The sequence below is a fragment of the Fibrella aquatica genome (assembly GCF_041321135.1).
Lineage (GTDB): Bacteria > Bacteroidota > Bacteroidia > Cytophagales > Spirosomataceae > Fibrella > Fibrella aquatica.
This window is the reverse complement of record NZ_JBGGWF010000001.1, coordinates 1-57,671: the sequence shown is the minus strand read 5'-3', so window position 1 is coordinate 57,671 and position 57,671 is coordinate 1. Positions and strand designations below refer to the sequence as shown.

Below are 57,671 nucleotides of genomic sequence, written 5' to 3'. Positions count from 1 at the left end.
CCACGTTGTTGGGCGAGGCCAAGTTTCTGCGGGCCTTTTATTACTTCCTGCTGGTCAAGAATTTTGGTGATGTTCCCCTGAGCCTGAGCTTCATCGACGTACCTACCACATCGGCGTCGCGGGCACCGATTGCCGATGTGTACGCGGCCATGATCAAAGACCTGACCGAGGCATCGCAGGAGTTACCTAACCAGTCGAACCAGTCGAAAGGGCGGGCCACCAAGCCGGCTGCATTGCATTTGCTGGCGAAAGTATACCTGACTCGTGGCTGGTCATCGGCGGCCCAAGCCACTGATTTTCAGCAGGCGGCTGCCACGGCTAAATCGCTGATCGACAACCGGGGCACGTATGGCCTCGATCTGGAGCAGAACTTCTCGGATGTATTCCGCGAAGGCAACGAATACGGCAAAGAATCGATCTTCGTGATTGACCGAAACACAGACCCCAGTTTTGCCGAAAGCCAGTTCAACAACTCGGCGCTGATCGCCAACGGGAACAAAGAAAACCGGGCTAACTTCTTCTGGGTGTCGCTGTATACCAATGCTCTGAACGTAAATGCAGGTATCCCGGGCGCGCCCAATACCACGGTAGCCGTGATGGATCGCGATGCGCTGAATGGTCGCCCGTTCCGCCGGTTCCGGCCTACCAACTACACGCTCAATACCGCGTTTGGCGACCGTACTACCGATTCGCGTTACTTTAAAACCTTCCAGTCGGCCTGGATTTTCAACCGCACAACGCCTGTATCAACATCGCGTGGATCACTGGTTGCAGGTCGGGATACGGCCATCTGGATGCCGGGTATCGAAGTGACCGAGGCACAGCGCAGAGCGTTCAAAGGCGTGATCATTGCACCTTCGCAATACACGGCCGATCTGCACCCAACCATGACCAAGTACACAGCCGTGAACCGCCTGACGGTGAATGAATCATCATATCGGCCCATCATTCTGTACCGGTTGGCCGATACGTACCTGCTGGCAGCTGAAGCATACATCAAAGATGGCAAACCAACCGAGGCTGCCGCTATGATCAATGCGGTTCGGCAACGGGCGGCCTATAGAACAGCCAATACGGCCGCACAGAATGCTGCCGCCGCAACCGCCCTGACCATCACACCCGCACAGGCTACCATCGACTTTTTGCTCGACGAACGTACCCGCGAGTTATACGGCGAATACACGCGCTGGTATGATCTGGTACGTACGCAAACGCTGGGCAGTCGACTGGCACGGTACAACCCGACACCCGGTTTTCAGGATTTTCATGTGTTACGGCCTATTCCGCAGTCACAAATTGACCTGACCACAACTGGCCCCCGGTTCCCGCAAAACCGAGGGTATTAAGTAGGGTATGATCTACCCGATTATTCATTTGAACAAGTACTCTATTACGAAGTCCTCAACTCAGTTTTAGAGCCAGTAAAAGTCCGTTTTATTTATTCATAGGTAAGTACTAGACAGCCCCCTACCGTCTGGAAGGGGTGCTGTTTTTTTGCTGTAATCAGGTTACCTGCTTGATTTCGACATCGCTTTGCAATCGGTTGAAAAAGGGTAGAATTACAGGAGTTAATCCCTTAGTACTCATACTTGTTGAAAGGTTCTCCTACCCATCACGAGACAGTCATTTTAACGGAATGAAATTAGCTACGTTTTCGAAAATCGCTCTACTGCTGATTGTATCAATGGCAGCCGGATTATGGCCCGCTTTTGCCATCGACCCCACTGCCTACGTGTCGGGGCAGAAAGGCAAGGGGCGTTTTGCGCTCGTGGCCAACGGAAAAGCGGTTGCCCTTGTTTCCAGCAAAGCTGATTTTCCGGGCGTGACACGGGCTGTACAGAATTTTCAGTCCGATCTGAAGAAAGTGACGAATGTGGAGGCGGCATTACTCAGCGAAACAACCTCGGCGGGTAAGGAACTGGTACTGATAGGTACGTTAGGCAAAAGCCCGCTGATTGACCAACTGGTAAAGGCGAAAAAACTCGACGTCGCTGACCTAACGGGCAAGTGGGAAACGTTTGTCACACAGACCATCGAGAAGCCATTTCCGGGTGTCGACCGGGCGCTGGTGATTGTGGGGAGCGACAAGCGCGGTACCATCTACGGAGTGTATGACCTGTCGGCGCAAATTGGCGTATCACCCTGGAACTGGTGGGGCGACGTACCTGTGCAGCCGCAGTCGGCGCTTTACGTGCTGCCCGGTCGTCACACGCAGGGAACACCGGCCGTAAAATACCGGGGCATTTTTATCAATGATGAAGCCCCCGCCTTGTCGGGCTGGTCGAAGGCTAAATTCGGCGGCTTCAACCACAAGTTCTACGAGCACGTCTTCGAGTTGATTCTACGTATGAAAGGCAACTATCTCTGGCCCGCTATGTGGGGCAGCGCCTTCTACGACGACGATCCGATGAACCCCAAACTGGCCGATGAATACGGCGTTGTGATTGGCACCTCGCACCATGAACCACTGATGCGGGCGCACGATGAGTGGCGGCGGTACGGAAAAGGGCCGTGGAATTACAAAACCAACGATTCTACGCTCCGGGCCTTCTGGCGAAGCAGCGTGCAGCGGATGGGTAGCAACGAAAGCATTCTGAGCGTAGGCATGCGCGGCGATGGCGACGAACCGATGAGCCGCGAAACCGCCACTACGCTCCTCGAAACCATCGTGACCGATCAGCGAAAAATTATTCAGGACGTAACGGGGAAAGACGCTTCCCAAACACCGCAACTCTGGGCGCTATACAAGGAAGTGCAGGACTATTACGACAAAGGCATGCGCGTGCCCGACGACGTAACGTTGTTGCTGTGCGACGACAACTGGGGCAACATTCGCAAACTACCAGCCATCGGGTCACCCAAACGCGCTGGTGGCTACGGCATTTATTACCACTACGATTATGTGGGAGGTCCGCGTAACTACAAATGGCTGAATACGAATCCAATTGCGCATACCTGGGAGCAGATGCACCTGGCCTACGAGCACGGCGTCGACCGCATCTGGATTGTGAACGTGGGCGACATTAAGCCGATGGAATTTCCCATCGAATTCTTCCTCGACTACGCCTGGAACCCCAACAAATGGCCAGCCGCAAAGCTTGATGAATACACCCGCCTTTGGGCCGAGAAGCAGTTTGGCCCAAAACACGCAGCCGCCATTGCCGACATGCTGGCGAAATACACGAAGTACAACGCCCGCCGCAAACCCGAACTGCTCTCTCCTGACACCTACAGCCTGACCAACTACCGCGAAGCCGAAACCGTAGTGGCCGACTACAACAAGTTGCTGGCCGAGGCCGAACGGATTGGCAAGGAGTTACCCGCCGCTTATCAGGACGCGTACTTCCAGTTGGTGCTGCATCCGGTGAAAGCCTGTGCTACGGTAAACGACCTATATGTAGCGACGGGGCAAAATCAGTGGTACGCCAAACAGGGCCGCGCCGCCACCAACGACCGCGCCGAACGAGTAACGCAACTCTTTGAGAAAGACGCGCAGATTACCCGCTTCTACAACGATACACTGGCTGGAGGCAAGTGGAGCCACATGATGGACCAAACCCACATTGGCTATACCTATTGGCAACAGCCCGAAAAGAATAAAATGCCCGCCGTAAAAACGCTCGACGTACCTGCCGCCGCCGATATGGGCGTAGCCATTGAAGGGTCGGCAGCCTGGTGGCCAGGTGAGTCGGGAGAAGCTGTGCTACCCACGTTTGATCGGTACAACCAGCCAACGTATTACATCGATGTGTTTAACCGGGGGCAGGCTCCGTTCACCTATAAAGCCACCGCTGCACCCTGGCTGAAAATTTCGGCCCCAACCGGCACGGTCGAAAAAGAAACCCGCCTGCTCGTCAGCGTCGACTGGAAGCAGGTTCCCACGGGCACGCAACGGACCCCAATCACCATCAGCGGCCCCGGCGGAAAGCAGGTGGTGGTGCAGGCGGTCGTTCATAACCCGGCAAAGTCAGACGGGATAACAGGTTTCATCGAAAGCAATGGGTACGTATCCATCGATGCCGAACACGCCAGCCGGAAGGTTGAAACGGCCTCGGTGAAATGGTTGCTCATTCCGGATATTGGCCGTACCGCGTCGGGCCTGACGGTGATGCCGGTGACGGCCCCCAGCGTCGAGAGACCCTCAGGTACGTCGCCGCACCTCGAGTACGCCGTGTACCTCACCGATAGCGGCACCGTGCAGGTGCAAACGTACCTGACGCCGTCGCTCAATTTCAACGACAACAAAGGCCTTCGTTTTGCCGTCTCGTTCGACGATGAAGTGCCGCAGGTGATCAATATTCACGCCAAAGAAACCAACCGCGTTTGGGAACAGTCAGTGGCCAACAACATTCGGATAGTGCCTTCGCAGCATAAGCTAATGAAGCCCGGCGCACACGTCTTGAAAATCTGGATGGTCGATCCGGCAGTGGTTGTGGAGAAACTGGTGATTAACCGGGGCACGCTCAAACCCAGCTATCTCGGCCCGCCCGAAAGTGCACATCATTAATGACCATAAATACCATGAAACGATTACTTGCCAGTAGCCTGCTGTTGACCTTGCCCCTCAGTTTGCTCGCTCAGTTTGGGCCACGAACGCCAGAGCAGGATAGTCTCATGGCCCGTCAGCAGCGAAAAACGCAGGCCGATCACCAGGCCATGCTCACCCAACTCAACATTAAGGCATTGCGGCCGGGGCCGTCGGGCAATCCCAAAGCCCCCAACGCCGCCAATGCCGATGAGAGCAAGGCAAACCCGTATACCTCCCTGCCCGACCCGCTAGTGTTGAAAAACGGCAAAAAGGTGAAATCGGCCAAAGACTGGTGGCAGAAACGCCGACCTGAAATTGTGGCCGATTTTGACCGCGAAATCTACGGCCGCGTGCCCGCCAACGTACCTGGCGTACGCTGGGAAGTGGTGAGCGTAAAAGACACGATGAACGGCAGTTATCCGATCAAGCTGAAGAAACTGATAGGTCATGTCGATAATGCGATGTACCCGGCCATCAAGGTCGATATTGATCTGACGTTGGCTACGCCGGCAAAAGCAACTGGACCTGTGCCGGTAATGATGGAGTTTATTTTCCGATTTCCGGCCGGTTTCCGTATGCCGCAGCCTCCCGCTGGCACACCACCGCCACCACCTGGCTGGGAACAACAACTGCTCGAAAAAGGCTGGGGTTACGCGTTGTTGGTCCCCACCAGTTACCAGGCCGACAATGGCGCGGGCCTCACCGAAGGCATTATTGGGCTGGTCAACAAAGGCGAGCGTAGAAAACCCGACGATTGGGGCGCGCTTCGGGCCTGGGCCTGGGGAGCCAGCCGGGCCGTCGATTATTTTGAGACAGACAAAGACGTAGATGCCAAACAAGTTGGCATTGAAGGTCTGTCGCGCTACGGAAAAGCGGCCGCAGTGGCCATGGCCTACGAGCCGCGCTTTGCCATTGGCTTCATTGGCTCATCGGGCGAGGGTGGCGTAAAAATTCACCGGCGTGTATACGGCGAGCAGGTCGAGAATGTGGCTTCGTCGAGCGAATACCACTGGATGGCGGGTAATTTCATAAAATACGCCGGTCCACTGACGCCCAACGATATGCCCGTTGATGCGCACGAACTGGTTGCTTTGTGCGCGCCTCGTCCGGTATTCATCAGTTCAGGTTCACCCGACGTAGAAGGTCGATGGATCGATGCGAAGGGCATGTTTCTGGGCGGTGTGCATGCCGCCCCGGTTTACGAATTGCTGGGCAAAAAGGGGCTTGGCACAACGGAGTACCCCGCCCAGGAAGTAGCCGTAGACAGCGGCGAAATTGCCTTCCGCCAACACAGTGGCGGCCACACTACCGGACCTAACTGGCCCGCCTTTTTGCAGTATGCTGACCGATATATGAAAACACGTTGATTTGACTAATGCTTCGCGCTGGTGTTGCTTCGCGCTTTAGACCCTTACCCATACTCAAGTACCCGCTATAATGAAAAAATACCACTGGCTTTTTGCGTTTCTCTTTACCACCACGTTTTCCTACGCTCAGGTGCCGCCAACCGGTGATGATGGCTACCGGCTATGGTTGAAATATGACCTGATCACCAACGTACCCAAGCGGCAGGCCTACGCCCAGGCGGCGCAGTTTATCGGCCTGTCGGGCAGTTTGCCTGTCTTGAAATCGGCCGCCGATGAATTACAAATGGGCCTGAAAGGTCTGTTGGGGAAATCGGTGCCGGTGCTTGGCAACACGACAAACCGGAAAGGAGGCATTATGCTCGTGGTTAAGCCGGGTGCCGAGGGACTGAACAACGAAGGCTACCAGATCACACGGACTGCCGGTAACATCACAATCACGGGGAAATCAGACGCGGGTGTGCTCTACGGGGCGTTTGCCCTGCTTCGGCAACTGCAAACCGGGCAGGCAATCGATCAGCTCGCTTTGACGAGCAACCCAAAAGTGCAGTATCGCATGCTGAACCACTGGGATAATGTCGACGGCAGCGTTGAGCGCGGCTACGCGGGTCAGTCGCTCTGGAAATGGTATGAACTGCCCGAACGCATCGACCCGCGTTACCGCGATTACGCCCGCGCCAACGCATCGCTCGGTATCAACGGCATGACGGTCAACAACGTGAATGCCAGTGCCCGGTTCATGTCGGCCGAATACATTCAGAAAGTGGCCGCGTTGGCTTCGGTGTTTCGCCCCTACGGCATCCGCGTGTATGTATCGGTGTATTGGGCGGCTCCCCGAACACTTGGTGGCCTGAAAACCGCCGACCCGCTCGACCCGCAGGTACGTGCCTGGTGGGCAGCGAAAGTAAAAGAACTGTATCAGGCCATTCCCGATTTCGGCGGCTTGCTCGTTAAAGCCAATTCAGAAGGTGAACCCGGCCCGCAGGATTATGGACGCAATCACGCCGATGGAGCCAACATGCTGGCCGAAGCCATGAAACCCTACGATGGTGTCATAATCTGGCGCGCTTTCGTTTACAAAGCTGACCCTAACGGCGACCGATTCAAAGCCGCTCACGAAGAGTTTACACCCCTCGACGGTCAGTTCGACAAGAAAGTAATTGTGCAGGTAAAAAATGGCCCGATCGATTTTCAGCCCCGTGAACCGTTTTCACCCTTGTTCGGCGCCATGCCCAAAACACCGCTGGGCATGGAGTTTCAGATTACGCAGGAATACCTGGGCTTTGCTACCCACCTGGTCTACGAAGCACCGCTGTTTAAAGAATGTCTGGACGCCGACACCTACGCCAATGGCAAAGGCTCAACCGTGGCCAAGGTCATCGACGGCAGCGTACACAACTACGAAAAAACGCTGATGGCGGGCGTTTCCAACGTTGGGTCGGCCCGCAACTGGACGGGACATCCGCTGGCGCAGGCCAACTGGTACGCCTTCGGCCGGCTGGCCTGGGATCATACGCTGTCGTCAGAAGCGATTGCCAACGAGTGGGTGAATATGACCCTGACGCAGGAGCCACAATCGGTGAAACGCATCACGAACATGATGCTAAAATCGCGCGATATCTACGTAGACTATAACACGCCCCTAGGCTTGTCGCGCCCCTGGACTGGCGTTCACTTTGCACCCGAACCCTGGCAAAACCGGAGTCAGCGCCCCGACTGGACCGCCGTGTATTACCATAAAGCCGATTCGCTGGGCCTCGGTTTCGATCGTACCGCCAAAGGAAGCAACGCCCTGTCGCAGTACCGCCCCGAGGTTCGTCGGCAGTGGGAAAACCCCGAAACTTGCCCGTTGCCCTATGTGCTCTGGTTCCATCATGTGGCCTGGAATAAAAAGTTAACGTCGGGTCGCACGCTCTGGAACGAGCTCTGCACCCGTTTCTACACCGGTGCCGACTCAGTGCGCTGGATGCAGCAGGAATGGGCGCAGGTAAAGCCCGCCGTTGATCCCGAAGTGCATGCCGATGTAGCCGCCCGACTAGCCACTCAGCAACGTGAAGCCATCTGGTGGCGCGATGCCTGGGTGTTGTACCTTCAATCATTCGCCAAACAGCCGGTTCCAGCTCCATTCAAGCAACCCGAACGTACGCTGGACGACGTAAAAAAATCTGTAAACCTATACCTCTTACGCTAATGATTCCCACTCAAACAGTTCAGATTGTCAGCCTTCCAGAAACCAATCAAGGCTTTCCCGATATCTTCTCGCTCGAAGGTAAACTTGCGCTCATCACGGGTGGCGGAACGGGTCTGGGCTTCGCTATTGCCCGCACTATGGTGTCGGCGGGCGCACGCGTGGTCATCACAGGCCGACGTGAGCAACCCCTTCGCGACGCGGTAGAGGTACTGGGCGAAAATGGCCATTATATGGTCAATGATGTAACCGACCGTAACTCGCTCAATGAATTGGTCTCTACCATCGAAGCCAATCACGGACCCATTGATATTCTGGTCAATAACGCGGGAATTAACATGAAGAAGCCTGCCGTAGACGTAACCGACGAAGATTTCGACCGCATTGTTCATACCAACCTGAACGCCGTTTTCTCGCTGACCCGAATCTGTGCCACCCGAATGCTGGAACGGCAAAGCGGGTCAATCATCATGATTTCATCGATGGCTGCTTATTACGGTCTGGACCGGGTGGTGGCCTATGCCGCCTCGAAATCGGCGGTTGAGGGTATGGTAAAAGTGCTGGCTTCTGAGTTCTCGGATAAGGGCGTTCGGGTCAATGCCATTGCGCCGGGCTTCATTGAAACACCCATGACCCAAACGGCAATGGGCGGCGATCCCAGCCGTTTTGCGCGTGTGATCAGCCGTACGCCCATGCAGAAATTTGGCAGGCCTCAGGATATTGGCTGGGCCGCCGTTTTCCTGGCTTCTGAAGGGGCCAGATACGTCACCGGCGTCTCACTACCTATCGACGGCGGCAACTCGATTGGGTTTTAAAATGTCATTAATGGTCATTTATAGTCATTAAGTGGTCATTCTACTACGCTGTCATTTGTTGTCATTTATTGTTTTGTCGGTCAATGACCATTTAATGACAGCGTAGCGTAATGACCATTTAATGACAGCGCAGCGTTATGACAGTGCAACGTAATGACATTTCCTATGCGTACCATCAAGAAAATCCACCAGGCTGAGTATCGGCCCATTGCAGACCTGATCACCTATTCGCCCTTGCCATCGCGGCAGTTGGCGCAGATCGATCCGTTTTTGTTTTTGAATCACCACGGCTATCAGGAATACAAGTCGAACAATCACGGCTTACCATTTGGGCCGCACCCGCACCGGGGCATGGAAACCGTCACCTTCATTGTTGAGGGCGACATTATGCACAAAGACTCGCAAGGGTATAAAAGTGTAATCAGCGCGGGCGGTGTACAGTGGATGACCGCCGGGCGTGGCCTGATTCACGCCGAAGTATCGTCAGATGATTTTAAAAAAGAGGGAGGACCGCTGGAGATCCTGCAACTCTGGGTGAACCTGCCCGCCCGTCTGAAAATGACTGAGCCCGCTTATTCGGGACTGCAAAAAGAGGACATTCCAGCCATTGTTGTCGCAGATGGCGTCGATGTGAATCTGGTATCAGGTACGTTGGACGAACAGGAAGGAGCGTTCAAAACCTTGTCTGACGTGTTTCTGAGTACCGTAAGCATCAAAGCCGGCAGTTCGGTATCGTTGCCCGTGGCGGCAGATCGGAATATCCTGTTCTACCTCATCCGGGGCGGACTGACCGTGAACGGACAGACAGTAAAACACCGTGAACTGGCCGAGTTCAACCCCGACGGCGATACGCTCGACATCACGGCCGACACCGATTCGTTACTTCTGTTCGGCCATGCCGTTCCGTTCAACGAACCCGTCGTAGCCCGTGGTCCTTTCGTGATGAATACTGATCAACAGATTATGGAAGCCTACCAGGATTACCAGCAAGGCAAATTCGGCGTCTGGAGTGAATAAGAAGCAAGAAGAGAGAGGCAAGAGATGAGAAGCAAGAAAAAAGACGGCGCAGTGATACGGCACACATCTTGTCTCTCGCTTCTCGCTTCTCATCTCTTGTCTCTTACCTCTTGACTCTCTCTTCTTAAACCAAGTAAAAACAAAACCCTTATGCAACGTACCCAATCTGTACTATTAATGGCCGCCCTAATGGGCAGCGCGATGACCGCAGTCGGTCAATCGGAAGGCAAGAAGCCTATTTCACAACCGCTTGTTTCGCACATCTTCACCGCCGACCCATCGGCTCACGTCTTCAACGGTAAGATCTACATCTACCCGTCGCACGACATCGATGCCGCTACGAAAGAAGACGATGAAGGCGGCCACTTTGACATGAGAGATTATCACATTTTGTCGATGGATAAGATCGGTGGCAAGGTGAAAGACAACGGCGTGGCGCTCGATATCAAGGATATTCCCTGGGCGGGGCGGCAGTTGTGGGCTCCCGACGCGACCTACAAAAACGGGACGTATTACCTCTACTTCCCCGTGAAAGACAAGCAGGATATCTTCCGTATCGGTGTGGCGACCAGCAAAAAACCAACTGGTCCGTTCAAACCCGAACCGGCGCCGATGAAAGGCAGCTACAGCATTGACCCAACCGTTTTTCAGGATACCGACGGTAAGTCTTATCTGTACTTCGGTGGTATTTGGGGCGGTCAGCTACAGCGCTGGACGGGCAACACCTATGACGCAAAAGGAGCCCTGAAAAAGCCCGATGAACTGGCTTACCAACCCCGCGTTGCCCGGTTAACCGACGATATGAAAGAATTTGCCGAACCCGTCAAGGAGATTCAACTGCTTGGTGAAGATGGAAAGCCCTTCTATGAAAAAGACAACGACAAGCGCTTTTTTGAAGCTGCCTGGATACACAAGTACAACGGAAAATACTATTTCTCGTACTCTACCGGCGACACGCACAACATCTGCTACGCCACCGGTGACAGCCCATACGGTCCCTTCACCTACAAAGGCATTGTGCTAAAACCCGTTCAGGGCTGGACAAACCACCACTCGATCGTAGAGATTGGCAAGAAGTGGTACATCTTCTACCACGACGTTCAACTGTCGGGCAAAACGCACCTTCGCAACGTGAAAGTGACAGAGTTGAGCTACAACCCCGACGGGACCATAAAGACGATCGAGGCGTATAAATAGATCTCAGATTTTGGATATCGGATTTAATGCTTCTGCGTAGCTGGCGCGAGCATGTGCTCGTGTCTATAATTGGCAAGCATTCGCTTGCTGCCCGACAGGGCAATTGTAGCTGGATGTAGTTTTGCGCTTTGAATAGCCTCCACTGTATTGCGCATTCGCGCTGTGCAAGCAGATGCTTGCCACATGAAAGGCACGAGCACATGCTCGCGCCAGCTACGCAGAAGCAATAAATCCGACATCCAATATCCCAAATCCGAAATCCCCCTGTTTTATGAAGAACAAAACGACATTTCGCTGGCTGGCTTTGCTGTTGGCGGGCTCTATCGGCATAGCTCCGGCACAGTCGCAGAAGGGGCTGAAAGACTATTACGCGAAGTACTTCCCGATCGGGGTAGCCGTGAACCCGCGCATGATTCAGCCCGGCCCCGATGCTGAGCTGATCAAAGCGCAGTTCAGCAGCCTGACGCCCGAAAACGCCATGAAAATGGGACCTATTCATCCGGAAGAAAACCGCTACTTCTGGAAAGATGCCGACGCTATTGTCGACTTTGCCCAGCAGAACAAACTACTGGTGCGCGGCCATACGCTTTGCTGGCACAACCAAACGCCGCGTTGGTTCTTCACCGACTCGACCGGCAAGCAGGTTTCCCGCGAGGTGTTGCTGGCCCGGATGAAACAGCACATCAACGACGTAGTGGGCCGTTACAAAGGCAAAATCTACGCCTGGGATGTGGTCAACGAAGCCGTGCCTGATACGGGTACGTCTATCTACCGGAAATCGAAGTTTTACGAGATTTTGGGCGAAGAGTATATCGAGAAGGCGTTTGAGTACGCCCACGCTGCCGACCCATCGGCTCAGTTGTTCTACAACGATTACAATACCGAAAACGCCACGAAACGCGATAAGATCTATCAGTTGCTGAAAAAGCTGAAAGACAAAGGCGTACCCATCAATGCCGTTGGCTTGCAGGGTCACTGGTCGATCTATGAGCCTACGAAGCAGGAAATGGAAGAATCAATCACCCGTTTCGCCAGTCTGGGCCTGAAGGTGCAGATTACCGAAATGGACGTGTCGGTTTATCCGAAAGAGCATGAACGTCGCGCGCGCCGGGATACCGACAAAAGCGAATTTACGTCAGTGATGAACGACAAGCAGGCGGCGCAGTACAAAATGCTGTTCGAGGTGTTCCGCAAGCACAAAGACAAGCTTACCGGTGTCACGTTCTGGAATCTATCCGACAAATACTCATGGCTCGATTCGTTCCCCGTGCCCAACCGCAAAGACTCTCCCCTCCTTTTCGATCAAAACTACCAGCCCAAAAAAGCATTTTTCGAGGTAGTGAAGTTTTAAAAAAAGTAAGCGAAACTAGTCAAACGGTGTTTCCAGCCCCATCGGGGCGCAGCATCGGTAGAAAACAGATTGCAATCGAATTTTCAGCCCTGTAGGGGCGTAGCATGCGTTTCGGAGTAATCGCATGCTACGCCCCTACAGGGCTGAGTCGTGTTGCCAGGTACGCTACCAACTACCGATGCTGTGCCCCGATGGGGCTTTTTACAAGCTCAACCAATGAACGTCAGCAACTCGCCCCAAAGGTCATTATCCTACTCAATAAACTAATCGGTACACCAAGCGTTAATCAGGCACTTACAACAAACAACCGAATGAACAAGACAATACTGGTAGCAGGCGCAACGGGCGATCTGGGGGGGCGCATCGTTAAAGCGTTGCGGGCCAAAGGCGCCGACGTGCGGGCGGTTGTTCGGGCGAGCAGCGATCCGGCAAAGGTGGCGGCGCTGGAAAAGCAGGGCGTAACCGTGTTCAGGGCAGACATGAATAACGTGGCCGACGTAACGGTCGCCTGTCAGGGCGTTGCCTGTGTGGTATCAGTGCTGTCTGGTTTCCGCGATACAATCATCGGCACTCAGAACATATTGCTCGATGCGGCCGTGGCGGCGGGTGTACCACGCTTTATTCCTTCCGATTATTCGCTGGACTTTACCCGTTTTTCTGACGGCGAAAACCGAAATCTCGACCTTCGGCGCGAATTCCATACGTACCTGGACAAAGCCCCCATTTCCGCCACCACCATATTCAACGGAGCCTTTGCGGAGTTGATAACCGGCCAAATGCCGCTCGTTCTGTTCAAGCCAAAACTGGTACTCTACTGGGGCGATAGCGACCATCGCATGGGCTTTACCACCATGGACAACACCGCCGAGTTCACCGCCAACGCCGCTCTAGACCCAACCACACCGCGTTACCTCCGTGTTGCAGGCGATCAGATCAGTCCCCGGCAGATCAAGGCTGTGGTTAGTGACATTACGCATGAGCAATACCGGCTCTTCTGGGCCGGTAGCCCGATTGTGCTGAGCGGCCTGATTAAAGTGGCGCAAACCGTGGCTCCCGGCGAGGGCGAATTGTATCCCGCCTGGCAGGGTATGCAATACATGCGCAACATGATCGACAAACGCGCCCGCCTCGATGGCCTCGACAACGACCGGTATCCATCTATCCGCTGGACAACGATCAAAGATGTATTGACCGCGCACCAGAAAACCCGTTAAACAAACATTATCGGCTTATACACTTTTGAAATACGTGTTATGATGCGAAAGTGGGTAACCTCATTGACGCTGCTCATTGCGCTAACAGCATGCCAGCGCGCGAAAGACAAAGGGCGTGAAGTGCTTGACGCGGCTATAGCAAAGGCGAAAAAGAAAGGTAGCGAAACGTTTCAATCAGGAGTCGAAGCCGTAGCTCGGGAATTAATAACGACCAAAACGACTAGCTTTCAGGCGTGGTTTGAAAAACGGGACAGCCTGCATGTTCAGGAAATAGATGGTCTTATGGTCGATGTTCCACCCTCGTTCCGCAACTGTTTTCTGACCTACAAAGCTGATCAGAGAACGATTCTGAAGTTCGTTGAAGCCATACCCACACAGTTACCCGACATTTCAGATAAGATATATATCGAAACTGACGACACTCAAATGAACAAACAGTTGGCGTTCTTTGAAACCAAATTTCCCGCTGTCAAACAACAGTTAGCGTTCTTCTATAAAATCAGACAATGCACCGGGCTGGCCTATTACCAATGTAATAGATACCCCTTCAGCCATCTCATGGCGTTTGACCAGAAAACGGGAACAGTTTACCATTTTTCCGGGCAATATTGGGATTGATAAGAAAAGGTATCGTAAACTGACAGTAGAGGTGAACTCTATCCTACAAACAGACCGCCTGACCCTCCGGCAACTCGAAACGAGCGATGCCGCGTTTATTGTCGAGTTGGTGAACAGTCCTGGCTGGCTGAGAAATATCGGGGATCGACAGATAAAGACGGTAGCACAGGCCGAAACGTACCTGATCAATGGGCCGCTGGCCAGTTACGCGGCGAACGGGTATGGCCTGTATCTGGTCGAGTTAATGGCTAATCAGACGCCTATCGGCATGTGTGGGATCATCAAACGCGACACGCTGGAAAACCCTGATATTGGGTTTGCGTTGTTACCCGAATTTGCCGGGAAAGGATACGCCTTCGAAATCGCAGCGGCAACATTGAACTTTGCCCAGAACACGCTGAAACTGCCTGTCATCGACGCTATTGTACTGCCCAGCAACGAACCATCGGTCAGGCTACTGAAAAAGCTTGGGTTGGTTTTCAGGCAAGTAGTTGTGTCGCCGACGACTGGTGACGAATTACTGTTGTTCAGTAGTAGTCCGAATATCGAGCGAGCCGCATTTTCTTAACTACGCTAGCCGCCGCTACGGATTTTATTTTGTCCGTTTGTCAAGATTTTAGCGGGCTGTGTGGTAAAGGCGGCTAGTTTTCGAGCAGATAAACTAATCCAGACGCAAACCATGACCTCACACGAGATCGATTACAAAATCATTGGCGAAGATATTCAGGTAGTCGAGATTGAACTCGACCCCAACGAAACCGTTATTGCCGAAGCGGGCAGTATGCTCTTCATGGAAGACGGTATCGTTTTTGAAACCAAAATGGGCGACGGCTCGCAACCCGATCAGGGTTTTTTGGGAAAGCTATTGCAAGCCGGTACGCGCCTTGTCACGGGCGAATCGCTGTTTATGACCCACTTCACCAACCGGGGCATTGGAAAGCGGAAAGTAGCGTTCGCGGCACCTTATCCCGGTACCGTGATGCCCATCAACCTGGCCAATATCTACCAGAATACATTGATTGTACAGAAAGATGGTTTCCTATGTGCGGCATTGGGAACGCGATTGGGCATTCATTTCAATCAGCGGTTCGGCACGGGCCTGTTTGGTGGCGAAGGCTTTATTCTGGCCAAAGTGATGGGCGACGGCATGGCTTTTGTGCATGCGGGCGGCGTGGTTATGGAAAAGCAACTGAACAACGAAACCCTGCGCGTAGACACGGGTTGCGTGGTGGCCTTCGAGCCCCAGATCAGCTTCAGCATTGAGCGGGCGGGTGGCTTGCGCAGTATGGTGTTTGGCGGCGAAGGCCTGTTTCTGGCCACCCTGCGCGGAACCGGCCGCGTCTGGATTCAGTCGATGCCAATCTCGAAACTGGTGCAGCGCCTATCGGCCGGTGGTGGGCAGGCCAACAAAGAAAGCGGCTCTGTACTGGGGCAGCTAGGCAACCTGTTCGAGTAAAACGAGGTGCAATGCGTTGGTACACAAACCTGAACTTTCAAACCGATAGCGTCGTTTTCAAGAGCATATCAAGATATTGTAATGGAAGTTATTTGCACGAACGACAATTTTCCGGCCCCGGTGCTGGCCTTCTATGCTGAATTTGGCGTGAAAACTCCGAAGCGTGATACGTTGTACACGATTCGGCAGGTGAAGCAGCACACGACGGGCGAAACCGGTGTATTGCTAGCCGAGATTCAGAATCCCGACGTACCCGTAAAACACCCTGTTTTGGGCGAGATCTGGTTTGAGCCAACGTTTAATGTCAACCGTTTTGCTACGCTGATGGGACAGCCTGTTCGGGAAGAAGAACTGGCCGATGTGAACGTATAGCAACTATATACTGATAATACACAAGTAAAAAGCCGGCGCATTGAGCCGGCTTTTTACTTGTCAGCACCTGTACCATGAGGTATCAACCAAATTAAACTAAAAAGTTATCAGTATAACTACTTATACACATTGTTTTAGCTTATAGTCTATAGAGTTATTGAAGAAATTTGTACATTAGCCCCGAAAACAAAAAATAATTTCTTGGTATAAGGCTATTTTTTGTTTTCAATAGCTATCTCTTCTACCTGCTGAGGCGTTAACCACGCGGGCGGTTAGTCGTATTTATAGTACCTCATTCGTATGCGTTCGTTTGACTTTGAGGCAAATACCAATGTATATCTCTGCAAACAAAGCCCTGACGAAGAGGTACCAACTAAGGTCTATAGGATATAGCGAACTTTTTTGGCTTGATATATGATACTGTAAGGAAATACCGTATCGAAAACGTTGACTGATATAGAGTTGGTTACTAACTTGGCAGTTTGTAAGCAAGTCTATACTTGACTTTCTTTCCCACCTAACCGCGATAACGGCGACTACTACCGTAACTAAATGATCTCAAAAAAAGCAAAGTATGCCATTAAGGCATTGAAAGTTCTCACTGAAGAGTTTGGCAAGGGACCAGTTCTGATCTCGTACATTTCAGCACGGGAAAACATTCCCAAGAAATTTCTGGAGGCGATTCTCCTCGAACTTCGTAATCACGGTATTCTGCAAAGTCAGAAAGGTAAAGGAGGTGGCTATCTGCTCCGAGTTGATCCGGCTCGGGTGAATTTGGCACAGGTGTTGCGTGTTATCGACGGCCCAATTGCGCCTACGCCCTGTGTTTCGCATAATTTCTATGTGAAATGCGACGATTGTGAAGACGAAGTTACCTGCGCCCTAAAACCAATCATGGAACGGGTACGCGACGCGAATCTGGGTGTTTACGAAAACACAACGTTGCTCACCTTCCAGAATCTGGAATCACTGGCTACTAAAGAAATTGCAATCGGCTCAACCGGCAATGCGATGACCGATACGAGTCTGATGTCAGCTTAACGAACGTAGGCGTATGATTGACTGATACATTTTTTAGTGCAAAACCCCGGCAATTGTTGTTGGGGTTTTTTTATGCATAAACTCTTCCGGCAGGTACGTTGGCATAAATACTCTATGGTGTCTAACGACACATATATATCGGGAAAGAGTAGCCGAGAAACAGATTTGATATCAAAAGATTATTTAATCTATAGAGTATAAAAGATTCGCATGATTATTGAGCCCTATTTTCTTATTCTCACTTATAAACCAAATAAAAAGTATGAAAAACTATAGTATGCTTCAACTTGCCAAAAAGCGATTGGCGATTGGCCTTTCTATGGCACTGGTAGGAATTAGTACGCTGGCCGACGCCAAAGCGTATAGCTGTAGTTGCTCTTATTCAGAAGGCAACAGCTCGTACTCGTTCGACTACGTAGCCAGTGGTTCAGGCTGTTGCAGTGGCGAAACCGGTGCCGGATCGGCGCTGTATTCAAAAAAAACGGGCAGTCAGACCGAAACGGGCTACACAGAGCCGAGGTTTGCGCAGTCTATGTGCTGCAACGTTCACTAGCTTCTGCCAGAATCAAAGTCTTTGTCTATGCCTGGAGCCGCATCATGCACTCCGGGCTTAACTTAACCAGATTATGAAAAAGTCTTTCGCCTTTTTTTTGCCCCTACTGGCTCTCGCAGCCTGTACACAGGAACCCGAGTCGTCCGATCAGTTTGCTCAGAAAATCCAGTCTGAAGAAGCAATGATTGCTAGAGGTGTTGAATCGTTACGAATTCGGTCGTTCTATGTGCCCGACCCTCAAAACCCAGCTACGGACATTTCCTCTGTTTCTGACGAAAACATAGCTGCCTTCACCCAAAAAAGCAAGCTGTTTCAGGCTAATACCTTGCTTAAACAGTCAAGCCATGCCGCTACCGAGCAGTATCAGGCTTTTGTTAAAGCGAACCTGAATGATCCGCGTTTAAGCCAGTTTAAGCGGGAAACGGCCGAGGCTATGCTCAGCCAGGGTCAGGCGTTATCGGTTGCCGACAAAGCCTATTTCACCCGCGAACTGATCACGAACCGATCATCAAATTTAGCCATGATGAGTGAGTCGCTCCTGAGCCTGCGGGGTAAAATTGGCACCGCAGAACACAACAAACTGATGCAGCAAACGCAACAGCTGATGAACCAGTACGACGCTTTTTTCAACACCGAATTGGTAAGGCGTGCAGGACTACCTACGTCGACATACCGCCAACGTGCGCTGAAAGCCCTGGAAATACGCTATGCCGAACTGGCCCTGAACATGGTTCGTGAAAACCGCCAATTGCTCCAGGGAGTACAATAAACGAAATAGCCAATGTGCAAATAGCCCCTACTCAAGGGGCTATTTTTTTGCCCTTACTAGCTAGGGTTTACCCTGAATTTAACGACGGTAGGGTTTACGGTATAAAAAACGCCCTAGTCGAGTCCTAATTTTGCTACTAATAATTCTATTCGAAGTTCTATATCAGCTTATTACGTATACCCTCGGCTCTGTTTGCTGACTTAATTTTTTACCAAAAGCTTTCCGCTTTCTTTGGTTCCTTTACTGGTACCACTACTAATTGTCCCGGTAGTGAAGATGTGAGTATGCACGCGATTGCCGCGACTTTTAAGCGTATAGACAACATATTGACCCTGGTCAAAAACCGAGGATAACGATATGAAGCAACCCCGCAGCTTTCGGCAAGCACCTTCCCAAGACCTCTTCCTATAAGTTAACCGATGATCAAAACAGTACACGTCTCTCTTCTTCTGAGTTGCCTGATAGGAACGTATCAAAGCCATGCCCAATCCGGGTTATCCGAACGTGTCCGGCTTAACCAGATTGGCTTTTACCCGAATGCGGATAAAGTCGCCATCCTGGTCGATGAGCAGGGCGACACAGCGGCAAAGGCCTTTCAGGTGACAACAGCAGACGGTAAGAAGGTCGTTTTTTCGGGTACGCTAAGCGAACCACGAGAAAATGTAATTTCGGGGAAAATGGCGCGAACTGCTAACTTTTCGGCCCTCCGCACCGCAGGTACGTATGTTGTAAACATACCTGGCCTGGGTCGCTCCTACCCCTTCGCCATTCGCCCGTCTGTTCATCATGATGTAGCAGTAAGTGCGCTCAAAGGCTTTTACTACCAACGTGTATCGACCGAGTTGCCCGAAAAGTTTGCCGGGAAATGGCACCGCCCGGCAGGCCACCCCGACACGCGGGTGCTGATTCATCCGTCAGCGGCATCGGCTAGTCGGCCCGCTGGCACAGCGATCTCGTCGCCCTGGGGCTGGTACGATGCGGGTGACTACAACAAGTACATTGTAAACTCGGGCATTACGTTGGGTACGTTGCTGTCGCTCTACGAGGACTTCCCCGACTACTGCAAAACGTTGACCGCCAACATCCCCGAAAGCAACAACAAACTCCCCGATCTGCTCGACGAGTCGCTCTGGAACCTGCGCTGGATGATGACCATGCAGGACCCGGCCGACGGTGGTGTATACCATAAGCTGACCAATGCCAAATTCGACGGCATGGAAATGCCCGATAAGGTGAAGCCCACCGAGCGGTATGTGGTGCAGAAGAGCGTAACCGCCGCCCTCGACTTTGCTGCTGTGATGGCACAATCGGCCCGGATTTTCAGGGCGTATAACCGCGAACTACCCGGCCTCTCCGATTCGTGTACGGCCATGGCGGTAAAAGCATGGGGCTGGGCGAAGCAAAATCCCAAAGCGCTCTATAATCAGGACGCTATGAATAAGGAGTTCGAGCCCGACGTAGTAACCGGCACCTACGGCGACCGCAACGCCGACGATGAATGGATCTGGGCCGCCGCCGAACTGTACCTGACTACCAAAGACGATACGTACTACACAGCCGTCAACCTGTTCCCCGACGATAAGACGCCGCTCCCATCATGGCCGCAGGTACGTACGCTGGCGTATTATTCGCTGGCCCGTTTCCGCGATCAGCTGACACCACGCGGCAAGCAGGATGTACCGAGACTAAAGAGCCATATCATCAACCTCGCCGATCAGCTTCGGCAGGATGTTGACAAGCACGCGTTTCAGACACCAATGGGCAAAGCGGCCAGCGACTACATCTGGGGTAGCAGCGCCGTAGCGGCCAATCAGGGCATCGCGCTTATTCAGGCCTACCGGCTCACCAACGAGGCAACGTACCTGAACGCAGCCCTCGCCAACATGGATTACCTGCTGGGCCGCAATGCCGTGGGCTACTCCTTTGTGACGGGTTTCGGAAGCAAAACCCCGATGCACCCGCATCATCGCCCGTCCGTTGCCGATGGCATCGACGCACCCGTTCCGGGTCTGTTGTCGGGCGGTACCAACGCCAACGCCGCCCGTCAGGACAAATGCGAAGGCTACACCACCACCATCGCCGACGAAGTGTTTCTCGACAATGACTGTTCGTACGCTTCCAACGAAATCGCCATCAACTGGAACGCGCCGCTAGTGTATTTGGCCAATGCCATTGAGGCGTTGCAGGGAAAGATTGGTATGTCGGCGAAGAAATAGGCTTTATGCGTAGTGTGTTGCTGACGCACGTTTATTGCTAACGCGCGTCCCTTCGACTAGGCGTCCCCGACAGGCTCAGGGTGACACTATCACCCAAGTTCGTCATGAACATCTGGATGTGAGTTGTCACCCTGAGCCTGTCGGGGACGCCTAGTCGAAGGGCCTAAAGCGCGAAGCAACACACACGCACAAAGCCAGCACGCGAAAGCACACAAACAATACCCCATTTCCCCAACAATGAAAACTCGTTTTTCTCTCCTCTTTTTCCTCTTCCTCAGCGTTACCAGCTTTGGCCAGGTACGTATGGCGCGATTATTTACCGATCATGTGGTGTTGCAACGGCAGAAACCGATTCCGGTTTGGGGTTGGGCTAAACCGCGCGAAGCTGTGACTGTGACGCTGGCGGGCCAAAAACAGCAGGTTAAAGCTGATGCCAACGGCAAATGGCTGGTTCGCTTTACACCAATCGAAGCAGGTGGTCCGCACACACTGGCGGCAACGGCTAAATCGGGGGTAGCCAGTGCAAGCGACGTACTGATTGGCGAGGTGTGGCTTTGCTCCGGCCAGTCGAATATGGAGTGGACTGTGAAGCAGACCGATAACTTCGCGAAGGAGAAAAAGAACGCCAACTTCCCGCAGATTCGCCACCTCCGGGTCGATCATGAACTGGCCCTGACACCGCAGCAGGAGCTGAAAGCCGGTACGTGGCAACTGGCGTCGGCCGAGACCGTGGGCGACTTTACAGCCGTTGGCTTTTTCTTCGCCCGCGAACTGTACCAGAAAATAAACGTACCTATAGGCCTCGTTCATTCGTCGTGGGGCGGCTCGCAGGTGGAAGGCTGGATCAGCAAAGAAAGCATGCTGAGCAACGACGAGCTGCGCGGCTACGCACAGACTATGCCCACCACCTGGCCCGCCGCCGATAGTATCATCGACGTGAAACTGCGCAAAAACCTGCAAGTACCCGCCACCCTGACCACCGCCGACGAAGCCAAATACCTCGACCCCAGCTATACGTTTGCGGGCTGGCGTACCTCTGACGCCATTGGCCAATGGGAATGGAAAGACATGCGCGGCTTTATGGGACAAGGCTACATGGCCAAAACCGTGATGCTGCCCGAAGAGATGGCAACCGAACAAACGACGCTCTCACTCGCCGAGAACGACGGGCCAACCAAGGTCTACATCAACGGGAAACTGGTTTCAGAGGGAACCGTTCAGGGTGTACGGAAGCTAACGATACCGGCAGGTACGTGGAAGGCCGGAGAGAATAAACTGGTGCTGAAGGTGGGCAACATGGTCAATCCGAACTGGTTTGGGGTGGGTCTGAAAGGATCGGCCGCCGACTTGTATGTCGAAGATCCGCTGCAACGGATTAACCTCGGTGGTGAGTGGCGGTTGATGCCTTCGTTTGCCGAAAAACACGAGTACAAGCGGTTTATGAACAACGTAGGCATGAGCATCTACAACGCCATGATTGCCCCGCTGGAGCCGATGTCCATGCGTGGCGTGTTGTGGTATCAGGGCGAAACCAACGCGGGTCGGTCGTATCAATACCGGCAGTCGTTTCCGCTGATGATCACCGACTGGCGGACAAAATTCGGTCAAGACATGTCGTTCTACTTCGTGCAGCTAGCTAACTACGGGGCTAATAACAGCAGTAATCAGGGCAGCGGCTGGGCCGAACTCCGCGAGGCACAGACTATGACCCTCAGTCTGCCCAAAACCGGTATGGCCGTGATTACCGACATTGGCAACCCGAAAGACATTCACCCAACCAACAAGCAAGATGTAGGTCATCGACTAGCCCTGAACGCCCTGAAGTTCGATTACGGACAAACCGTCAACTACAGTTCACCGATGTATGACGGCGTAAAATTCGAGGGAAGCACGGCCATCGTTTCCTTTAAACACACGGGCGGTGGTCTGATGGCAAAAGACAAATACGGCTACCTGAAAGGCTTTGAGATCGCCGGCGACGATAAGATTTTTCACTTCGCTACCGCCGACATAAAAGGCAACACAGTTATTGTATCACACCCCAACGTACCTAAACCTGTTGCTGTCCGCTACGCTTGGGCCGATTCGCCGGACGATGCCAACCTGTTTAGCGCAGATGGCTTACCCGCCAACTCGTTCCGAACCGACACCTGGCCCGGCGTAACGTCAAACGCTAAGTTTGAGTAATGTTACAGTGAACGTTGTCGCTTGCCTGCGGCAAGCGACAACGCTTTGACCCTATCAATTCCTTGATTAACCTTATATGCTTACCAACAAAAACTCATCGCGTACCCTCCTCATGTCGACTTTCAGCGCGTTGCTGCTGGTCTTGCTGATGAGCTGGACCAACAAGAAGACCGACAAGGTGCTGATCTTCTCGAAGAACATCGATAACCAACAAGCAGCATCAGCGGCAGCAAGTACATTGATGACCCTTGCCGAAAAAGCGGGTATCGACGTTGATACGACAACAAATGATAGCTTCATCATAGAAGACTCGTTGAAGAACTACCGGGCTGTGATCTTCCTGAACACGTCGCAGGATGTGCTCTTTACCAATCAGCAGGCCGATGTAGAGCGATTCGTTCAGTCGGGTGGTGGACTAGGCTTCATTAACACGCCGGGCTTTACGAAGTATCAGTGGGCCTGGTATCAGGATATGCTGGCCACCAACCAGATTCAGTCAGCGAAGGCCCCGTTTTCGATCGGCAAACCGTTCGATGGTGGCCGGGTGTTCTACATGGCTACTGGTGCCAATGGCTTTGCCGATGAGAGCCTCACCAAGTCGCTGATGGAGGGCGTGAAATTCATTCAGGAAGGGTCGGCGCTAAACTACCGCGAGGCCCACTCGAACCGCGTACCGGAAGAAAACCGGTTTACCTCAACCGTGCTCGAATCGTTCATGGACGAGCCGATCGAGATGGAAGTGCTGTCGGACGGACGGGTGCTGTTTGTGGAGCGCAAAGGGATGATCAAGCTGTATGACCCGACGGCCAAGGCGACGAAGACGATCAACAAACTACCTGTTCACCTTACCGGCAATTACGAAGACGGCCTGCTGGGTATGGAACTGGACCCGAAATTCGACCAGAACCACTACGTCTACCTCTACTATTCGCCGGTTGGCGAGAAGCCTGTGCAGAACCTGTCGCGGTTTGTGTTTACCGGCGATAGCCTGAATATGCGTTCGGAGAAAGTAGTGATGCAGGTACCTGTTCAGCGCGAAACCTGCTGCCACTCGGCGGGTAACGTGTACTTCGGTCCCGACGGAAACCTATACCTCTCCACCGGCGACAACACGAGTTCGAAAGAATCGGACGGATTTTCGCCACTCGACGAACGGCCGGGTCGGTCGCCGTTCGACTCGCAGAAATCGTCGGGCAATGCCAATGACCTGCGCGGTAAAATTCTGCGAATTCACGTCGAAGCGGATGGATCATACACCATTCCTGACGGCAACCTATTCCCAAAAGATGGCTCGAAAGGAAAGCCGGAAATTTACGTGATGGGTGCCCGAAACCCCTACCGCATCTGGGTCGATAAGCGTGGTTTTCTGTATTGGGGTGACGTTGGACCTGATGGCGGTGTGGCGAATGAGCGTGGCCCGAAGAGTCAGGACGAGTGGAATCAGGCACGGAAACCGGGCAACTATGGCTGGCCCTATTTCGTAGGCGACAACAAACCCTACGCCAAATTCGACTTTGCCACCAACAAGATTGGTGCGCTGTACAACCCCGATCAGCCCATCAACGATTCACCCAACAACACCGGCACGAAAAACCTGCCCCCCGCCCAAAAAGCCATGATCTGGTATCCGTACGATAAATCGACGGAGTTTCCGATGCTGGGAACAGGTTCACGGTCGGCTATGGCCGGGCCGTTTTATTATGCCGACGAGCATAAATCGGCCGTGAAATTCCCGGCTTATTACACCAACAAGCAGTTCATCTACGAATGGGCCCGCAACTGGATTAAGGTGCTGACCTACGCGGATAACGGTGACCTGAAGCAGATCGAATCGTTCATGCCGACGTCGTTCGTATCGAAGCCCATCGACATGAAATTCGGTAAAGACGGGGCCATGTACGTACTGGCCTACGGCATGAACTACTTCGCCCGCAACCCCGATTCGCAGTTGATCCGCATTGAATACACCGAAGGTAACCGCCGTCCGGTGGCGAAAGTGAACGTATCGAAAACGGTTGGTGCGGCTCCTTTAACGGCGGTGCTATCGGCCAAAGAGTCGTTCGACTACGACCGGGGCGACAAGCTAACGTACCTGTGGGAATCGGGACACGGCCAGAAATCAACGGCCATTGCTCCCTCATTCACTTATGCCAAACCCGGCGTATATCACCCAAAACTAACCGTTACCGACGCTGAAGGGCAGAAGGCAACGACAGAACAGACCATCAAAGTAGGTAACGAAACGCCGCAGGTCGATGTGGCGCTGAGAGGCAACCGTAGCTTTTACTTCGACAAAACACCGCTGGCGTATACCGTTTCGGTGAAAGACAAGGAAGACGGCACGCTGGCCAAAGGTATCACGCCGAAACAGGTAAAGTTCGCGGTCGATTACCTGGCCGAAGGCAAAGATCTGGCCCTGCTGACCTCGAACCAGAATGGCGACGGAGCCGTGAAGAATTTGCGCGGTAAAGAGCTGCTGAATACCAGTGATTGCAAAGCCTGCCACGCCATGAGCGCCAAGTCAATCGGACCTTCACTGATGGACGTCTCGAAGCGCTATCATCCATCGGGTGAATCAGCGGTAGATATGCTGGCGAAGAAGATCATTACGGGCGGAAACGGCAACTGGGGCAAGAACGTGATGTCGGCGCACCCGCAGCATACCGAAGCGGAAGCGGGTGAGATGGTTCGTTACATTCTGTCACTGACCGACGTCGCCCCCAAGAGCCTGCCCCTGAAAGGAACGTACCCACTGACGCAACACACCGGCAGCGAAACGGGTAGCTACGTCATTTCGGCTAGCTACACGGATAAGGGCAACCCGGTTACGGGTCCGTTAACGGGGCGCAAACTGATGATCCTGCGCAATCCACGCGTACAGGCCGAAGCGTTTGAACTGGGCACGGGCGTTGACCGGAAGCACGAAGACGGCAGCAACAAAAGCTGGGTCGGCGACATCAAAGACGGTTCGTTCATTGCGTTCAAAAGCATTGACCTGACCACCATCGGCGCGCTGGACATCAATGCCGCTACGGTAGCCTCACGCGGTGGCCGGATCGAGATACGTACCCAATCGCCAACGGGCAAGCTGCTCGGCACCGCAACGGTGTCGGCCGCCAACGCGCCGACGGGTGTGAAAGGCCCAGGCTGGCAAACCGTTACGGCCCCCATCACCAGCACCAGCGGCATTCAGGACATTTACCTCGTCTTCCGCAACGATGAGGCTAAAGACAAAAACATGCTCCTGGTCGACTGGATTCTGTTTAAGAAAGATAATGCCTCGGCCGTTTCGGGGCGGTAATGCGTTTTGAACTGTAGCTGGCGCGAGTATGTACTCGTGCCTTTTATGTCGCAAGCATCCGCTTGCAGCTCGACAGGGCTTACTGTAGGGGCAATTCCTCGCTACCGTATAGCCCTGTCGGGCTGTGCAAGCGGATGCTTGCGACATAAAAGGCACGAGTACATACTCGCGCCAGCCAGCGCCCACACGCGTAAGCAACAAACTCCCAAGCACCAACCTCTTTACCAATAATGCATACCCACATTTTTACTCAACTTACCCTCCTCGCTAGCCTATTTATCGTCACCCTCGTTCAGGCGGCTCCAAAGCCGACACTGATTGACCGCAACGCGACGAAGGAAACGAAAGCACTGTACCATAACCTGGGTAAATTGGCTCGGAAGCACATCCTGTTCGGGCATCAGCACGCTACCGAATACGGCCACGGCTGGACGGGAGACGCCAATCGCTCCGATGTCAAATCAGTAAGCGGGTCGCACCCAGCGGTGATTGGGGTTGACTTCAGCGGATTATCAGGAGGACCAGCGGAAGCCATTGAGCGCACAAAAGCATCGTTACGGAAAGATATTGCGGCCACCTATGACCGAGGTGGCGTGACCACCGTTGCCTGGCACTTCTCGAATCCGGTGACGCCGAAGACGGGTTTTTACTGGAAAGATTCGGTCTCGGCTCCGGCGGTGGCTAACCTTATTCCCGGCGGGTCGCATCATCAACAGTATAAAGACATTCTGAAGACCGTGGCCGATCTGGCCAACACCACGAAGGGTGCCGACGGGAAGCTGGTTCCGATGCTTTTCCGGCCGTATCATGAGCTCGATGGCGGCTGGTTCTGGTGGGGTAAACCGCACTGCTCGACGGACGAATTTACGTCACTCTGGCGCTTCACAGTAATGTATTTGCGCGACAGTCTGCAAGTGCATAATTTCATCTACACGTTCTCGCCCGACTGCCTATTCCGTACCGAAGCGCAATACCTCGACCGCTACCCCGGCGATGAGTGGGTGGATATGGTGGGCGTGGATAACTACGCTGATTTTGGTCGCGATGGCAAATACGATGTGGCGGCAGGTATTGCCAAACTCAAGATCGTATCAGACTATGCCGAAAAAGCAGGCAAGCTGGCTGCCTTCACCGAAACCGGTTTGGAGTCAATTCCCGACACAACCTGGTGGACGAATACGTTGCTGAAAGCCTTGAAAGCCGAGAAGATGAAGCTGGCTTATGTGCTTGTCTGGCGCAACGATACCCGCAGCCAAACGCATTATTACGCCCCCTACCCCGGTCAGGCCAGCGTTACCGATTTCATGCAGTTTTACCAGGACCCCTACACGCTGTTCGAAACCGACCTGCGCCGTGTTTACCGGAAGAAGAGGCTCCTTTTTTTCTAGGTACGTTGCTTTATCTAACCCAACTACCCTTATGCCTTACCTTCCTGAGTCAACCCGTTACCAGTCGATGCCGTACCGCCGTTGTGGGCGTAGTGGGCTGGTGCTGCCCGCCATTTCGCTGGGTCTGTGGCAAAATTTTGGCCATGTCGATACGCTCGAAAACAGCCGTCAGATGATTCGACTGGCGTTTGATTGGGGCATTACCCATTTCGATCTAGCCAATAACTACGGCCCGCCGCCTGGTTCGGCAGAGGAAAACTTTGGCACCATTTTACATCAGGATTTTCAGGGTTATCGTGATGAACTGATCATCTCCTCTAAAGCCGGATACGACATGTGGGCCGGGCCATACGGCAATTTCGGATCACGTAAATACCTGGTTTCGAGCCTCGATCAAAGTTTGAAACGGATGCGGCTCGATTACGTGGATATCTTCTACCACCACCGTCCCGACCCCGACACGCCGCTGGAAGAAACCATGACCGCCCTCGACCATATTGTTCGGCAAGGCAAAGCCTTGTACGTGGGCTTATCGAACTACAAACCGGCTGAAGCAACCAACGCCATCGCCATTCTGAAGCAACTAGGTACACCCTGTCTGATCCATCAGCCGCGCTACTCAATGCTTGATCGCTGGGTTGAAAACGGCCTGCTCGACGTGCTGGAGCGGGAAGGCGTCGGTTGCGTACCATTCTCACCGCTAGCGCAGGGTCTACTGACAGACAAGTATCTCAAAGGTGTTCCGGCCAATTCGCGCGCAACCAAAAACGGTTCGTTAAATGAGCAGCAACTCACGCCCGAAAAGCTGGATATAATCCGTCAGTTGAATGACCTCGCGCAGCAACGCGGTCAGACACTGGCGCAGATGGCGATTGCCTGGTTGCTGAAAGACCCACGCATCACATCGGTACTGGTCGGAGCCAGCCGCCCCGAACAGCTCACCGACTCGCTAAAATCGCTGGATAATCTGACGTTTAGTGCTGATGAGTTGGGAACAATCGAGTCGATCATTCCGGCGGCGTAGGAAAGGGTTTACTGTTTCTTTACGTTAAAGTGTATTGCTGACGCGTGGCCCTTCTACTAGGCGTCAGCAACTTACAGCGCGAAGCAACCTACATCATTACACCAGCGCAGAACGCTTTTTCGCCAACAGACCAACGGCCAACGCAATGAGTAGAACCGCCAGCACACCCAGATACGTGTAGCCTTTGGCCAGATCAGGCAGGGCGGCGATTTTCGTTGTGCTGCCCGATTCGTAGACAGGAATGACCCACTTGATCACGTACGCCTGCGCCAGCGTGATGAAGCAGATAACGAGTAGCATGATAAAGCTGTGCTTCACCGTGAATCGGAACAGCTGCGACTCCTGACCAACCAGATTCCCGGCGGCCGCAGCAACGGCAATCGACTGCGGCGAGATCATCTTCCCCACAACGCCGCCCGATACATTGGCAGCTACCGTCACCACCGGATCAACGCCGATGGACTGCGCGGTGGCAAACTGTAGCTTGCTGAATAAGGCATTGGCCGATGTATCCGACCCGGTGATGAACACGCCCAGCCAGCCCAGCACCGGCGCAAAAAAGGGAAACAGAAAACCGGTACTGGCCAGCACTGCCGCCAGCGTAAGCGTGATACCCGAATCGTTGACGATATAGGCGAATCCCAGCACCGCTGCCACCGTCAGGATCGGAAATTTCAACTGGTTCAGCGTTTCGCCAAATACCCTTGCGCCTTCCCGGTACGTCAGGCCAACTAGCGGAATGGAGATGAGTGCCGCCAGTAAAATGGCGGTTCCGGCGGCGGAGAGGTAGTTTACTTTAAAGATTTTGGCCAGTGGCTTGCCTTCGCCGCCCATAATGGCGTTGTGCAATCCGGGAAATTCAAACTGCACCATCCCCACCGAATTCAGCACGTCCTTGATGGGTTGCAGCCCCCAGGCAATGATAATGATCGTGAGCACGATGAATGGCGACCAGGCGCGGATGACCTGCCCTGTCGTGTAGCTAACATCGGTGTTGAACGTGGCGGCGGGTTCATTGGCAAACCGCCAGCTGATTTTCGGTTTCCAGAAACGCAGGAGAATCATCAGGCAAACGATTGACCCCAGTCCGGCAATGACATCGGGCAGGGCGGGGCCCAGAAAGTTCGACGACGCATATTGCAACAGGGCGAACGACAGCCCCGACACCAGCACCGCCGGACCAACCTCCCACGCTTTTCTAACCCCCGCAATGATGCTGACCAGATAAAATGGCAGCATCACCGACAGGATGGGCAAGGTGCGGCCCACCATCTGCGAAATAGGCATTTCGGCGATACCCGACACCTGCGAGGCTACCGTGATGGGAATACCAATGGAGCCAAACGCCACCGGGGCCGTATTGGCAATCAAACAAATACCCGAGGCGTAGAGCGGATTGAAACCCAATCCGACCAGCATAGCCGCCGTGATGGCCACCGGTGCCCCAAAACCAGCTGTACCTTCCAGAAACGAACCGAACGAAAAGGCGATCAGCAATGCCTGCAACCGCCGATCATCTGTGATGGAAGCCATGACGTGCTTGATGATCTCGAACTGCCCGCTTTTCACCGTGATATTGAACAGGAAGACAGCCATAATCACCAGCCAGCAGATGGGAAACAAGCCGTACAACGCGCCATGAACGGCCGACAACAGCGCCAGTTTTACCGGCATGCCATACACCGTCACGGCAATCAGCATGGCGATCCCCATCGCGATTAGACTGGCCTGATACCCTTTCATTTTCCGGATGATCAGCGCCCAGAAAATAAACAGAATAGGCACCAGCGCCACCAGCACCGATACCGCGAGGTTGTTGAACGGGTCAATAACTTGTTTCCAGAGCATGAGGGGGGGAGGAAGGAGTTTTCAATTTACTGTTTGCTGTTTGCTTAGCGCTGTATGTTGCTGTCGCACGGCCCTTCGACCGCAGCGGCGGACCGTTCCGCTCAGGGTGACATCAATCATTACCATGTTCAGGCTAACAACCCTCAGGTTCCTGTCACCCTGAGCCTGTCGGGGACGCCTAGTCGAAGGGCCTACAGCGCGAAGCAACACAACGCAGTCAAATTACGCCAAATCGAGCGCTACAATTTCGTGGTCAAGAATCCTGGGTACGTTCACCGATATGTGACCATCCTTCACAGCAAACGCTAATCTCTGCCCACCCATGAGCAGCTTAACACCTGTCACTCTTGCGCTAGCCGGAACCTGAATAGTTACTTGTGCCGCTACAGGAATCAACTCCCGAAAAGGACCTTTCATCATCATCGGATTGGTGAGATTAACCAGGTGAACCGTCATTGATTGGGCCTGCCGCCATACTGTAACGTCGATCACGCCCGGACCAGTTACTGTCACAATTGGCTTTTCGTCTAATGCCCAGTCAACGACATTATGCAGTAACTGGCCGTGATCGATGTTCAGCAATTGCCAGAAAGTCCGGTCCAGATCGCCGGGAATATAGGCAACCCGACCTTTACCGACCTGCCGCAGGTACAGCTCCCGCGTGTCGGTTTCGGCCACCCGCGGATACACGTCTTCCATCGGCAAATCGGGATAGGTGGGAATCAGCGTAACCGGGCTGGGGAACGTACCTGTGGGCCTTACATCAACTTTGTGAATGGCGTTGATGATACGCGGTGTACCACTCAGCCCGTTCAGAATCTGCGTAGTCTCCCTGTTTTTTTCGTCATGACGTAAATGCAGGTAGCTGTTACGCATAGGACCTTCCACGTTTCCGGCATACGAAACGCCAAACAAGCTAGCCAGCCCAAAGTTGGCGCGTGGGTTGCCTTCCTCGTCATACAGCGATGTTTCGAAGGTTGCCACCAGACTTCCTCCGCCATCAACAAAGGCTTGCAATTGAGCACATTGGGCATCAGACAGGGCCGCTATGTTGGGTAAAATCAGGAGTTTAAACCGGCTCAGATCGGTGGGGGTGAGTAGCCGGTCATTCACCATATCGAACGGAATGCGACTTTCTACGAGCATGTGGTAGATACCGTCCAGGTGATCGCCGCTTTTCTGCTGCCAGGGCTTACCACCATAACTGCGGTCGGTCTGTTCGGAATACACCACGCCAACCCGCGCCATTGAGGCCGTGTTACGCAGGTACATTTCGTTTCGGTAGTAGCCTTCATAAAGCGTTGCTACGGCCTCCATCCAGCGTTTGTCGTAGATATCGCCGCCAAATTTCACGAAGCAGGGACGCATGCCATTGGCGGTTCCTTCGGCCACCCAGATCTGGATTTCGGCATCGCTTTGCACCGAATCTTTCCAGCGGAATTCTTCTTCGATACCCACGCTAAAGATGCCAATCAGCGGTTTCATGCCGAGCGTTGACCGCAACTCTTTAGCGCCTTTACCGTTTGCCCAGGGTGCCATGAGTCCACGCCGGGCCTGTTGGTCAGCGAAGAACAGATCAGCTTCGCGACCGGTCATTATTTTGTCGGGAAACCCATTCGGGATAAAGCGGGAAGTAGGCCGTTTTTTGCGAATCTCCGAATCCCACAAGGCCCAAACGTCGCGCAAACGCTTCATTCGCCAATCGGCCCATTTACGATACGTAGCGTCTAGCCGATCTATTTTCTGAGGAAGCGCCAGACCTGTAGCGGCGGCAAAATTGCGGGTACAGTGCTCGCAATAGCAGATATCATGGCCCGCCCATCGGTTCGAGAAAATACCCTCGGGTTGGTACCGGTCCATGATTTCGCCGTTCACCTGGGTCATAAACTCGGCATTGTATGGCCCCAGTGCGCAGGTCACCCACAATGCCGGGTTTGCCCAGTGACGCCGTTTTTGCCCATCGGCCGTTACGGCGATCCAGTCGGGATGTGCGTCGTACACCTCCTGCCGGGCCGCGTGTGGGTCGGTGCGGAGCATGATTTTCATGCCCTGCTTTTTACAGCCGTCGACCAGATAACCCAGTGTGTCGGCATTGCCCAGAAAATCGCTTCGATGATGCAGCGGAATGGTGGTCGGGTAAAACGCGACCACACCCCCGGCACTGAGCAGGGCTCCATCGGCATGAATGCGTTTGAGGTATGCAAGCCAGAAATCAGGGTCATAATGGCCGGGATCGCGCTCTACGAAAGCGAGTTGCGCCCAGCGCATCGGCCCGTCGAGCCAGTTGGCCGCCGTTGGCAGGACACTACCAGAATCCGGTAAAGCAGAGGTTGCCAGCGCCGATGGGACAGCCAGCGTAAATGCACTGCCGATCAGACTGGTAGTCTTGATAAACTCTCTTCGTTGCATTGGTCAGGGTAGGTAGAGGAACGTACCTGAACCAAGCTATGTGTAGCTGATTTATACCCATTTTCTTGGCGATCAAGGTCTCGTCCAGCTACAGTGCAAACGTACGAGCAGCCTAAAACCGACACATGACCAATCCTTGTAGTTTTTTATATCCTGTTTTTTTAATTTTTACCCGGTCTTAACTCATTCAGTGCACATTTTATGAAATACATGTCCTACTGGATTATTCCGCCTATTCTCGTTTTGTATGCCATTAACAAGCTATTCTGGCATGATACTGAACTTGGGCAACAGTACCCCAAGGCGTTGTCGCATACGGGTGTGGCGCTTTTTTTGGGCTGGCAGGTGCTGTATCATTTCTATCTGAAACGCAGATATGGGATTATAGACGACGGTGACTAGTGCTCTTTTGAGCAATTCATTTAGTTGACTATCGCAATCAACCAGCGCTTTTGTTACCCTAGACAAGCACTGGTTTAAATCGAAAGAGCAGTGTTTCTCTACGACTAATTCATAGGGAAACACTGCTCTTTTAAGCGTCAACAGGCATGCTTTGCAGACCGCTACTTCTCGTGATCGGGCAGAATATCGTCGGTATCGTCGAAGAGTTTTTCATCATCGTCTTCATCGATGATCTCGTCATCAGTCTCTGCGTCGGGGGCTTCGCCTTTGAGCGTTTTCAGGTCATCGCGGTGACGGAGTTTCTTATCGTCGACCGTCCGGTTCAGGAACTGGTTGATCTTGTCGATTTCGAAGCTGGTGACAATTTCACCAAATGAGTTGATTTCAATATTGAACCCTTCGAGTTCTTTGTGCACCCGTGGCTTCTCCTGCTCATCGGGGTTTGTGGGGGTCGGTTTCTTCTTTGCCAATGTCGTATATAGGTCGGTACTGGTGTTTTGCTTCTCCGTCAACTCATCAGAGCGTTAACATGTTTTAGTTAGTCTGATGGGACGCGGATTAAAGGATTCAAAAGGATTTACGCGGATTTTTGATTTAAGCGGATTCATTACACTGAAGCAGAGCAAATCCATTGTCATCTAAAAATCCGTGTAGATCCGTTTAATCCCTTAAATCCGTGTACTATACTATCAACTCCCACGATAGCGCAGTGCCGGCGGTGATAGGCTGGGCGGCGGTTTTCGTCAGCACTTCGTCGTAATGGCGGGTGTGCAGGCCATTGGCGGGGCGAATGCTGCGTACGTTGTCCGGCGTGAAGGCTTCGCCCGCTGCCATGTCGCGTACGACGTAGAGCGACCGTTTGAACTGGAGGCTTTTCTGCTCTTTCGGCGTCGGGATATAGCTGATCTGACCCATCGCCAGAAACGCCCGCTCCGATTCCACAACCAGATTTTTTAGCTCGTCCGGCTCCAGCGAAAACGCCGAATCGACACCGCCATCGGCTCGACGGAGCGTAAAGTGCTTTTCGATCACCACCGCGCCCAGCGCCGTTGCCGCTACCGATGCGCCAATGCCCATCGTATGGTCAGACAGGCCTACAGGTACGTTGAAGAGCTGGCTCATGTGCGGAATGGTGAGCAGGTTGGTGCTTTCTGGTGTGGCGGGGTACGTGCTCGTGCATTTGAGCAGAATCAATTCCGTGCAGCCATGATCGCGCAACACCTTCACCGACTCGGCAATATCGGCCACTGTGGCCACGCCCGTACTCATGATCACGGGCTTGCCGGTGCTCGCTACTTTCTTCAGCAGAATATGATCGGTGTTTTCAAACGACGCAATTTTGTAAATAGGGACGTTCAACGACTCCAGAAAATCCACCGCCGTAATATCGAACGGTGAACTGAACGCGACCATGCCGTGCTGTTTGGCCCGCTCGAAAATCGGTCCGTGCCACTCCCAGGGCGTGTAAGCATCCTGATAGAGTTTGTATAGATTCTTATCAGCCCACAGCGATTGGTTATCCCGAATAAAAAACTCGTCTGACTGCCCGTTGAACGTAATCGTGTCGGGCGTGTAGGTCTGGAGCTTCAGCGCGTGTGCCCCAGCCGCCGCCGCCGCGTCGACAAGTTCGAGCGCCCGGTCGAGCGACTGGTTATGGTTCCCCGACATCTCGGCAATCACAAACGGCCGGTGTTGTGGGGAGATGATATAATTGGCAACCTGAATGGGAGGAAATGACATTACAGCTCAGATTAGCTAAGTGACAGACGCCACTTGCCTATTTTTTACGTTTCAACGAGCTTACTTCGCGTTGTAGTTCCTTAATCAGTTGACTTTGGGCATCAAGCATTGCTCGCTGTTCTTTGATTGCTTCGGTAAGCAGGGGAACAAGTCCGTCGTAGTTTACAAACCGCGTGCCCTCGCTGTTTTGTGAAACGACTTCCGGCAGTACGCGCTCTACTTCCTGCGCCATAAAACCAACCTGTTTGCTATCACTACCCTCGCGCCAGTTATAGTAATAGCCGTTCAGTGCGCTCACTTTGTCTGAAGCATGATCCAGGCGAACGATATTCGTTTTCTGCCGCTCGTCCGACATCAGGCTGATTGTTCCGTACAACGTCAGTTTAGCACCGGCCGTGGGTACGCCGCCAATACCTACTCCCGCGCCATTATCTGTGATCTGACTGCCTGATAACGTACCTGAGTTACCAAACTTGGGCAACGTGTTTGTCGCTGAACTGCTAATGGTAGCTAATGTTGAACTGGCAGGTAGCACGTGTCGGGATAAGGTACCGTTGCCATCTGCCATGACTACCGATGTACTTGAGCTAATTGGTAAACCAGCAAAACGAACGCTACCCGTCGTGTGCAATTGCGCCCCTGGTGATGTGGTGCCCAGCCCCAGATTGCCGTTGGCGAGCATCTGCATATGGACGGTGGTGTAATTGCGCCAGGCAAACAGAGGGCGGTATGTGATTGCACCTCCCCCAGTCGATAAGGTATTATCGCCATGGGTACGGGTGTCAAAGAGCAGCATCGGCGAGTTATTGATTAGGTCGTAAGTGGGGTTGGTAACCCCAGCCAGTACCATGGCCGAACCCGCATTGCTTTCAGAATAAGACAGCAGCACCGGCACAAAACTGTTGGTGGTCGTTCCGTTCCGAAATCCGATGTATTCGTGGGTAGAGTGGGTAGGCTGAATGCGTAAAAATTCGTTGAAGCCACCCGACCCGGGATTGCCTTTCGTAATTACTACCCGCCCGGTTTCGCTGGTGGGTAGTGTAATCCGTGTTTCGTCACTGCTATCAATCCACCGGTCAGTGGAAGGGTCCTGTGCGATAGCGATTCCATGAAAGTATAGTAAGCCGGTAGTCAGTAAAAGTTTACGTATCATCTTGTTTTGAACGAGGTAATTGGACTTAGCCGATTAAAACAATCCTATCAGATTCAACGCAATATATACTTATAGCTTTACCAAACGGATCGAATTTGTATTCAGTTTTTGGGTTTGTTCATCATTGATGAACCCTGCCCGTTCAAAGGCGCGTATCGATGGTTGATTGTTTGGTTTGATGTAAGCCGATATACGTACAGCTTGCTCAGGATCATTAGAGTTACGCCAGTGATGCTGGCATACGTTGCTTGCTTCCCGAATAAGTTGCACAGCCAGCCCACGTCCCCGAAATGCATTGTCGACCGACACGCCAATTATCACTTCGCCGTCAGCCTGCCGCTCAAAACGTACCTGGCCAACAGGTATGTTCTCATTAGTCTCGAATACGAGCAATAATACGTCAGGGTCGTTTACTTTTCGGGCAAACCATACTTCGTGGGCTTCCCACGAGATAGGTGCGGAATTGAATGATTGCTGACGTGTAGACGGATCGTTGGCCCAATCGAAATATAGGCGAACGTCATTGACTGTGGCTATTCGATGGTGCATAGCTGCGTGAAAAGCTGCTTATAACGGGCGGCAGCTTTACCGTCGAATACGAGGCGTTGCTTGAAAACCGTGGGCGTCAGGCGGGCTTTACCAACGGCGGTCTGGAACTTATCGGGCGCAATGGGCAACGTCAGTGCGCCCAGCGTCAGATGTCGGTCGCGCATAAACGAGACCAGTCGACTCTGGTTATCGGCGGTCTGAATGATTATCATCGGTCGACTAACGGTGGCCACTTCGTAGGCAATGGTGCTTGCCGCTACGATGCTTAGTCCGCTGCCGCCAATAGCCCGCGCCATCTGCTTGGCCGACAGATTTTGCTGAATACTCAGCCGTTCTTTGGGCAAATCGGCAAATGTTTTCAAATGAGGATTGGCTGAGCCAAGCACCACCGTTACGCGCAGTTCGGCATTCTGGGTCAGGAGCAGTTCAACCACTTCGCGACTAATATTATGCGGATCAGCGCCACCCATATTCACGAACGCTTTATTCTCACCGTCTTTAGGTTGCGCTTTCTGCCGGAACGCCGGATTCACCAACGCGTAAGGCGCACCAAGCAGCAATTTCGTGTACGATTCAGTGTCGTAATCGGCAGGCGTCACGTCACCGGCGTGGTTGATCACGACGTCGGCCACCTGCTTTCCCTGCATCAGGTCATCGATGAAAACGAGTTTGTGCGCCTGTTTCCGAACTGCGCGCTGAAAGGCTTCATCAAAGGCGTAGCCGTCAAGTACCACGACATCATCGGCGGTAACGTACCCAAGAAATTCGTCGAGGTCGTTCGTTTTCAGCGACGTTACCGGGATACCCAGTTTGGCGATGGTTTTCAGAACCGCATCTGATGGTTGCTGAATGGCAAAACGGCGGTCGAAACCTAACTCGCTGCTATCCTCGTCTGGGCTTAGCATGTCGGCGAGGGCAAGGCTACGCATGATGTGGCCCATACCGGTCTGACTGGTACCATCGGCGCGGAAAATAATTCGTTTCATGAGGAAGGGTCGCTCTAGTCGGAAACAACAAAACTACAACACGAACGCCGCCCTGCCACGTCTCTATCCAGCGAATGATAAACCGGTCGATTAGTGACTTGATTCTTTGTTTTGCTGCAGTAACCTGACTTTCAGTTCAGCGAGTTGCCAGTCGGTCAGATTATCAATATCCTGGGCTTCCAGCTCCGAGATTTCGATGCCGCTGGTGTTGGTGGTCAGCAGTTGACCCGTTTCCAAAAAGTTGGGTACGTTGAAGTAGTAAAACTGACCGGCATCGTGAAAAGCAGCTGGCAGATCCTGCGAACGGGAAAGGGCGTGATCAGGCTCACGCCAGGTCAAACGGTTCTGCTGAAAAACGACGGCACGCTGAATGGGAAAACCGAAACGAACCACCGGAAATACGGTATCGAACCCACCTGTTTCCAGCTTACCAAACGCCTCTAGGAGTTTATCGGCGGTAACGAACGGTGCCGTGGCATAGAGGCAGCAGGCCCGGTCGAAGTGCTGCCCGTGCTGCGCATAGGTGTTCAGTACTTCGGTCAGCACGGCGGCGGTAGTTGCGTAATCGTTGGCGGTATCGGCTGAGCGCGCAAACGGAACAGATGCGCCATACAGCTGCGCTGTTTGGGTAATTTCAGCATCATCCGTCGAGACCATCACCTCATCGAACAAACCCGATTCCTGCGCGGCCCGGATAGAGTAGGCGATAATCGGCGACCCCAGAAACGGCCGGATGTTCTTCCGCGGAATGCGCTTGCTGCCGCCACGCGCCGGAATAATACAGAGAGTCTTCATAATTGATGGGCGCACGTTAATTGGAACACGGATTTAAAGGATTAAACGGATTGACGCGGCTTATTGGATTTAAGCGGATTGGCTGATGGCACACGGATTTAAGGGATAAAATCGATTGACACAGATTTTTAGATTATAATGGATTTGCTCTGCTTGAGGTACGAATCCGCTTACATCCAAAATCCGTGTAATCCGTTTAATCCCTTAAATCCGCGTTCCATATATAATCAGCGTCAATCCGTTTAATCCCTTTAAATCCGCGTACCCAATTAAAAATCAGCGTACCATTTGTTTTGCCGTGTATTTACCGGATCGAACGAAGATAGCGAGCGAGTCAGTAGGCTGGGCAGCTGGAATGATGGCGGTGAAGCCGGTGTCTTTGTCGTTGGCCGAGTCTTCCTTGTCGAGGCGCTGATGGAAAAGCGTGGTGTAGTACTGCCAGCCGGTTGCTGTTTTCACGCCCACAAACGTATCGTTGAAGTTCGCTTTACGGCCCGCCACTTTCGCCCACCCGCTAACAACCAGAAAATCTTCGTCGCGCCGCCGTATATCGATTCCGTAAGCCAATGAATCGCCGGGTGTTGTGTTTGGCGAAACTGCAACTACTCGGCTTGCCAAGGACACCAGCGCTATTTGTTCAGGCTGGAAAATATGTCGGCTGGCCAGTTCGGTCAATCGGGAGGCGGGCTGGTATTGTGGGGCAGAGGCACGAATTTGCCCATAGCGTTGCCAGAGCAGGTTGTCGGTTTGCTTCAACTCCTGGAACCGCTCAATCTTGCTCAGGTACGTCCAGTTAGAGACCGCCCAAAGGCCAACCGTTCCGGCCAGCACCGCACCCGCAAACCAGTTAGTCAGGTGAATACCCCGCCAGCGTGGGTCGCGCCGGAGCATGATGTCGAGTACGCTCAGGTACGTTGCCGCCATGTGCAGGGCCGTAATGTTGCGATAGCGTGAGGCGAACACAATGCTGGTATCGTTCTGAATACGGTTCACGGCCAGCATCAGCCCCGTCAGGTGCAGGAATATGAGCAGCCAGAACAGCGTCGGATTAGTCTGATCATAGCGGGTCAAGAGCAGGTACGTTGCCCAGATGATTGTTGCACTACCGAGCAGAATAGGCAGCCAGGCAACGGCAGGATGATAGGCAATGGCTCCCAGAAAGGCCGTATCCAGCGCCAGTAGGTGCGTTAGTTTAGCCGGACTCAAAAGCTGCGACAGCGACGACGCGGATGGATTCTGGTAGTCGTGGAAATAGTACAGCAGCGCCGGAATCGTGATGAGCAACGTACCCAGCGCCCACCGCCAGCGACGTTGAAACAGCCAGCCCAGCAGCAAAATGGGTAATACCAGAATCCCGTTTCCGTTTGTAAACAAGGCAATGAGGGCAATGCCGATGGCCCACCCCTCACAGCGGCGGTTGGCCAGGTAAAAGGCTAGCAACGCCAACGCCGGAGCGGTAACGTTCGAAGCCGCCACAATGCTCCAAAACGCAATATTCCAACCCTGAAATTGAAAAAGCAGGAAGAGAACGGGCAACTGTAGCATTGAAGCGGAACGCCACTCGGCCCCAGCTTCGGTAGTATACTGATAATGAGGAGCATCAACGATCGAACCAGAAGCTTCAGCACTTCGATACAACAACCACGACGTGCCCAGCAAAGCCAGCAGACCCACATACTGCATCACCCGAAAATCGACGGAACCGGTCAGCGCTACGTTGAGCCAGGCAATAAACTTGGCCAGCACCAGCCGGTGGAAATTGTTCTGTTCCAGCAGCAAGGCCGTTTTTGCACTAATTGTCTCGGCGGCAGGAAGCCGATTCAGGAAATCAACGACTACGGGGTAGTCATCCATGTATGGAAAGTCGTAGGCGTACCACAACACCATGCCGACGTAGTACACCACCGGAATGGCCGCAACTCCCCAAAGCAACCACCGTTTCATCGACCTACAAACGTCAGTACCTCGTCGATCACGTACTGCTGCTCCTCATCGGTAAGCGTGGGGTACATCGGCAGGCTCAGGCAACGGCTGTAGTAGCGTTCGGCCAGTAGGTAATCGCCCGGTTTATTACCCTGCTGCTGGTAATAAGGCATGGTATGCACCGGAATATAATGCACCTGCGCGAAGATATTTTTCGCCCGAAGGTGATCATACAGCCCTTTCCGGTCATCGACCTGCACCACGTATAGGTGATACGCGTGTCCTACGTTTTCAGGTGGAACAATAGTTTGTACAGGTGTACCGGCGAAGGCCACATTATACCTAGCTGCAATTTCGCGGCGACGGTCCAGCATTTGATCGGCGCGTTTTAGTTGGCTCAGACCCAGCGCCGCCTGCATGTCGGTGAGGCGGTAATTGTAGCCTAATTCCTGTAGTTGCATGTACCAGCCGCCGCGTTCGGGTTCACCTTCGTAGAGGGGCGTAAAGTCGCCGGGTTTGTTGGTGATGCCGTGGGTACGTAGTCGCATCAGGTGATTGTATAACACTTCAGTGCCAGCCGTGATCATGCCGCCTTCACCACAGGCGATGTGCTTCACGGGATGGAAGCTGAAAATGGCCAGATCGGCCAGCGATGCGTCACCACAGCGGTGGGTACGTTGTTCAGCATCAACAAATGAACCGCCCGGCGAGTGGCAACTGTCTTCCAGCAGCCACAGCCCATGCTCGTCCGCCAAGGCCCGAAACGCGGCCATATCGACGGGGTAACCGCCAAAATCGACGGGGATAATACCCGAGAAATAACCCACAGGCTTCGACTCAATCAGCGCACGAACGCCTTCCACATCAAGCAAAACCGTCTCGGGATCAATATCAGCAAAGTACACCTCGCCGCCGCAATACCGAACGCAGTTGGCCGATGCCGAAAACGTGATCGGCGTGGTAATCACCCGTGTTCCGGGGCCAACGCCCAGGGCCATACAGCACAGGTGAAGCGCCGCCGTTCCGTTTGAGACAGCTACAGCGTAGGGAGCACCAATATATTCGGCAAAGGCCTTTTCAAACGCACCGATGCTTGGTCCCTGCGTGAGCATTGGCCCGCGCAGCACCTCGGCCACCGCCGCAATATCCTCGTCGGTAATATGTTGCCGACCGTATGGAATGATATTCTGCATACTAGAATTGGTACGCGGATTTAAGGAATTTAAAACGATAAGCCGCGGATTTTTGGTGGTAACACGGATTTTACAGATTAAACGGATCTGCGCGGATTGTTATGGGAACACGGATTACGCTGATTAAACGGATTTACATGGATTTTGGATGTAAGCGGATTCGTACCTGATGCAGAGCAAATCCGTTGTCATCCATAATCCGCGTCAATCCGTTTAATCTGTAAAATCCGTGTTCCAATTGCGGAGCTGCGCAGATCCGTTTAATCCCTTAAATCCGTGTTACCATCACAATCCGTGTTCTATTCACACGCTAAATGAAGGATCGACGTGGTCGCGGATTTGCTCGCGGAGTTGCTCTACGGTGAGCCATTCGGTGTTGGTGCCTGAGTTGTATTTGAAGCCTTCGGCTACGCGGTTACCGTTGAACGCGGTTAGGTAGTCGTCTACTTCCCAGGTGGGCGTTGAGGGCGTAATCACGTAATAACGCTCCGTTTCAACCGTATTGAGCGAATCCGTTTCGGTGATCATCTCCTCGTGCAGTTTCTCGCCGGGACGAACGCCCACCAGCACCTGCTCGCAGTTTGGACCAATGGCGGTGGCCACGTCGGTGATTCGGTACGACGGAATCTTGGGTACGTAGATTTCGCCGCCCCAGGCATGTTCCAGCGCATAGAGCACCATTTCAACGCCATCTTCGAGCGAGATATTGAAACGGGTCATGTCGTTGTGCGTGATGGGCAGTACACCTTCTTTCCGTTTTTCCAGAAAGAACGGCACCACCGAACCGCGTGAACCAATTACATTGCCATAGCGAACGACCGAGAAGGTCAGATCGCGCGCGCCTTTCATGTTGTTGGCGGCCACGAACAGCTTATCCGAACAGAGTTTGGTGGCTCCGTAGAGGTTGATCGGCGCGGCAGCTTTATCCGTAGAAAGAGCCACTACACGCTGTACACCGTTGTCGAGGGCTGCATTGATCACGTTTTCGGCACCGAAGACGTTAGTCTTGATGCACTCCATCGGGTTGTATTCGGCGGCAGGCACCTGCTTCAGCGCGGCGGCGTGAATGATGATATCGATTCCTTCACAAGCCCGTTTCATCCGTTCGGCATCGCGCACATCGCCGATGAAATAGCGCATGGCTTTGTATTTGCCCGTCGGAAACGTCTGGCTCATTTCGAACTGCTTCAGCTCGTCGCGCGAGTACACCACCAGCCGTTTAATGTTCGGATGACGCTTCAGCACCATTTCAACGAACTTCTTGCCAAACGAGCCGGTCCCGCCGGTTATGAGAATGGATTTATTTGATAGATCAAGCATATGAGAGAATTAAGAATTAAGAATGCAGAATTAAGAATGGCTTCGCAAGAGACAATGGAACTAGCGGCGGAGCCATTCTTAATTCTGCATTCTTAATTCTTAATTTAATTTGACTCGTTTAAACGCATCAACGTAGCTTTTTGCGCTGGCGTTCAGGACCTGAACGTTCAGCGAAGCGGCGTAGTCGCGCAGGACTTCGTAACTGTAAAAGGCTTTCGACAGGGAGGCAAATTGCGCTGACATACGCGACGTTTCTTTCTTCACTACGTCGTAGACCGGAATGTAGGCAACGGTATTGGGCTTATCGTAAAAATGCTCCTGTTTCATTAGTAGCTCGTTGGTTTCCGACATGCGTATCTCTTCATGCCACGAATGGTCGGCTCCAAAAAGGTATACTTCCTTAAAACGCCGGGTAATGGCCAGATAGAGAGAGGCCGCCAGAATATTCTGCGACTGCGGCATGCCCCACCCCTTTCGGAAGATGAAGAACCGGAACCAGTTGTACCCCCGCACCACGGTATAATTGAAATAAACGACTTTCACATTCGGGTGCTTACCCTGAAGCTGACTAACCAGATAACTGCTCCGCGCAGATTGCGGTACGAACAGATTCATGGGCCAAACGGTGAGGTTGATCAAACAACGAATCGTCTTCTCCACGTCTTTACGGCCGTTGTTCTGCTGGCTGTATAGAAAAAAGGCCGGGTCGAGCAGGGCGTAGTTCATGGGTTGTAGCTGCGCATACTCAGGCGACGAAGCGAAATTATTCACACAGATCACCTCGGTTTCGCGAATGAATGCCAGGTCGTTATCAAGCGATTGGCGGAGCGACGGGCCGTTACCGAGAATAGAACAGGCAGCCCGTTGAGGAGCAGGAATGTCTACCGAAAAACGCGACTTGATCAGCACCTTCAGCAACGACAGTACCGTATCGATAAACAGGCCGAACTGAAGCGAAGCGGCATTGAAAAAAGTTTCGAGCATAGAAAAACCCGCCAACGGGTTCGCAAAAATACCATATCACAGGAGAATACCCATTCGCCTCTGGTAGGGACGTTGGATTCTGGATGCTGGATACCAGACAGAAACGACCCCAACCGACCCGCCTTTTACCAATATCCAGCGTTTAGAATCTAATGTCTGGCAAAACCATTTTATCGAAATAAAGCCGCCTGGCCAAATTACCAAATCGAACAACACAGGTCTGGCAACGTTCCCGGCAACGATTGCATAAATAAAGTCAGATATTTTCTTGATTATATCTAAAAATAGAGGAAAATTAACATGATAAATCGGTCATTTATACAGACCAATCAGTCGCTCTCTTTTTCACACCAACGAATCTGTTCTGACAGTTATGGTAACACGACAAGCCCTCGAACCACGTCCACGTCGTCAGTCGTACGACTTTATCGATGTGTTTCCTCATTCTTCGGCTCCGCTCTATCAACTTCAGTTCAATCCGAAAGACAAGACGCCCAAATACAAGCAAATTGTTCAGTCAATTATCACGGATATTGGTCGGGGCATACTGCGCAAAGGCGAACAGTTGCCATCGATCAGTGAGTTGAGCATTGAGTATTACCTGGCCCGCGACACCGTTGAGAAAGCCTATCGGGAACTCCGGGAGCGCGGTTACATCACCTCGGTGCAGGGCAAAGGGTATTACGTGCAGGCCAACGACGCGCTCAAGCTAAAGATCTTGCTGGTATTCAACAAGCTCAGCTCCTACAAGAAGATCATCTACTACGCCTTTCTGAAAGCCCTCGGCGATCGGGCCAACGTGGACCTGCAGATTCACCACTACAGCGCGCAGCATTTCCAGGAAATCATTGAGGAGAATCTCGGCAAGTACAACTACTACGTGGTAATGCCGCACTTTACGCAGGACCTCGACAAGGCCAACTACATGCAGGTGCTAGAGTCAATTCCTTCCAATCAATTAGTGATGCTCGACAAGGACGTACCTGAACTGGCCGGCAATTTCCTGAGCGTTCATCAGAATTTTGACAAAGATATTCGCGAAGCGCTGGAAACGGCCCAGGATTTATTGACCAAATACAGCCGGATGGTCTTGATTTTACCCAGCGACGGCAACTATCCGGTCGAAATTGCGCGGGGGTTCCGGTCGTTCTGCATCAACGCCAACAAAGAGTTTGCCATCAAGGAAAACGCTATCAACGAACATTTGCAGGCGGGCACTGCCTACGTGGTGGTCGAAGAAACGGACCTGTCAGAACTGGTAAAGAAGGTGCGGCAAACCAATTTCCAGTTAGGTCGCGAAATCGGGATGATCTCGTTCAACGACACCACACTGAAAGAACTGCTGGATATTACCGTTGTAAGCACCAACTTCGAAGCGATGGGCTACACTACCGCCTCCCTCTTGCTCGACAATAAACAGATCAAGGTTAAAAACCCGTTTTACATGATCCGGCGCGGGTCGCTGTAGAAGTAAGAGGTAGGAAGTGAGAGGCAAGATTTGAGACTCTCGTTGTCGCTTGCCTGTGCGAGTGATAACGAGAGTCTCAAATCTTGCCTCTCACTTCTTGCTTCTTACCTCTCAAATCTCACTTCTTGTCTCTCACTTCTTGCTTCTGATAATGCGTTCTCTCTATTCACTTTTCTTCCTTTCCCTTCTTCTACCAACTGAATTAACCGTTGCCCAAGTCAGTAAAGGCAACATTGACCGTAAAGCCCTCGTCAGTCGCCACGCCGTTGTCAATACCCGGTTCGATACACTCGGATCGGTGTCGGTGGGGAATGGTGAATTTGCCTTTACCGTGGATGCTACGGGCCTGCAAACGTTTCCTGATTATTACAAAGACGCCGTTCCGTTGGGTACGCAGTCGCAATGGGGGTGGCATGCCGTACCAAATCCGGCTGATTACAAGCTAAGTGAAGTGTATAACACCATTGATCAGCACGGGCGAAAAGTACCGTACACGTTCTCGATCAAGGGCGCGGGTCGACAGGAGGCGGTGTCGAACTATTTTCGCGAAAACCCGCACCGGCTACACCTCGGCATGATCGGTTTCGACCTGAAAAAAGCAGATGGCTCAGCCGTGAAAATGACCGACCTGCGCAACATTCGGCAAACGCTGGATATGTGGAAAGGTGAGATCAGAAGCCATTTCAGCGTGGAAAATCAACCCGTGGATGTGGTAACAATCTGCCACCCCACACAAGATATGGTGGCCATTCAGGTACGTTCCCCACTGGTAGCTACAGGCCGGTTGCAGGTTATATTGCGTTTCCCCTACGGCGCCACCAACTGGGAAGGCTTCCCTGATTTCAGCAAGCCCACACGCCATACCACCCACCTGCGGTCAGAAAACGCCAATGCCGTAATACTTGAACGTCAACTCGACACCACCCGCTATACCGCCGCCCTAGCCTGGACAGGAAAAGCCACGGTTCGCGAAGTGAAGGCCCACGAGTTTGCCTTGACCCCCGACAAATCGGCCACGACGCTGGCCTTTACCTGCCGGTTTATGTCGGGTTCGATGCCACCGAAAATAGCCCAACCCAATTTTGCCACGACGCATCAGGCCAACCAGACCCACTGGCAATCGTTCTGGACAACGGGCGGAGCGGTTGACCTGTCGGGCAGTACCGATCCACGCGCAAAGGAGCTGGAACGGCGGATCGTGCTGTCGCAATACCTGACCAAAATTCAGTGTTCGGGATCGATTCCTCCGCAGGAAACCGGCCTGACTTACAACAGTTGGTACGGCAAACCGCACCTCGAAATGCATTGGTGGCACGCGGCCCATTTTCCCCTATGGAACCGCCCCGCGCTGCTCGAAAAGAGTCTGAGCTGGTACAACAGAGCACAGCCTGGTGCCGCTGATCTGGCACAGCGGCAGGGCTTCAACGGCGTTCGCTGGCAGAAAATGGTCGATGAGGTGGGTAACGAAAGTCCGTCGCCGATCGGCCCGTTCCTGATCTGGCAGCAGCCGCATTTTATTTACTTCGCCGAACTCAGCTACCGCAACCACCACGACCAGAAAACGCTGAACGCCTACAAAGACCTCGTTTTCGCCACCGCCGATTTCATGGCCTCCTACGCCTGGCTTGACCCGCAAAAGGGTAAATATATCCTGGGAAAAGGCATGATTCCGGCGCAGGAACGCTTCAAATATGCCAGCACCTATAACCCACCGTTCGAACTAGCCTACTGGTGGTGGGGCCTCACCACCGCTCAGCAATGGCGCGAACGCCTGGGCATGCCCCGCAACGCAGAATGGGACAAAGTACTGGCCGGTCTGTCGCCGTTCCCCGCGCAGGATGGTCTGTACCTAGCCGCCGAAAGTGCCCCCGACTCATATACCAACCCCGAGTTCGTGACCGACCACCCGGCGGTGCTGGGCGCGTATGGCTACATGCCTAAAACGCCCTCGCTCGACGTACCCACGATGGACCGCACCTTCGACAAGATCATGACCGTCTGGAAGTGGGAAAGCACCTGGGGTTGGGATTATCCACTCGTAGCCATGACGGCCGCCCGCCTCGGCAAACCCGATAAAGCCATTGATGCCCTGCTGATGCCGGTAACCAAAAACACGTTCCTGCACAACGGCCACAACTACCAGCGCGATAACCTCCGTATTTACCTCCCTGGAAATGGTGGCCTACTCACGGCTGTAGCCATGATGTGCGCCGGTTGGGATAACGACTCAGGTACGTTATCGCCCGGTTTCCCGAAAAATGGCAAATGGGTTGTACGCTGGGAAAACCTGTCAAAAATGCCTTAGGAGTGATGGGAACACGGATTACGCTGGTTTTCCGCATTTGCGCGGTATGTATGGGAACACGGATTAAATGGATTGACGCGGATTTTAGATTTAAAACGGATTCGTGAAATGAAGCAGAGCCACCAATCAGTTTTAATCCGAAATCCGCGTCGATCGTTTTTAAATCCCTTTAATCCGCGTACTATAAAAATTCCGCGTACTGTATCAGTACCTATAAACTCAGCCCGTCACTGTTTTTGACCACGATGGGTTTGCCGTCTTTTGCCGTGATGGTCATGTTTTTCACCGTCCAGCCTTTGGCGAAATCGATTTGACCGGCGGTGTTGGCGGCAATGGTTACGTCGTTGAACGTGAAGTTTTCAAGCAGTGAATTGGCAAGGCCCGCCGCCATAATGCCGCGTTTGGCTCCGGTTACTTTCAGACCGGAAATATGCACGTCTTTGAAGTGCGGAATACCCCGCTCGGCTGGTTCTACTTTAGCCAGCATGGCCTTCCAGTGGGCGGGTAGGGTTGCTTCGGTGTAGCCTTCGGGAAGGGTCGAGTAGCTGTAACTGGGGTTCCAGTTCATAGTTACCTCCACCGGCACACCCACGTCTTCCATCGTGATATTTTCCATGTAAATATCCGACACGGTGCCGCCCCGTGTCATGGCCGACTTCAGGCGAATGCCCACGCCGGTACCTTTGGCAGTCAGGTTACGGGCCATCACGTGGTGGATACCGCCCGATGTTTCGCTACCAAAGGTGATCAGTCCACCACCGGCACCAGATACACAATTCTGAATGAGTACGTATTCGGTTGGCCGATTCACACGCAGCCCATCCCAGTCGCGACCCGCTTTGAGGCAGAAATTATCATCGTTGCAATCAATGTCGCAGTTCTGCACCAGAATGTAGGTCGACGAGTCGATATCGATACCGTCGGTACTGGGGCCGTGCCCGTCAATGTTGTTGCGAATGATTAGCCCGTCGACCGTAACGTGGTCGGAGTAAAGGATATGTACCGTCCAGAAACCAGCCTGTTGCAGCGTGATACTTTTCAGGGTTATATCTGACGAGCCGGAGACGAGCAACGTGCGGGGGCGCTTGGCGTCGTAATCTACAATCCAACGCAGGCCTTTGGCTTCGTACTCTTTGCGCAGGGCCCAGTAGCTGTCCCAGAACGGCTTGCCCTGTGCGTTAACAATACCTGTGCCGGTGATTGCCACGTTTTTCTGGTCGATGATGTTGATCAACGCGGCTGGCCAGCGCATTTCAATTCCCGCCACCCGCGTATCGATCTCCGGGTAATCGGCCAGCGATTGGCTACCGAGCAGCTCAACGCCTTTGTCGAGGTGCAGCGTAACGCCCTTTTTGAGGAATAGCGAGCCCGTCAGGTATTGCCCCGGTTTGAATGTCACCACGCCGCCCCCTTTCGCCGCGCAGGCATCGATCGCCCGCTGAATGGCTTTTGTTGCGAGCGTTTTTCCGTCGGCCACGGCTCCGTAGCTAGCGGTCGAAAACACCGTTTTTTTCGATGGTGCCGTGCGTGCCCCAACCAGCTTCACCCAGGCCGGAGGCGCGGGTTTTTCCGTGGCGGGAAGGAGGAGGAAAAGGAAAAGAAGGAGGTTGATCATGTTGGAAAATGGGAAGCGTTGGTTTCTGCATTGCTTCGCGCTGGTGTGTATTGCTTTCGCATAGCCCTTCGACAAGCAATACAACTTATACACAGACCTCTACACCTTCACCGCCTGACGGGCTACCAGTTTCCAGTCACCTTTCTGATACACCCATACGAGCAGAATACCGATATGCGCAGTGGCGGGTACGCCTTTGTTTGCCGTTACGGCGGTAAGCACGTGCCGAACCAGCGCGGTATTATCCACGATCTGGATGGTTTGCTCGGTCAGGTCGATGGTTTTGAAATCAGAATCGTTGCTCACCAACGCCCGGATGAACTCGGCTTTATCTTCAATCTTTCCACCCGAGTGGCCGTAGGTCAGTTTATCGGAAGCCAGTTCGCTCAGGTTCGCCTCGGTCGGGTCGATCATGGCCTTGCGGAGCTTTTCAACGGCGTCGGCCACGCCTTTTTCATTCTTCTGAGCAAGAGAAGTAGTGCCCGAGAGGGTGCACATGGCCAAGGTAGCGGCAAAGAAGAGGAGGGTTTTCATTATTGGAGGTTGGTTTAATAAAATGGTTTATGTAACGCGGACTTCAGTCCGCATGTATCATCAATAAGTTAACGATGGCTTCTCTGCAATGGCTGTGCGGACTAAAGTCCGCGTTACGATCAGTCACCGCTTAGACAAGCCCTATTTACCCACCAGCACGTACGACTTCCCCGGCGCGGTTGCCAGATCATACACTGCGACGCCGTTAGTAGAAGTTTCCGGCGTTTGGGTACGGTATTGGCTTTCGGGAAGGGCGTAGAATGGATTTGGGTTAACGCCGCCGGCAGCCTTCAATCCGGTTGCCACTAACGTACCCGGTACTCGTAGTCGGCAATTACCACCTAGCGCCGAGCGCACGACGACGCGCGTCAGCTTACCCGCTTTCCAGGTCATATCCAGTTCGTAGCCGCCGCGTGCTTTCAAGCCTTTTACCTCACCCGACGACCAGACATCGGGACGGGCAGGTAGCAGGTTCAGCACGCCGTCGTGGCTTTGCAACAGCATTTCACCGATGCCCGATGTGCCGCCGAAATTACCGTCGATCTGAAACGGTGGATGCGCACACAACAGGTTTGGGTACGTTCCGCCGCCTTTGTTGTAGTTGGTGCCCTCCATGCCGGTCAGCTTCAGCAGTTCGCGCAGGAGTTTATAGGCGTGGTTGCCATCGTGCAATCTGGCCCAGAAATTGATCTTCCACGATTTACTCCAACCCGTACCGTCGTCCCCCCGGATTTCGAGCGTTTTGCGGGCGGCATCGGCCAGGGCGGGCGTGGTTAGCGGAGACACTTCCCGGCCGGGGTGTAGGGCGTACAGGTGCGATACGTGCCGGTGTTGCGGGTCTTCGTCTTCCCAGTCCTTGTACCACTCCTGCAAGTTGCCCTTCTTGCCAATTTGCAGTGGGAACAGCTTTTTCTTGGCATCAAGCAGTTTCTGCCGGAAGTCAGCATCGATGTTAAGTTGCTCCGACGCTTGAATCGTGTTGCTGAACACGTCCCAAACCAGGGCCATATCCATCGTGGTGGCTACCGATACGGAATTTTTCTGGCCGCTTTCGGTAATGAACACGTTTTCGGGCGAGGTCGACGGGGCGGTGACCAGGTGGCCTTTTTTATCATCGACCAGCCATTCCAGGCAGAATTGGGCAGCGTCTTTCATCAGCGGGTAGGCGTAACCTTTCAGGTACGTTCGGTCGCCGGTGTACGCGTAGTGATCCCACAGGTGCTGACTCAGCCACGCACCGCCCATTGCCCAGTTGGCCCATGATGGACTACCTTTTCCTTTGTCGCCAACGGGATTCGACAGGCCCCAGATGTCGGAGTTGTGGTGCACCGTCCAGCCGCCCATGTTGTAAAAATTCTTGGTCGTTTCGCGACCCGTTGCGGCCATGTTGCCGATCCAGTCGAGCAGGGGCGTGTGCAGTTCGGATAGGTTAGCCATCTCGGCGGGCCAGTAATTCATCTCCGCGTTGATGTTGGTGGTGAAGTTGCTGCTCCACGGTGGCCGAACCATAGGGTTCCAGATACCCTGCAAATTGGCCGGAATACTAAAACTGCCCGCCGTTTTAGGCCGCGACGAGGAGATCAGCAGGTACCGTCCAAACGCAAAATATAGACTCTCCAACGCCGGGTCGGTGGCTCCGTCGGTGTATCGTTTCAGGCGCTCATCCATTGGCAGGTCTACCGGTGCGGCATCGCCATTGAGCGTTAAGCTCATGCGGTTGGCCAGCTTCTGGTAATCAGCAATATGGTCGCGACGAATTAAGGCGGCTGATCTGGCCATTGCTTTGCTCAGGTACGTCTGGGCCAACTTCTTTTCATCGCGCCCTTCACTATCCGGGCATTTATCGAAGCCGTTGAAACTGGTGGCAGCGGTCACGTACAGAATCGCCTCGGTCGCGCCCTGAATCCGAATGCCAGCCGTATCCGCCGATGCCTGTCCATCGGTCGACTTGACCTTAACGCGCCAGTCGAAGCGCATGCCCTTACAACCGGCGCTGTCGGTGTAAATCACGGCTTGCTTATTGTAGTTGACGTAATTCGGGTCGGCATGGGCGGGCGCTTTACCCCGCATAATCAGTTCGTCGCGGCCCGGTACCGTTTTCGACATCGGATGCGGACTGCGTGTTGCGGCGGTAAAATTCAGTGCCCCTTTCTTGCTCGACGTCAACCGGATCACAATCACCTGATCGGGTGCCGACACGAAGATTTCGCGGGTGTAGGCCACACCATCGATGGTGAAACGGGTAGTAGCCGTCGCGTTGGTAATATCCAGATCGCGGTAATAATCCGTGGCGGTGCCGGTCAGCGGTTGTTTTAACACCAAGTCGCCCAGTGGCTGGTAGGCGTCGGAGTACAGGCCCTGAATTTTCTGCGTCAGTTTAGCAGCAGCAGCATAATCTTCGCGAAAGAGAGCCTCACGCACCTCAGGCAGGTATTTGGCGACGCCGGGGTTCGGGTTCTTGTTCACTGGCCCACCCGACCAGAGGGTTTCTTCGTTTAGTTGAAGCAACTCTTCATTCACTTTCCCAAACACCATCACACCCAGTCGGCCGTTACCAATGGGCAGGGCTTCATTCCAGTTTCGGGCGGGTTGCTTGTACCAGAGCGTCTTCGTTTTTTGCCCAAAGGAGGCAATCGACGCAAGCATTAGAAAAGCAAAAAGGGGTAATCGTATCATCTGGGTAAGAAAAGTGGTTCGTGAACGTAAAGGGGAGCGGGTCGTTTCGTTTACTTGGTTAAGCTCGATTTGTTGGGGTGGCTTCGCGTTGTGTATTGCGTAGCTTCGCGCTTGTGGCCCTTCGACTAGGCGTCCCCGACAGGCTCAGGGCCTGCAGCGCGAAGCCACGCAATTCACGAAGAATCACCATACACCCTCACTTCGCTTTCGTTACAATATTTGGTTGTACCGGCATCACCATGTCGGTACCCAAATAAAAGCTAGGGTGAGGAGGCTGGTTATAGGCTGAATTTTGTTGGGCTACGGCTACGCGGTACTGCGCGTCGTGCATGAGCGTGAACAGCCGGGTTGCCGTTAGGTCGGTGGTGGTAAACAGGAGTAATTCCGTATTGGTACTGTTGCGGTAAACGATCTCTTCGCGCCAGTCGCCAAGCAGGTCAGCGGTTACGCCGGGGGTGGCTTTGGTACCGTTGTTCGATATGCCGCCCGCGACATCAGTAGCCGAAAACAGGCGGTTGTTGGTGTTCGTTGTCGGATCCCATTTGCTGACTCGCGGCCCGTCCAGCAATTCGCGCGACAGGTCACCATCCCACCAGATCGCGAAGTTCATGGACGGTTTTCTTGTGCCAATTTGCTGACCCTTGCAGTCGTAGAGGCCACCCGTTGCCCCCCAGCATTCGTAGCCTTTGTGCGTCGGGTCAATATCGGCGGCGAGGCTCCGGCCAATGTCATCGGTGCCGGGTACGCCCCACAGCGGCTGTCCCGTTTTCGCATCGCGAAACTCAAGACCGTAGTTGCCATACGAACGCGGTGACTCGTGACATTGCCAAACCTCCTGACCGGGCCGGTCCGGGTCCATATCGCTCATATGCAGCGCATCGCCGTGACCCAGACCGTTGGCATACAAGCCTTTACCATCATCATCAATCACGCTGGAGCCGTTGATAATCTCGTCTTTTCCATCGCCATCGACATCGCCGGTGGTCAGCTGATGATTACCCTGACTCCGATACGCGCGGTTTTCAGGCGACGATTCGCTATCGAAGATCCACCGTTGGGTTAGCTTGCCATTCCGCCAATCCCAGGCAGCGCGCGCTAGTCGAGTGTAGTAACCACGTCCCATCACGAGGCTGGGCCGCTGACCGTCAAGGTAGGCTACTGTGGAAACAAAGCGGTCGATGCGGTTGCCGTTGGCGTCGCCCCAGGTAGCGCGCATCTGATCGTCGGTGGGATTGTCGCCGCCTACGGGATCGCGCTGGGGCAGGAACGTTGTGCTAGCCATCGCCGCGCCCGTTTTTCCGTTGAAGATGGTCAGAAACTCAGGTCCTTTCAAAATGAAGCCTTTTCCGTTCCGATGATCGGCGTTGGCATCGCCGATCACTTTTCCTTTTCCATCAACGGTACCGTCGGCGGTTTTGCAGGCGATTTCAGCCTTGCCGTCGCTGTCCAGATCGTAGACCATAAACTGCGTGTAGTGCGCCCCCGCCCGGATATTTTTGCCCAGGTCGATACGCCACAGGCGGGTTCCGTCCAGTTTGTAGCCATCAAGGTAAACGCTTCCGGTAACGCCCGCCTGTGAGTTGTCTTTGGCGTTCGACGGGTCCCACTTCACCACGATCTCGTAATCGCCATTCCCATCCAGATCACCCACGCTGCAATCATTGGCCACATAGCTGTAAGCCTGTCCGGCGGTAGTTGACCCACTTTCCGGTGCCTGAATCGGGATCGACAGGTAGTTTTTCGCCCACACACTTGCCGCTTCCGAAGCCGCCTGTTCTTTCCCCTTAATGATAGGGCGAACCGTATACGTACCTGCTGAACTGATCTTGTCGATCAGATTCGTGGCACCGGTAATGGGCGATGCGTTGATCTTCGTTTTCCCCCGATATACATTGAATGCAACGTCAGCCGGGTCAGTCCCGAATAGTCGCCAACCTATATACACAGCATCGGCACTAGACCGAACGGCCACCACGCCCCGGTTCAGTCGCTCCATCTGGCGTTGAGCTGTTGCGGCTACTGTGGGGAGGAGGCAGCTTAGCAGCAGTAAGGTTAGTTTTCGTAGCATGGGGTTAGGGAGTTGTTTAGCCGACAGTAAACCTATAAGGTCTTTTTGAGACCTTATAGGTTTGATTCGCCAATCAATACTTCAACTGCGCTTTCGTTTTCAGCTCATCCGGCGCATCGGCGGTGTAGGCTTTGAACGTATCCTGCGAGGGCGTTGTAAACAGGGCTTTAACTACCGATAACTCGACGGATTCTTTCGGATTGAAACGCGACGATTGCATGTAGTTGGTCAGGCTGTGAAGCAGTTGACGGGCCACTGGGCGGCTTTCGGAATTGCTCATCAGGTCGGCGCTGCATAGCATGAGCTTGCCGGTGCCGACGCGCGTTTCGAGGATCATGCCCAGGCGACGGTTCAGGAACCAAGTGTCGATCGGCTGCACCAGCGGGCGGAACGAGAGCGGAAAATCTTCGAGATTCATCACCTGTGCCTTATTCACGATTTCCCACCACTGTAGGTTACTGTGATACTCCGTCGGAAAGTCGGCGAACGCGGGGTGCTTCGGATCGACCAGGAAGCCGAGCGTGTGGGGCGGACGCATTTTGAACCACGATGTATTCCAGAATACCGGTTGCATTTGCTGCACCACTTCTTTACCCTTCTCGATCTTACCCGCCGCCTGCAAAAAGACCTTACCGCCGTGTTGAAGCGTTTCTTCAGCTTTGGCATCCAGTTCGGTGCAGAAATAGATGTCGGCCGGTTTCGCCTCCGCCACGGTAGCGGGGTATACCCAAATCTCCCAGTCGTTGGTGGTCGACGTACCTGCGAGCGACGTAGTTAATTTCAGCTTTTGCGCCTTCGTCTGTCCAGTCAACGGCACCGAAATTTTACCGATCGCGTTGTTGCTGCCAATCGGAATGGTTGCCTGATCGAAATATCCACTGGCAACTACGGCCTGTTTGGCATCCGTCAACGTCCAGTTAATGCGCGCTTTGGTGAGCGGGGCTTTGCCGAAGTGGCAGACCTCCAGATCAGCCGTTACCGATTCGTTCGATTGATAGACGAACTTAGGCAGACGGGCCAGCAACACGGTTGGGGCACAGAACCGGGTAAACTCCGGGGCGGTCAGGTAGCCTTTTTCATCCCAAAACGGATCGAGTAAACCAACCAGCGCGGTGCCTTGCCCCGAGTAGTCGTTCAGGGACAACATCTGGAAACCAGCTGAACCGGGCGTGCGAAAGGCCATTTCCATTTCGGTCTTGTAGCTCAACACCTGTAGTCTGCCCGTCGCCATCAGGAAATCATCGCCCAGATCGGCCATACCACGGTCGGCGAGGTCTTCCTGAAACAGTTCGAAGTTCTTCGCCTTATACACGCCGGTATACTTTTTGATTTCCTTGAAATTCGGAAATACGCACCACTGTCCCAGTTCGTGCGTTACGTACGGCACCTTGAAATCGGCGATTTTACTTTGGTAATCACCCGTACTTCCCGGAAGCTGATTCCACGGCAGTCCACGCGGCCCCGACTTGATCATGTATTCGTTTTCGGGCACCAGCGGCCAGCTCATCGCCACCGACGCGCCCGTGTATTTCCGACGGGGATCTTTCGCTTTCCAGTAGTTGATGAACTTGGCCAGGTACTGCGCCTGCTTGCCCCCACGCGGCTCGTTACCGTAGGCCAGCATGCAGTATGATGCGTAGTTGCCATACGCCTTACCCATTCGGTTGGTTTCGTCATAAATGAACTTGTCGATCGGGTGTCCGTCGCCCAGCGACGAGCCGTGATTGGCCCAGCTTGGTCCTTCCGGTTGCAGGTAGAAGCCCACCAGATCGGCCGCTTCAAACGCTGCTTCGGGCGGACAGTACGAGTGGAACCGCATGTGGTTCAGCCCGTATTTCTTCGCGATCTTATAGACACGTACCCAGGCCGCTACATCCATCGGCGCGTAGCCCGTCAGCGGAAACTGGCAGTTTTCTACCGTCCCGCGCAAAAAAGTTGGCCGACCGTTGACCGTGAACCGGGTTCCGTCAATGCCAAACTCGCGCATCCCGAACGATACCTGCCGGTCGCTTTGCAAGCCGTTGGTCGTTTTGATGGTGGCTGTTAGCCGATATAACGCCGGGTCGAACTCATCCCAGGTGAGGAAATTAGCGCCCATCGGCAAATCGACTTCTACCACTTTTTGGGTACCATCCAGCTTCACCGGCACCGTCAGCGGCTTCACCGATTGTTTTATGGGCGTGTTAAAACTCGCCGCCGCCAGCGTAATCGTTCCCGTCAGCGGTTGCTTCTGTAATTGGTGAATAGTCAGCTTTACCCGTGCCCGTTTATTGGCCAGATCGGGGTAGACCTGTACATCATCGAACCAAACGGGGGCCTCGGCGCGGAGTTCGAGCTTGCCGACAATGCCGTTCCAGTTGCCCTGCGTATGGTCGGTCAGGCTGTGCGAATCTTTACCGACGTTGATTTCCTTGATGCGATTATCAATACGGATCGAAATGGTGTGTTTGCCGGGCGTCAGGGCGCTGCTGAGGTCGTACTCATGCGCCACGACCATGCTGTTTTGCAGGCCAACCTCCCGATCATCGACCCAGACGCGGGTTTCGGTATGCGCCCGTTCCAGCACCAGCGTAACGTGCTGCCCCGTCCACGTTTTCGGAATGGTCACGTCTTTCTGATACCAGGCCGCGCCCACATAATGCTTGGCGGGCGTCAGCCAGAACGGAAATTTCAGGTTATCGGGCTGACGATAGCGGGCCATGCGCGGATTGAAATACCACGAACTATCGTAGATACTGCCCGTCCACTGCGTGTTTAGCGTCACCTTGTCGCCCTTATCGTTTTCAAGCATCGAGCCGGGCAACTTGATGGTTTCGGGCAACGTGGTACCGAACCATTTTTCGGTCACCCCAACATCAGTTGGGTCAGTCCGAAACCGCCATTGACCTTTCAGCGAGATGGGTGCTGGCGCAGCGATACTGCTGATTGATACGATGAGCAGGAAAAGAATTCGTAACGAGTTGAGCATTTGGGGGAAGGGGAAAGGGTTTTAGTCGGCGTAGCCCCGCGGCGGCGGACCGTCCCGCCCTAAAGGGAGCCTGCTGGCGCATTCGTATTGCTTACGCACTAGCGAACCGGCGTAAGCAATACGAATGCGCCAGCAG

The 57,671-nt window shown here is 53.4% G+C and carries 41 protein-coding genes (1 of these 41 running past the window's edge); 24 read left to right on the top strand and 17 right to left on the bottom strand.

The genetic code is table 11. The features are described from left to right. The 21 genes from ACAW87_RS00205 to mgrA all read left to right on the top strand — a co-directional run. Positions 1–1,346, top strand: partial view of a RagB/SusD family nutrient uptake outer membrane protein gene (locus ACAW87_RS00205; protein ID WP_370721128.1) — the 3' portion only. It extends 400 nt beyond the left edge of the window; the window shows 1,346 of its 1,746 coding nt (coding positions 401–1,746); its start codon lies off the left edge, out of view; the stop codon is at positions 1,344–1,346. A 290-nt stretch (positions 1,347–1,636) separates the two neighbouring features. Beyond that, the gene (locus ACAW87_RS00200; protein WP_370721127.1) at positions 1,637–4,507 is read left to right on the top strand and encodes a glycosyl hydrolase 115 family protein; all 2,871 of its coding nucleotides are present in this window, start codon (positions 1,637–1,639) and stop codon (positions 4,505–4,507) included. A 14-nt stretch (positions 4,508–4,521) separates the two neighbouring features. After that, complete coding sequence (locus ACAW87_RS00195; protein ID WP_370721126.1) at positions 4,522–5,895, top strand: glucuronyl esterase domain-containing protein; 1,374 nt, start codon at positions 4,522–4,524, stop codon at positions 5,893–5,895. 70 nt (positions 5,896–5,965) lie between these two features. After that, positions 5,966–8,083, top strand: coding sequence for an alpha-glucuronidase family glycosyl hydrolase (locus ACAW87_RS00190; protein ID WP_370721125.1), 2,118 nt, complete (start codon positions 5,966–5,968; stop codon positions 8,081–8,083). Beyond that, complete coding sequence (locus tag ACAW87_RS00185) at positions 8,083–8,895, top strand: SDR family NAD(P)-dependent oxidoreductase (protein ID WP_370721124.1); 813 nt, start codon at positions 8,083–8,085, stop codon at positions 8,893–8,895. The genes ACAW87_RS00190 and ACAW87_RS00185 overlap by 1 nt, the downstream gene beginning before the upstream one ends. Positions 8,896–9,060: 165 nt before the next feature. Then, the gene (locus ACAW87_RS00180) at positions 9,061–9,912 is read left to right on the top strand and encodes a pirin family protein (RefSeq protein WP_370721123.1); all 852 of its coding nucleotides are present in this window, start codon (positions 9,061–9,063) and stop codon (positions 9,910–9,912) included. Positions 9,913–10,062: 150 nt separating this feature from the next. Then, positions 10,063–11,109, top strand: a complete 1,047-nt coding sequence (locus tag ACAW87_RS00175) for a glycoside hydrolase family 43 protein (protein ID WP_370721122.1) — start codon at positions 10,063–10,065, stop codon at positions 11,107–11,109. 271 nt (positions 11,110–11,380) lie between these two features. After that, entirely contained in the window at positions 11,381–12,460 is a 1,080-nt protein-coding gene (locus ACAW87_RS00170) for an endo-1,4-beta-xylanase (RefSeq protein ID WP_370721121.1), read from the top strand. Between the two features lie 311 nt (positions 12,461–12,771). After that, the gene (locus ACAW87_RS00165; RefSeq protein WP_370721120.1) at positions 12,772–13,674 is read left to right on the top strand and encodes an NmrA family NAD(P)-binding protein; all 903 of its coding nucleotides are present in this window, start codon (positions 12,772–12,774) and stop codon (positions 13,672–13,674) included. A gap of 39 nt (positions 13,675–13,713) precedes the next feature. After that, positions 13,714–14,292 carry a hypothetical protein gene (locus ACAW87_RS00160; protein WP_370721119.1) on the top strand — a complete coding sequence of 193 codons (579 nt, stop codon included), beginning with the start codon at positions 13,714–13,716 and terminating at the stop codon, positions 14,290–14,292. Between the two features lie 31 nt (positions 14,293–14,323). Then, a complete protein-coding gene (locus ACAW87_RS00155; protein WP_370721118.1) occupies positions 14,324–14,860 on the top strand; it encodes a GNAT family N-acetyltransferase in 537 nt (178 codons plus the stop codon). 111 nt (positions 14,861–14,971) lie between these two features. Further along, positions 14,972–15,748: a TIGR00266 family protein gene (locus ACAW87_RS00150; protein ID WP_370721117.1), complete on the top strand. Its 777-nt coding sequence runs from the start codon at positions 14,972–14,974 to the stop codon at positions 15,746–15,748. 81 nt (positions 15,749–15,829) lie between these two features. Continuing rightward, positions 15,830–16,120 (top strand): hypothetical protein, encoded by a 291-nt coding sequence (locus ACAW87_RS00145; RefSeq protein WP_370721116.1) that lies wholly within the window; start codon positions 15,830–15,832, stop codon positions 16,118–16,120. A 552-nt stretch (positions 16,121–16,672) separates the two neighbouring features. Then, complete coding sequence (locus ACAW87_RS00140; RefSeq protein ID WP_370721115.1) at positions 16,673–17,161, top strand: RrF2 family transcriptional regulator; 489 nt, start codon at positions 16,673–16,675, stop codon at positions 17,159–17,161. Between the two features lie 262 nt (positions 17,162–17,423). Next, on the top strand, positions 17,424–17,714 hold the full coding sequence (locus ACAW87_RS00135) for a hypothetical protein (RefSeq protein ID WP_370721114.1): 291 nt from the start codon (positions 17,424–17,426) through the stop codon (positions 17,712–17,714). Between the two features lie 73 nt (positions 17,715–17,787). Continuing rightward, a complete protein-coding gene (locus ACAW87_RS00130) occupies positions 17,788–18,483 on the top strand; it encodes a putative periplasmic lipoprotein (RefSeq protein WP_370721113.1) in 696 nt (231 codons plus the stop codon). Between the two features lie 419 nt (positions 18,484–18,902). Further along, entirely contained in the window at positions 18,903–20,699 is a 1,797-nt protein-coding gene (locus ACAW87_RS00125) for a glycoside hydrolase family 9 protein (RefSeq protein ID WP_370721112.1), read from the top strand. Between the two features lie 237 nt (positions 20,700–20,936). Next, complete coding sequence (locus ACAW87_RS00120; protein ID WP_370721111.1) at positions 20,937–22,886, top strand: sialate O-acetylesterase; 1,950 nt, start codon at positions 20,937–20,939, stop codon at positions 22,884–22,886. A gap of 76 nt (positions 22,887–22,962) precedes the next feature. Beyond that, positions 22,963–26,187 (top strand): PQQ-dependent sugar dehydrogenase, encoded by a 3,225-nt coding sequence (locus ACAW87_RS00115; protein WP_370721110.1) that lies wholly within the window; start codon positions 22,963–22,965, stop codon positions 26,185–26,187. A 230-nt stretch (positions 26,188–26,417) separates the two neighbouring features. Next, the gene (locus tag ACAW87_RS00110) at positions 26,418–27,575 is read left to right on the top strand and encodes a glycoside hydrolase family 26 protein (RefSeq protein ID WP_370721109.1); all 1,158 of its coding nucleotides are present in this window, start codon (positions 26,418–26,420) and stop codon (positions 27,573–27,575) included. A gap of 31 nt (positions 27,576–27,606) precedes the next feature. Then, a complete protein-coding gene (gene mgrA / locus ACAW87_RS00105; RefSeq protein WP_370721108.1) occupies positions 27,607–28,599 on the top strand; it encodes an L-glyceraldehyde 3-phosphate reductase in 993 nt (330 codons plus the stop codon). A 96-nt stretch (positions 28,600–28,695) separates the two neighbouring features. Here the strand turns inward: mgrA and ACAW87_RS00100 are convergent, their stop codons facing one another. Beyond that, positions 28,696–30,447 carry an L-lactate permease gene (locus ACAW87_RS00100; protein ID WP_370721107.1) on the bottom strand — a complete coding sequence of 584 codons (1,752 nt, stop codon included), beginning with the start codon at positions 30,445–30,447 and terminating at the stop codon, positions 28,696–28,698. Positions 30,448–30,669: 222 nt separating this feature from the next. Continuing rightward, a complete protein-coding gene (locus tag ACAW87_RS00095; RefSeq protein WP_370721106.1) occupies positions 30,670–32,856 on the bottom strand; it encodes an alpha-amylase family protein in 2,187 nt (728 codons plus the stop codon). Positions 32,857–33,057: 201 nt separating this feature from the next. Here ACAW87_RS00095 and ACAW87_RS00090 point away from each other — a divergent pair, with 201 nt between their 5' ends. After that, positions 33,058–33,258: a hypothetical protein gene (locus ACAW87_RS00090; RefSeq protein WP_370721105.1), complete on the top strand. Its 201-nt coding sequence runs from the start codon at positions 33,058–33,060 to the stop codon at positions 33,256–33,258. A gap of 161 nt (positions 33,259–33,419) precedes the next feature. On the opposite strand, the gene ACAW87_RS00085 is transcribed toward ACAW87_RS00090, so the two are convergent. The 10 genes from ACAW87_RS00085 to ACAW87_RS00040 form a co-directional block, all read right to left on the bottom strand. Beyond that, positions 33,420–33,728, bottom strand: coding sequence for a hypothetical protein (locus ACAW87_RS00085; RefSeq protein ID WP_370721104.1), 309 nt, complete (start codon positions 33,726–33,728; stop codon positions 33,420–33,422). 211 nt (positions 33,729–33,939) lie between these two features. Further along, on the bottom strand, positions 33,940–34,998 hold the full coding sequence (gene pseI, locus ACAW87_RS00080; protein ID WP_370721103.1) for a pseudaminic acid synthase: 1,059 nt from the start codon (positions 34,996–34,998) through the stop codon (positions 33,940–33,942). A gap of 37 nt (positions 34,999–35,035) precedes the next feature. Then, positions 35,036–36,151 carry a tail fiber domain-containing protein gene (locus ACAW87_RS00075; protein ID WP_370721102.1) on the bottom strand — a complete coding sequence of 372 codons (1,116 nt, stop codon included), beginning with the start codon at positions 36,149–36,151 and terminating at the stop codon, positions 35,036–35,038. 69 nt (positions 36,152–36,220) lie between these two features. Then, on the bottom strand, positions 36,221–36,700 hold the full coding sequence (locus ACAW87_RS00070) for a GNAT family N-acetyltransferase (RefSeq protein WP_370721101.1): 480 nt from the start codon (positions 36,698–36,700) through the stop codon (positions 36,221–36,223). Then, a complete protein-coding gene (gene pseG / locus ACAW87_RS00065) occupies positions 36,685–37,686 on the bottom strand; it encodes a UDP-2,4-diacetamido-2,4,6-trideoxy-beta-L-altropyranose hydrolase (RefSeq protein WP_370721100.1) in 1,002 nt (333 codons plus the stop codon). Before pseG ends, ACAW87_RS00070 begins: the two co-directional genes overlap by 16 nt. Before the next feature lie 90 nt (positions 37,687–37,776). Beyond that, positions 37,777–38,481, bottom strand: a complete 705-nt coding sequence (gene pseF, locus ACAW87_RS00060; protein ID WP_370721099.1) for a pseudaminic acid cytidylyltransferase — start codon at positions 38,479–38,481, stop codon at positions 37,777–37,779. Between the two features lie 276 nt (positions 38,482–38,757). Beyond that, a complete protein-coding gene (locus ACAW87_RS00055) occupies positions 38,758–40,425 on the bottom strand; it encodes a formyl transferase (protein ID WP_370721098.1) in 1,668 nt (555 codons plus the stop codon). Further along, a complete protein-coding gene (pseC, locus tag ACAW87_RS00050) occupies positions 40,422–41,597 on the bottom strand; it encodes a UDP-4-amino-4,6-dideoxy-N-acetyl-beta-L-altrosamine transaminase (protein WP_370721097.1) in 1,176 nt (391 codons plus the stop codon). Before pseC ends, ACAW87_RS00055 begins: the two co-directional genes overlap by 4 nt. A gap of 303 nt (positions 41,598–41,900) precedes the next feature. Then, the gene (gene pseB, locus ACAW87_RS00045; protein ID WP_370721096.1) at positions 41,901–42,917 is read right to left on the bottom strand and encodes a UDP-N-acetylglucosamine 4,6-dehydratase (inverting); all 1,017 of its coding nucleotides are present in this window, start codon (positions 42,915–42,917) and stop codon (positions 41,901–41,903) included. 99 nt (positions 42,918–43,016) lie between these two features. Next, positions 43,017–43,901: a hypothetical protein gene (locus ACAW87_RS00040; RefSeq protein ID WP_370721095.1), complete on the bottom strand. Its 885-nt coding sequence runs from the start codon at positions 43,899–43,901 to the stop codon at positions 43,017–43,019. 373 nt (positions 43,902–44,274) lie between these two features. Here ACAW87_RS00040 and ACAW87_RS00035 point away from each other — a divergent pair, with 373 nt between their 5' ends. Further along, positions 44,275–45,369 (top strand): GntR family transcriptional regulator, encoded by a 1,095-nt coding sequence (locus ACAW87_RS00035; protein ID WP_370721094.1) that lies wholly within the window; start codon positions 44,275–44,277, stop codon positions 45,367–45,369. Between the two features lie 151 nt (positions 45,370–45,520). Next, the gene (locus tag ACAW87_RS00030) at positions 45,521–47,674 is read left to right on the top strand and encodes a hypothetical protein (RefSeq protein WP_370721093.1); all 2,154 of its coding nucleotides are present in this window, start codon (positions 45,521–45,523) and stop codon (positions 47,672–47,674) included. A 211-nt stretch (positions 47,675–47,885) separates the two neighbouring features. Here ACAW87_RS00030 and ACAW87_RS00025 read toward each other — a convergent pair whose 3' ends face one another. The 5 genes from ACAW87_RS00025 to ACAW87_RS00005 all read right to left on the bottom strand — a co-directional run bounded on the left by ACAW87_RS00025 (position 47,886) and on the right by ACAW87_RS00005 (position 57,535). Beyond that, on the bottom strand, positions 47,886–49,289 hold the full coding sequence (locus tag ACAW87_RS00025; protein WP_370721092.1) for a glycoside hydrolase family 28 protein: 1,404 nt from the start codon (positions 49,287–49,289) through the stop codon (positions 47,886–47,888). A 99-nt stretch (positions 49,290–49,388) separates the two neighbouring features. Further along, positions 49,389–49,823: a nuclear transport factor 2 family protein gene (locus ACAW87_RS00020; protein ID WP_370721091.1), complete on the bottom strand. Its 435-nt coding sequence runs from the start codon at positions 49,821–49,823 to the stop codon at positions 49,389–49,391. 141 nt (positions 49,824–49,964) lie between these two features. Continuing rightward, entirely contained in the window at positions 49,965–52,499 is a 2,535-nt protein-coding gene (locus ACAW87_RS00015) for a glycoside hydrolase family 95 protein (protein WP_370721090.1), read from the bottom strand. 196 nt (positions 52,500–52,695) lie between these two features. Beyond that, the gene (locus ACAW87_RS00010) at positions 52,696–54,567 is read right to left on the bottom strand and encodes a rhamnogalacturonan lyase (RefSeq protein ID WP_370721089.1); all 1,872 of its coding nucleotides are present in this window, start codon (positions 54,565–54,567) and stop codon (positions 52,696–52,698) included. Positions 54,568–54,640: 73 nt separating this feature from the next. Then, complete coding sequence (locus ACAW87_RS00005) at positions 54,641–57,535, bottom strand: exo-beta-1,4-galactosidase (protein WP_370721088.1); 2,895 nt, start codon at positions 57,533–57,535, stop codon at positions 54,641–54,643. Positions 57,536–57,671 lie beyond the last annotated feature (136 nt).

Excerpts from the sequence above, each read along its gene's own strand:
- ACAW87_RS00200 (WP_370721127.1), top strand. The coding sequence starts at position 1,637 with ATGAAATTAGCTACGTTTTCGAAAATCGCTCTACTGCTGATTGTATCA.
- ACAW87_RS00195 (WP_370721126.1), top strand. The coding sequence starts at position 4,522 with ATGAAACGATTACTTGCCAGTAGCCTGCTGTTGACCTTGCCCCTCAGT.
- ACAW87_RS00190 (WP_370721125.1), top strand. The coding sequence starts at position 5,966 with ATGAAAAAATACCACTGGCTTTTTGCGTTTCTCTTTACCACCACGTTT.
- ACAW87_RS00185 (WP_370721124.1), top strand. The coding sequence starts at position 8,083 with ATGATTCCCACTCAAACAGTTCAGATTGTCAGCCTTCCAGAAACCAAT.
- ACAW87_RS00180 (WP_370721123.1), top strand. The coding sequence starts at position 9,061 with ATGCGTACCATCAAGAAAATCCACCAGGCTGAGTATCGGCCCATTGCA.
- ACAW87_RS00175 (WP_370721122.1), top strand. The coding sequence starts at position 10,063 with ATGCAACGTACCCAATCTGTACTATTAATGGCCGCCCTAATGGGCAGC.
- ACAW87_RS00170 (WP_370721121.1), top strand. The coding sequence starts at position 11,381 with ATGAAGAACAAAACGACATTTCGCTGGCTGGCTTTGCTGTTGGCGGGC.
- ACAW87_RS00165 (WP_370721120.1), top strand. The coding sequence starts at position 12,772 with ATGAACAAGACAATACTGGTAGCAGGCGCAACGGGCGATCTGGGGGGG.
- ACAW87_RS00160 (WP_370721119.1), top strand. The coding sequence starts at position 13,714 with ATGATGCGAAAGTGGGTAACCTCATTGACGCTGCTCATTGCGCTAACA.
- ACAW87_RS00150 (WP_370721117.1), top strand. The coding sequence starts at position 14,972 with ATGACCTCACACGAGATCGATTACAAAATCATTGGCGAAGATATTCAG.
- ACAW87_RS00145 (WP_370721116.1), top strand. The coding sequence starts at position 15,830 with ATGGAAGTTATTTGCACGAACGACAATTTTCCGGCCCCGGTGCTGGCC.
- ACAW87_RS00140 (WP_370721115.1), top strand. The coding sequence starts at position 16,673 with ATGATCTCAAAAAAAGCAAAGTATGCCATTAAGGCATTGAAAGTTCTC.
- ACAW87_RS00135 (WP_370721114.1), top strand. The coding sequence starts at position 17,424 with ATGAAAAACTATAGTATGCTTCAACTTGCCAAAAAGCGATTGGCGATT.
- ACAW87_RS00130 (WP_370721113.1), top strand. The coding sequence starts at position 17,788 with ATGAAAAAGTCTTTCGCCTTTTTTTTGCCCCTACTGGCTCTCGCAGCC.
- ACAW87_RS00125 (WP_370721112.1), top strand. The coding sequence starts at position 18,903 with ATGATCAAAACAGTACACGTCTCTCTTCTTCTGAGTTGCCTGATAGGA.
- ACAW87_RS00120 (WP_370721111.1), top strand. The coding sequence starts at position 20,937 with ATGAAAACTCGTTTTTCTCTCCTCTTTTTCCTCTTCCTCAGCGTTACC.
- ACAW87_RS00115 (WP_370721110.1), top strand. The coding sequence starts at position 22,963 with ATGCTTACCAACAAAAACTCATCGCGTACCCTCCTCATGTCGACTTTC.
- ACAW87_RS00110 (WP_370721109.1), top strand. The coding sequence starts at position 26,418 with ATGCATACCCACATTTTTACTCAACTTACCCTCCTCGCTAGCCTATTT.
- mgrA (WP_370721108.1), top strand. The coding sequence starts at position 27,607 with ATGCCTTACCTTCCTGAGTCAACCCGTTACCAGTCGATGCCGTACCGC.
- ACAW87_RS00100 (WP_370721107.1), bottom strand. The coding sequence starts at position 30,447 with ATGCTCTGGAAACAAGTTATTGACCCGTTCAACAACCTCGCGGTATCG.
- ACAW87_RS00095 (WP_370721106.1), bottom strand. The coding sequence starts at position 32,856 with ATGCAACGAAGAGAGTTTATCAAGACTACCAGTCTGATCGGCAGTGCA.
- ACAW87_RS00090 (WP_370721105.1), top strand. The coding sequence starts at position 33,058 with ATGAAATACATGTCCTACTGGATTATTCCGCCTATTCTCGTTTTGTAT.
- pseI (WP_370721103.1), bottom strand. The coding sequence starts at position 34,998 with ATGTCATTTCCTCCCATTCAGGTTGCCAATTATATCATCTCCCCACAA.
- ACAW87_RS00075 (WP_370721102.1), bottom strand. The coding sequence starts at position 36,151 with ATGATACGTAAACTTTTACTGACTACCGGCTTACTATACTTTCATGGA.
- ACAW87_RS00070 (WP_370721101.1), bottom strand. The coding sequence starts at position 36,700 with ATGCACCATCGAATAGCCACAGTCAATGACGTTCGCCTATATTTCGAT.
- pseG (WP_370721100.1), bottom strand. The coding sequence starts at position 37,686 with ATGAAACGAATTATTTTCCGCGCCGATGGTACCAGTCAGACCGGTATG.
- pseF (WP_370721099.1), bottom strand. The coding sequence starts at position 38,481 with ATGAAGACTCTCTGTATTATTCCGGCGCGTGGCGGCAGCAAGCGCATT.
- ACAW87_RS00055 (WP_370721098.1), bottom strand. The coding sequence starts at position 40,425 with ATGAAACGGTGGTTGCTTTGGGGAGTTGCGGCCATTCCGGTGGTGTAC.
- pseC (WP_370721097.1), bottom strand. The coding sequence starts at position 41,597 with ATGCAGAATATCATTCCATACGGTCGGCAACATATTACCGACGAGGAT.
- pseB (WP_370721096.1), bottom strand. The coding sequence starts at position 42,917 with ATGCTTGATCTATCAAATAAATCCATTCTCATAACCGGCGGGACCGGC.
- ACAW87_RS00040 (WP_370721095.1), bottom strand. The coding sequence starts at position 43,901 with ATGCTCGAAACTTTTTTCAATGCCGCTTCGCTTCAGTTCGGCCTGTTT.
- ACAW87_RS00035 (WP_370721094.1), top strand. The coding sequence starts at position 44,275 with ATGGTAACACGACAAGCCCTCGAACCACGTCCACGTCGTCAGTCGTAC.
- ACAW87_RS00030 (WP_370721093.1), top strand. The coding sequence starts at position 45,521 with ATGCGTTCTCTCTATTCACTTTTCTTCCTTTCCCTTCTTCTACCAACT.
- ACAW87_RS00025 (WP_370721092.1), bottom strand. The coding sequence starts at position 49,289 with ATGATCAACCTCCTTCTTTTCCTTTTCCTCCTCCTTCCCGCCACGGAA.
- ACAW87_RS00020 (WP_370721091.1), bottom strand. The coding sequence starts at position 49,823 with ATGAAAACCCTCCTCTTCTTTGCCGCTACCTTGGCCATGTGCACCCTC.
- ACAW87_RS00015 (WP_370721090.1), bottom strand. The coding sequence starts at position 52,499 with ATGATACGATTACCCCTTTTTGCTTTTCTAATGCTTGCGTCGATTGCC.
- ACAW87_RS00010 (WP_370721089.1), bottom strand. The coding sequence starts at position 54,567 with ATGCTACGAAAACTAACCTTACTGCTGCTAAGCTGCCTCCTCCCCACA.
- ACAW87_RS00005 (WP_370721088.1), bottom strand. The coding sequence starts at position 57,535 with ATGCTCAACTCGTTACGAATTCTTTTCCTGCTCATCGTATCAATCAGC.